Raw genomic sequence first — 57,671 nt, 5'->3', positions numbered from 1 at the left:
AGATTGCCTACGATCCCGCTCGATCCATCACGGTGCCCACGGTGATCGTCCAAGGAGACCAGGATGAACATGTCCCGCTTCATCAAAGTCGACAGCTGTACGAAGCGTTACGAGTCAAGAAACACCTCGAGCTGGTCCCCGGCGCCGATCATCAGTTCACCAAGGGTCAGGATTTCATCCGCATGACCCAGGTCATTGCGGACTGGTTGACCCGGCACCTCACCTCCACACAGCGCTAACCAGCCAGTCCGGACCAACCTGACATGGCTCCACAAGAAGTGGCCTCGCTCCAGCCTGTTCCAAGTGGTTCGGTCTGGAAATGCCATTTGGTACAACCTACCCGTCCTAACCGTCCAGTAGACGTTCACTATCCGACAGAAACCTGGTGCAATGCGACCTTATGAGAAGGTGTCCCCCTACCAAGCCTCGTCTTCCTCTTTGGCATACCGGTTGCGTACTACCGTGATCTCGCGTGTACGCTGATCCACAGGACATGATCACAATGCTTCATTCTAAGCACATCTTCATCGGCTCGGTGGCGACGGTCATGCTCGTGTTGTGTGCAAGTATCCTGAGTGCCGAAACAGTGAAGAGTGGCCGTCACAGCTTGATTCATAGACCTACATTCCAGCCCAGACCAGCCGCGACACTCGATTCAGCCACCAGCCACTCCCGTCCGGATCCAAACTTGGTTTTACCCTCGACGCCACCATCCTCATTCCGTCACAAGTTGGTGAAGAGGCCGACGGTGCCGCCCTTGACGGCTCCCCAACCCAATGACAGACTCCCTTCGAATGCCCCACGACTTGGCGATGCCTCAACCTCGGCAAAGCCCTGAGTTCAGGTCGCCACCACGACACCGGCACCTGATACCCTGTCATGTCCCTGATCAGCAGCTACTGAGTGATGGATCTTGCACAGCGAAACCCCGTATAGCTGTTGCGGGTATCTGGAGAGAGCTTGAATCGCCCATAGGTGAGGAGATACTTCGGCAGATCCGACCACGAACCGCCGCGCACTACTTTGAATTGACCCTGTACCGGCCCGGTTGGGCTTGGATCCGGTGAGCTGTCGTAAGAGTCGATCGCATACCAGTCCTGAACCCATTCATACACATTCCCCGCCATATGATGGAGACCAAACGGGCTTCTGCCACGAGGATGTGATTGCACCGGCGAAAGCACACCGTCATAACTAAACCGCGCGCCAAGCGCAAAGTTGGCACGTTGGTTCGTCGGCGTCTGACTGCCCCAGGGATAGGACCGTCCATCGGTGCCGCGCGCTGATTTTTCCCATTCGGCTTCGGTCGGGAGTCGTTTGTCCTTCCACCGGCAATAGGCCTCCGCATCATGCCAGCTCACGCCGATGACCGGTCGATCACCATGACGAGCAAGTGCCACGGTCTCCCATTGCCAAGGAGGTGGTTGCTGTCCTGTACGAAGGAACTCTGCATACTCAGCCGTCGTGACCTCATATTGATCGATCTGAAAGGCATCGAGCCAGACGCGATGTGCCGGTCGCTCATCCTCCAACGCCTGAACCCCATCAAGCCCCATGAGGAATTGTCCGGCCGGGATCTCGATCATCGGTGTGTCGGTGACACCCGCGCCGACATGCTTGAATTTCTTCAGGCGCTCTAACTGGCCTGGAACCAGTAGAGGGTCCCATAGGACGCTCAACACGATGAGGACTTGTAGAATCCGCATCATTGCGCGATCACACCTTAACTGCCCCCGACACACTCACTCAGATCCCGAAGCAGGCGGGTGCTGAATTTCCTCCAGCACAAACTGTCTTGGCAAGAGAACGGGCAAGATGATCCCGATCGGATCACCACGCTTGATCGAGGTGGGCTTGTGAAGCTGCAGGAGAAAGTTGGCGGTGAAGGCTTCGTAGTCCGGCAACCACGCATACTGATTCGGGGTGCGCTTGTACTCCTGCGTCTTGATCCCTTCCCACACGGTGAAGGTCCGTTCCGGGTAGTGATAAAAGTGATTGGGCATATCCTTCATCATCAAGCCGACATGCTTCGGATAATAGAGACGAACTCCGCAACAGAGTTTTGGGTAGCCGCTGTTCAGAATCACATCGACATACATGCCGGAAAAGGTCTTGTACCCGAGGAGTCGCTCTTCCGGCAGGATCTGAGGCGATTGCCACCGAACACCCTCGGCGGTGCGGCGCAATTTCACGTCCGCCGGACAGCGGATGAGCCAGCCATAGTTGCCCACCGTTCGCACCGGCCCACAGTCATCCGGCAACACCTTGTAGCCGCCGGCGGCAAGCGCCCGCTGCTCATCCAACGTCATGTTGCTCAACATCGGCCGATGGGGGTGAAAGTCCAGCTTCAGCCGCTCCGGCGGAAAGGCGGTCGAGTATTCCCGCTCCCAATAGATGACGATCTTGTCGGACGTCTCATCCGAGGTTGTCGGTTCGTTGGTTTGGCCTTCCATGAGGGTGACAGTAATCGAATCGGCTGGGTTCGCACAAGAGGCTGGCCGCCCTTCTGGGCGGGCTTATGATCAGTCGTGCGCGAACCGAGTTTTGCTTGTCGCTATACAAAAAACCCGTATAGTGGAGGTGCAACTCACAAGGAGACTGACGCCCCATGCCAAAAATCGATGAATTGTTCCGTATGATGCTTGAACACAAGGCTTCGGATCTTCATCTGATTGCCGGCCAAGTTCCAGGCTTTCGGATCAACGGTGAATTGGAACGTCTGCCGGGAACCGTCATGCTCGAGAACCAGGCCCTTCATGAGATGCTCTACGAGATCGCGCCGAGTTCCAAGAAGGAAGTCTTTGAAGCGACCGGTGACGTGGACTTTGGCTATGAAATTGCCGGCGTTGCCCGGTTCCGATCAAACTTTTTCAACCACAAGCACGGCATTGGCGCAGTGTTTCGGAAGATTCCCACCACCATCGTCTCTGCCGAAGAGCTGGGCCTCCCCCCCGTACTGACACGCGCGGCCATGCTACGGAAAGGGCTGGTGCTCGTGACGGGGCCGACCGGGAGCGGTAAATCCACCACCTTGGCGGCGATGGTCGACTATGCCAACCGCAATCGGAAAGATCATATTCTGACCATCGAAGATCCGATCGAGTTCGTCCATCAAAGCAAGAGCTGCATCGTCAACCACCGAGAAATCGGCCTCCACACCGTCACCTTCGGCTCAGCTCTGCGGGGCGCCCTCCGAGAAGATCCGGATATTATCCTCGTCGGCGAGATGCGAGATCTCGAGACCATTGCGCTGGCGGTGGAAGCAGCGGCAACCGGGCATTTGGTGTTCGGCACGCTGCACACGGAAAATGCCGCGAAGACGGTCGACCGCATCATCGAAGTCTTCCCGTCCTCGGAGCAACCGCAGATTCGCAACACGCTCTCTACGGCGCTGCGCGTCATCGTCGCGCAGAACCTCTTTAAGCGAATTGATCAGAAGGGACGGTGTGCAGCGCTGGAGATCTTGGTCTGCACCCCGGCCGTCAGTAATCTCATCCGGGACGCCAAAACGTTTCAGATCGCCTCAGCCATGCAGACCGGGAAGAACGTCGGCATGCAGACCTTGGATGATGCAATTCAGGATCTGCTCACCAAGAAATGGATCTCGCCGGAAGAGGCCTACGAGAAGGCCATCGACAAGAACCGCTTCGCCAAGCTCCTCAAAACCCCGCCGGATGCGCTGCAATAGTCATGGATGGGCCACTGCATATCAAGCCCAGACTTTCGACTGCACCACTCTTTTGGTGTACGCCTTCTTATTCATAGCGCGGTACACAACAACGACGCCGCTCTCCTGCTCACCCAAGAATTCTGCCTCCCAGAACATCATCACTCAACAAGCATGAGGTCAGCCTCGCAGTTTGCCATGTACACAGACCAATGTTTCACCCTAGCCACTGCCTGTTACGTATCATCCGACGGTGAAATGAAGGCTTATCCCTACAACCATTACACAATGGTCACGCACGCATCATAATCACTCCACAGAACCGGTTGACTCCCTTAGGTTTGTACAATCCTTTACGGTCCGTCTGTGGAATGGGACATGCATCTCTTAGGGGCTACCGATATGTCCAAGTTGACCAAGCACGCCTTATACACGAGTTCATACTTTTGCGCACGACGGTATCCAGCATCGAAAGGAGTTCCATCATGTCCCGACATCATGTGTCACGGTTGTTCCTCATCGTTGTGTCAGCCAGCTTGGTGATAAGCCTACCTCTGGCCTCCTGGGCACAAGACGCCCGGTGCACCTCGCGTGGAACACCAATTGGCGCGTTGCCTCCGGCTGTCCCTATCTGGTGTCTGCCTGAGGGTGCCACCGGTTCCGCTACCTTTCATCAAGGAGGGAATGCCTGGACGGATGATTTTCAACATGGTTTGTCCAATGCACCCATGGGAAATGGCTACCGAGAATTCCAATTAGGCGCTACCACACGTTTTGCGCATTTCCGCCATAACGACCATTGGATGCAAGATGTCGCGGCTGATCGAAAAGGGGGAACCGTGCTGCGGCCCGAACGCGCCTTCCAGTTCGATAACGACAAATTGATCATCGAAACTGATTTTGCGGCCGGAGTACAGAGCTACGGGAACGGGATTTGGGGCGAGATCGTCATTACGACGGCCCAGAATCCGACGGGAGAACGAGCCGATGCACTATACGCATATGATCACTTCCCCGGTCACTATACCCTCGGATGCCGGCTCCAGACGGATCGGATTATCGTCTGTTCACTTTTCGACAATAGTGCTCGTGGAATTAATCAGGGAGGCCGAATTTGGGAGATGTCCTTCTTCCAAAAAGTCGGGCAGGTTTCGGAGGGCGGAGGACCCTGGGGAGAGGGGGCCACGAAGTTTCGCGTCTGTAATGGTTCCGACCCTGATGTGAATTGCCGTGATCGATTTCGGCTTGAGCTTACGCCTACCTCTCTCGAACTCTATGTGAACGGCTATCGCTACTTTGCACAGACCGGCCTCCCGGCTCTACCAAGCGCCCTGACAAACCGTCCCATCTACACATATTTTGCGGGAGTCGTGGCGGGCACATTGCCAGGGGACCAGACCGTCCGCTTCCATTGGGACCGAATCGCGGTTGGCACGATTTCGACTACTCCACCACCAGCGCCTGTTTGCAGGCTTCAGCGACAGGAGACCAATGGTTCTTGGACTACTATCCAACAACCGGTAACTTGCCCTTGAGGCACGTGGCGATCTGAACGGGCAGCAAACCCGTATGGAGATCAAATCACAAGCTCAAGATACCGACCCCCATAGGCTTAAGAAGAACGTCGGCAGGCAGACTTTGGATGACGCAATTCAAGATCTCCTCACGAAGAAATGGATTGCGCCGGAAGAAGCGTACGAGAAGTCCATCGACAAGAACCGATTCGCTAAGCTCCTCAAAACTCCACCGGATGCGCTGCAGTAGCTTCGATTCACGTCGTCATAGAGAACGATACGCGATTCACTTACAACTAGTCCCTTATGGCCTCCCAGTTAGCGTAGTGCCTAACTGAACAAGAGATAAACCTTCTTTGCCTTTCGAGGTTGATGGGGCGCCACAAGAGACAATGAAACAATGGCCTGACCTCGCAAAAACATCAGGATGCCCACTTGAGCTCCAGCTTTTTCTGGTTGAGGGCACAATCCCTCAGGTACAGATTGATAAGATGCTGATACGGCATGCCAAGCTCATCGGCCAGTCCTTTAAAATAAGATATTGTTGTGCCGTCCAATCTAATCGTGATGGGCTTCTTGAGCAATTTCCGGTAGGGATTCCGAACACCCTTCATCTTCGAAAAGTCATATTGTTCTCTCATCTATCACCTCTTATAGATTCTGGTTTCACTTCGGGTGGCTTTCCGTGCCGAGATGATCCGGATAACTCGATCACTTTCCCTGTAGCAATGGCAGACAACCAGTACCCGCATTCTGAAGCTGATACCCAGCATGAGAAAGCGATCTTCGTCGCCGGAGTGATCGGGATCGTAGAATCTGATCGCATGATCATCGAGAAATACCGTCTGCGCTTCTTCGAATGAGACGCCGTGCTTTTTTATATTGCTGCGATTCTTTGCTTCATCCCATTCGAAGCGCAACTCATGCATATGTACAGTGTACATAACCGAGACACCATCGGCAATGCCAATTATCAGGCAATACGGGAATAGAATGATGAAACGCCCGTGAGAGAGCTAAAGATCTTGGTCTGCACCCCAGCCGTCAGCAATCTTATCCGGAACGCCAAAACGCTTCCGATCGCCTCAGCCATGCAGACCTTGGATGACGCGATTCAGGATCTCCTCACGAAGAAATGGATTTCACCGGAAGAGGCGTACGAGAAGTCTATCGATAAGAACCGCTTCGCCAAGCTCCTCAAAGCTCCACCGGATGCGCTGCAGTAACAACGAGCAATGGTCGTGATTAGGTCGCCTAGAAAGTCGACGCGCGGCGATCTGTGCAGGCACCATCCCTAAGATCGTGTTTGTACAGAACACAATGTGACGCCAGATATGTCCGCACGCGAGTATGCACGGAGCAAGACGAACTCCTAGCTTCATCTTCGTTGATCATGTCGACTGCAGTTTTAGCTCCTACTCTCCAGATCAGAAAAGAATTTCTCGATTCTTTCAGGCTTCTCTGAATAGGCCCGTGCGAGCGACACATTGAAAGCCATTTTGCTAAGGCGTGAGCGAACCTTTTCAACCTGGGTCTCCCAGTGCTTGTCTAAGAGCACGTACTCACAATACGAAAGCGGGACAACAGCATGCATGAAGTCAATCGCATGATTCCTCGACACCTTCACGCCCTTATCAAGGAGAAGCGTTCGCGCCAACTCCCGGAGAACGTATCGAGTCCCCCGTTGAATCTTAAGGCCCGCTGGCAACCGCGCTACTGCAGAGCGCAGCTCTCGTCTCTGATTATGCTTATTCCTTAGCGCCTCAATGCGCTGGGCCACGGTGTCGGCTAGTTTGTCAAAATCAGAGTGCAGACGATTGCTCTGAACTCTTCGGAAGAGTTTGCGCATCGTGAAATCAGTAAGCGTGTCCGAATTCAGTTGGTCGAACGCGCTAAGAAATCCAGCATCAGCGTGTGGTGGGACAGGCACCCTAATACGGCCAGACAATATTTCATCCTCCCGTTGGATTACTGAGAACGGGTCCGAGTCGAGAAAAAAGATTCTCGGGAAATTAGCTGCACAAAATTCTTCCGCCATCTTTCCTTGGTCTTGGTCAGTGACCTTTGAGAACTCAGCCAGGTTCAGCCAAGAGAGCGCAAGCGTACCTCCGCGTCCTTCCAACGTGCGTGTAAACCGCTTTGCCAGCACAGAGTCTTGTGAAAACTTCCGCAAAGCCCAGTGGTCAAGATATACGGTGGGAGAGAGGTCCTGTTGGATGACGATCGGAACGCCGTCTGCATTCATCTCGCGTCTGACCATCTATGTTTCCTGACCCGGATAAGAGCTACCTACTGAGCACAATGCCCGGTATACCTTTCGTTATCAGGCAGCAAGTTGGCACGTGATGCTTCTGTGTGTGACAAGCAGGGTTGGGAGTTGTTTTAGCCAGGACTCACCGAGTTACGACCTTGAAGGTGTCCCCGGCAAGAATAAGTCCCTCAGTACCGTCGGCAAGCTTGACTTTGAAGCCATCAAAATTCTCACCGTGGTAGACAGCGACGACATGGGCCGTCTCGCCTGCTTTCAGAGTCGCGATCACCTTTCCTGGCTCAACCCCAGTACTTGTCGACCCAGTTGAAGATGATGCCGGTTCAATACTTCGAAGATCCGTCGGCATCTCTATTTCTAGGAAGTTTTCTCGTTCACCGCACCCGGCAGAAATGACTGCGATAAAGATAAAGCTACCCACCAAAGTCCAGCAATCACGCAATCGTCCTCTCAAGATGATCCATGAATCTTCTCGCATATACCCCTCAATAAATGATTCCCCCAACCACCCAATGCCGGTCATCGGGGATGTCGATCAACAACCTGGTGAGATTCATGCGAGCTAGCTGCGTACCGATTTCATCTTCAGTAAAAGCTGCGAGCAAGGAATTGTAAAAATCCCGGCGCAGAATGTCCGGTTCATTGGAGGCATATTGATCGACGATGGCCTGTGCCGCTTCCGGCGAGTCTGGCCGGAGCAGGTCCATCACCAACACCGGTGCCCCGGGCTTCACAAGCTGGCGAAGCTTCTGCCAGAGCTGCAACGGATTCGGCAGATGATGAAGCAGGCTGTTCGAGATCGCGGCATCGACGATTCTGGCACCGGCAATCTCTTCAAACCGTTCGCAGCGCAGCGTAATGCGATCCGTCAAACCGGCCTGCTGCACCGCCTGTTCTCCGAGCTGAATCATCGGCGCAGAAGCGTCGATCCCGATGACTCGGCAATCGGGATACAGCTTGGCGAACCGGATGGGGATATCACCCGGACCACACCCAAGATCCAGAACCATCCCCTGTGCAAACTCCGGGAAGTATTCCCGAAACCGTTCAACGAATCCCTGATTTTCTTCTTCGAAATCAGCTTTGCCATAGGCTTCAACCTGCTTAGGATCGTCCATGAGTTCTGGTTCAAGTTTGCGTTCCATCAGATTAACTCCAAGAGCCTATGGCCAATAGCTGATGTCACAAGTAAAGAGGCATGAGAAAGGTTGTGCTTCTTGCCATACGCGATATGCCATCGGCTATTCGCTCTCTATCTCCACCACGTCTCCCGGCCTTACGACACCCCCGTGCAGCACCTTGGCATAGACACGACTCCAGCCGGGATTGAGCTTCTGCGCAATGCGCGAGAAGTCCTCATCACGAAACCAGCGGCCATTGTGGCTGCAGGGAGTCGTATAGCTGGTGACCTCAAGTTCGACATCAGGTCCAACCGTCAATCGAATGCCGGGTTTCACCAAATCCCACTCCAATCCCGACAAAGTCAGATTCTCCCCGGATGACCCGGCTTCGATCGAGTGGCCTTCATCTTGAAGTCGTTCAATGAGCTCGAGCGAATACAAACAGACGGCACGATCCGATCCACCGTGGAACTTGAGGTTGCGCTGCCGATCGCCAGCCAGCCCCTCTTTACTGAGCGTGGCTTCCCAGACGGGGAGTTTCGGAACTCCCCCGTCGGATACGTTGATCTGATGCACATGGGGATAGGGCGGCCTGCTCGGCATCGTTAGCCCTCTCCGTCACACGGGTCTGGCTTCAAAAATTTCATGGCTACCCACCCCTCTTCCTCACACCGCTCCGTGCACACCAGGCCAAGACCGGACAAGTGATCGATGATTTCAACCTGCTGTTCAACGAGAATGCCGGAGACCACGAGTTTCGCCCCCTGCATCACCAACCCGGCCAAGTCGTCGGCAAGATTCAAGACCGTCTGTCGATCGAGATTAGCCAACACGAGATCGGCGACTGGTTGCCTTTCCAGTGGCAAATCAGCCAACGTCCCGCACAGGATGTCGATCTGATCGTTCAATCCATTCTGGGCGACATACTCTCTCGCACAATCGACCGCGACAGGATCAATCTCAACACCGACAGCGGACGCCGCACCAAGCTTTACCGCAGCCATGGCCAAGATGGCGCTACCGGCACCGACATCCAGCACCCTTTCTCCACCGCGGATGTCTTGCTGCAACCACATGAGCACCATGCGCGTCGTCGCATGATGACCGGTGCCGAAGGCTTGTTTCGGATCCAGCACGATCTCGATGTCGTTCGCGTCCAGCGTGACCCACTCCCAACTGGGTCGAACGACCAGTTTTCCGATCCAGAGGGGCTGCACGGAACGAGCCCAGACTTCGTTCCAATCCTGGGAGGGAACCTGGTTCACCGACACAGGAACCTCCCCAAGCGACGGCGCCAGGTCGGCGAGGGCCAGCCGCAATGAGACAAGCCGTGCCTCGCTCCACTGAGCCTCCGGCCAATACAGATGGATCACGCCATGATCTTCCCATGCGCCTTGCACTGCCGCATCATTCAACCGACTCAATAACTCCCCTGCATCCAGCTTTTCCTGGATACAGACATCGATCCACTGGTCCGGCATGTGACTCCGTCACGGAATGTGTTGATCTGATGATCTGTTGAGGTGGGCCATTTGAAGTTTCTGCATTCAACAGATCGACAGATACTCAGATTGTCATTTGACGTGCGAATCTGTTCCCAGTAATGTCGCGTATATATGACCACCTCACGAAGCGCGCAACTCACCACGATCATTCGTCGGACGGATCGGCTCATCGAACGCGGCACCGGTATCAGCGCATCCTTTACACGGTGGCGGCTGGCCATTTTCCTCATCAGCCTCGTCGTGACGATCACGCTCTACAAGCTCGACTGGTACCAGAGCGGAAATCTCAGTCTCGGGCTGTTCCTGGCTCTCTTCATCACCGTGGCGGCGTATCATAACAGGGTAGAATCTGGGATTCACCGACTTCGCCATTGGAGACAGATCAAGCTGACGCATCTGGCTCGGATGGTATTGGATTGGTCTGCGATTCCACCACGGCCCGGTGAGGCCCCGAAAGCTCATCCGTTCGCCGCCGATTTGGATCTCTTCGGCGCGCATTCCCTCACCATCTCCTCGACACCACGGTGTCGGACCATGGCCGAGCACGGTTACAGAGCTGGCTCCTAGAGCAACCAACGCCCCCTGCAGACTGGCTTGCACGGCAATCTTTGGTGAAAGAACTGACACCCCGATCCTTATTTCGTGACCGTCTTGCACTCGATGCGAAACTCACAGGAGACCAAGAAATCAACGGCGCGCGGTTGGCCGCCGTCGCGGAGCATCCGATCAACTTGCCGCACCTCGATACCATCCTTGTGGTCCAAAGCCTCCTCGCCCTGACGACCATCAGCCTGGCCCTCGCCACGATCTTCGGCCTACTCCCCGGCTATTGGATGTTTTCGTTCGCAGCCTACGTCCTGATCTACTTCATGACGGATCAAGGAGAAGAGTTGCTGGAGCACGCCGTCGGCCTGCATCACGAAACTGAGCGTCTAGCCACGCTACTTGGTTATATTGAGCGGTACGCGAGACAACGAAACACGGCACTCGCTTCAACATGGGCCACGCTGATCGGCGACGCCAGTCCCACATTGCAGCTCGCACGCGCCGCACGCACGTTGCACGCGATCAGTATCAAGGCGCACCCACTCGTCCATCTGGCAATCAACGCGCTGTGCCCATGGGATCTCTGGTTTCTGCGCCGGCTGATTCGTACGCAACACGAGATCAAACAAGCCCTCCCGCAGTGGCTGAACTGTTTGGCGGAAGTCGAAGCGGCGTCGGCACTGGCCACCTTTGCGTATCTCCACCCCACCTACACATGGCCGACTCCACTCACTCTGACCGGCGAACAGAACGGCACCCCTCCACGTGTGCAGGCTGATTGCCTTGCACACCCGCTGCTGTCCGTCAACACCCGCGTGGCTAACGATGTTCGTTTAGCCGGGCGTGGCTCGATCCACCTCATCACCGGCTCAAACATGTCCGGCAAGAGCACGTTTCTCCGCACGATCGGCATCAACCTCTGTCTCGCACAAGCCGGGGGGCCTGTCTGCGCGCACTCGTTCGAATGGACATGGAGCCGGCTGGCCTGTTGTATCCGCGTCGATGATTCGCTCGATGCCGGTTTGTCGTTTTTCTACGCGGAAGTCAAACGACTCAAAGCCATCCTGGATGCGACTCAGGAGTCGACCGCGCCACCCACATTGTTCCTGATCGATGAGATTTTCAAAGGCACCAACAATCGGGAGCGGCTCATCGGGAGTCGGGCGTACATCACGGAACTCGCCAAAGGGAACGGGTATGGCCTTGTGAGCACGCACGACCTGGAATTAGCCGATCTGGAGCACGCCGTACCCGGCCTCACAAACGCACACTTTCAGGAGACTGTCTCGGCAGGGGCGCTGACGTTCGACTACCAGTTTCGACCTGGCCCTTGTCCCACAACGAATGCCCTACGGATCATGGAGCTGGAAGGGTTGCCTATTTCCTCCAACGCTACGAATCAGGCACAATAGGCTGCACGGATGAGCACTCCAGCCGGTTCTGAAACCCAGTTTCGCTCCCATCCCCTTCGTGCCCTCCTCTTCGCCCAGTTTTGCAGCGCGTTCAATGACAACGCTTGGAAGTTGATGGTCGCGCTCCTCCTGATCCACCAGGTCGCTGCGGCTGTCGGCCAAACCGGCCCCGCTTTTGAAGCGGCTTCTCAGACTCAGGCTACTATCGCCTTCGTCGTGTTCACGCTGCCGCTCATGCTGTTCTCCCTGGTCGCCGGAGTCTTTGCGGATCGATTCAGCAAGCGCACCGTTATCATCGCGATGAAGATCGTTGAAGTGGCCTTGATGGGAGCCGGAACGGTGGTGCTCTGGAGTCATCCCACCGGCGGCACGGCCCTCCTCGTCGTCCTCGGAGCCATGGGGGTTCATAGCGCGATTCTCAGCCCAGCAAAGTACGGCATCCTGCCGGAGCTGCTTCCCTATGAGCGGCTTTCCATGGGAAATGGCCTGCTGAAACTCTGGACGTTTGCAGCGATCATCGCAGGAACCTCATCCGGCGGTGTTCTCCTTCAATACAGCGAAACCGCTCCCTGGCAAGCCGGTCTCATCTTGACCATCGTTGCCGCCATGGGAACCGCAGCAGCTTATGCAATTCCGCCTGTACCTCCAGCCAGAACCGAGGGCGGCGTTGCCGAAACCCTGGCCGTGGCTTGGGCAACCATGCGTACTGACCGTCTGCTCAGCATCGCGATTGGGATCAATGTCGTGTTTTGGACCATTGCGAGCCTATTCGGGCAGGACATGCTGATCTATGCAAAGAGCCGGTTAGCACTTTCAGACGCACTTTCCGGTCTTCCGATGGCCATCCTTGCCATCGGGATCGGTATCGGGTCGGTCCTGGCCGGCCGACTTTCCGCTTCCAAGATTGAAATCGGTCTGATCCCACCGGGAGCGATCGGGTTGGCGCTAGGTCTTTTCATCCTTGGCCTCATCCCACCGAGCCTGACCTGGACGCTCGTGTTGATGGGTGGACTCGGTGTCGCCAGCGGGTTTATTAATGTCCCGATCAATGCGCTGATTCAGTGGCGAGCTCCGGCTGACCGTCGTGGCGCCGTCATCGCTCTCGGCAATACCTTCGTGTTCGGGGGAATCCTTGCCGGTTCTCTAGGCGCTGGTCTCCTGTCACGGCTCGGTTTGTCAGCCAGCGACATCTTGCTGGCCTGTGCTGTCTTGTCAATGATCGGAACCCTGGTTGTCGTGAGGTTACTGCCGAACAGCCTGCTGCGATTCATCGTCGCCCTGCTACCCCGTGTTCTGTACCACCTCACTGTGATCGGACAGGATCATATCCCACGAAAAGGCGGGGCACTGCTGGTCCCCAATCATGTGTCGTTCATCGATGGGTTCCTGCTGTTCGCAAGTTTGGATCGTCCGGTGAGGTTCGTGGTCGATGAGCACTACGCCAATCACCCACTCCTCAAGCCCTTCATGAGGCGGCTCAACGTCATCGCGATTTCTTCATCGGGAAGTCCTCGCCTGATTCTTCGCGCTCTGCGCTCGGCAGGACAGGCGTTGGATGACGGCGAGCTGGTCTGCATTTTCCCCGAAGGTCAGATCACCCGCACCGGCACGCTCCTGCCGTTCCGCCGTGGTTTCGAACGGATCGTCAAGGGACGAACGACGCCCATCATCCCGGTTCACCTTGATCGCGTCTGGGGCAGCATCTTCAGCTTCAATCACGGCCGGTTTCTGTGGAAGCTTCCTGAACGTTTTCCCTACCCCATCACCGTCTCATTCGGTGCACCGCTGCCCCCGGATACAACGGCGGACGCTGTCCGCAGAACGATTCAGGCGCTTGGCGAAGTCGCCTGGCAGCTCAGGAAATCGGGTCGTCGGTCTCTTCATCGCCAGTTTATTTCGGCCATGCGTCGCTACCCATTCCGCATGGCCATGGCCGACCAGAATCGCCCCCGGGTGTCGTCCTTACAGGCCTTGATCGGCTCCATCGTCCTCGCACGCACACTACGCCCACACTGGCAAGACCAACAGCACATCGGTGTCTTGCTGCCGCCGACAGTCGCCACAGCCCTAGTCAATGTGGCCGTCGCCCTCTGCGGAAAGACCATCGTAAACTTGAACTATACGGTCGGGAAATCCGGCTTGGAAGCCGCGGTGCGCCTGGCGGACCTGCACACGGTTCTCACGAGCCGTACCTTCGTCGAAAAAGCCAAGCTCGAACTGCCGGATGGGCCGTCGGTGATATGGCTGGAGGACATTGCCGAGACGATCGGCACGGGGCAGAAACTCTATGCGACCTTCCTGGCCTTGTTCGCTCCCTGCCGCCTCATCGAGCGTGCTTGCGGGCAGGCAACCCCGCTCACCCCAGATAGCCTGGCCACGATCATCTTCAGTAGCGGCAGCACCGGCGAGCCGAAAGGCGTCATGCTCTCCCATTTCAGTATCGATTCCAACTGCCAAGGCGCCACGCAAATGCTCCATCTCTATCAAGATGAACGCGTCCTGGGCATCTTGCCCTTCTTTCATTCATTCGGCTACATGGTGTTCTGGTTCGTGATGTTCAATAACGCGGCGATGGTCTTTCATCCCTCGCCTCTTGACGTCGCGGCCATCGGGGAACTCATTCGCCACTACCGTCTCACGTTCATCGTCATCACTCCAACCTTCTTGCAGCTCTATACCCGCCGCTGCACTCCGGAGCAATTCAGTTCGGTGCGTGTGATCCTCACCGGCGCAGAAAAACTATCGGCTCGACTTGCACAGTCTATCGAGGACAAGTTTGGGATCGGACCAATCGAAGGCTACGGTGTCACGGAATGTGCTCCGGTCATTGCCGTCAACTGTCCGGACTTTCGCGCCGCCGGCTACTATCAACCGGCGTCGCGACGAGGGACCGTCGGCCAGCCGCTCCCGGGCGTATCCGTACAGATCGTCGATCCTGATAGGTACACTCCGCTGCCTGTCGGCACCCCCGGGATGTTGTTGGTGAAAGGCCCGAACGTCATGAAGGGCTACCTGGGACGCGAAGACCTCACCGCCCAGGTCATACGGGATGGGTGGTATATCACCGGGGACATCGCCTCCATGGACGACGATGGCTTCCTGATGATCACCGACCGACTTTCTCGCTTTTCCAAGATCGGAGGCGAGATGGTTCCGCACGGGAAAGTTGAAGAAGCCTTGCAGCAGGCGGCCGAAGCAGAAACACAAGTCTTTGCTGTCACCGGCCTTCCAGATGAGAAGAAAGGCGAGCGGTTGGTCGTCCTTCATACACTAGATGATAGCCTGATTCCCGATATCCTGGTGAAGCTATCGGCCACCGGCCTTCCCAACCTCTTTATCCCCTCGCGGAGTCAGTTTGTGAAAGTCGAGGCCTTGCCGGTGTTGGGAACCGGCAAGCTGGATCTGCGCGGTGTGAAGCGAATCGCGCTGGAGCGGCTCCCCTCGGGTGAAGCGTGAAAGGTATCTCGTGAAGGGAAGGTCCCAGGTACCAGAAGGATGGACCAAGCAATGATCGATTCCGACCCACGCTTCACAAACGGCGCTTCACGAGATACGGCTAGGAAGTCCCTCATCGATTGCCATGTCCATCTTGCCGCGTTGCCGGACGGCGACAACGGCTGCTTCATCTCGCCAAAACTCCTCCGCAGCCCGTTGTTCCGTTTTCTCATCTGGAAACACGACCTCTCGCCGGCTGAACCACGCACGGCTAATCAGCGCTATCTCGATCACCTCGTGAGCGAACTCCGCGCCTCCCGCTACGTCTCGAAGGCCGTCCTGCTTGGCATGGATGGATTCTATGATCAATCCGGCTCGCTGAATCGTCAACATACCGACTTCTTGGTTAGTAACGACTACGTGTTCGGTGCCGTGCGCGCCTATCCGGATGTCTTCATGGCGGGCCCCTCCATCAATCCGCAACGTAACGACGCCATCGATGAGGTGCATCGCTGTGCCGATGCAGGCGCAGTCCTGATCAAGGCCTTGCCAAATGCCCAGCACTTCGATCCATCTGATCGGAAATATATCGCCTTTTACCGCGCTCTGGCTCAGCGCAAACTTCCTTTCTTGAGTCACGTCGGGTATGAATTCAGTCTGATCGGAAAGGATCAATCGCTTGGAGATCCTGAGCGGCTGCGTCTGGCCCTTGACGAAGGTGTGACCGTCATCGCGGCGCACGCCTGTAGTTATGGCCTCATGCTCTATGAAAAGTTTCTTTCTACTTTTCGTGAGCTGAGCCGATGTTATCCACACTTCTATGCCGACATTTCCGCCCTCACCCAACCCCATCGTATGAAGATGCTCCTGCATCTCAGGCATTACCCTGAACTTCATTCGCGTCTCCTGTTTGGGACGGACTATCCTTTGTCCGTGTTCCATCTGGCTGCGTGGGGGCGAGTCAGTCCCGGCACACTATGGCGCATGGTCCGCACAAAGAATCGATTTGACCGACAGGTGGAAGTTTGCACAGGACTTCGGGTTGAATTCCGTTCACTTAGTGAACTCCTATCCCTGTCCCTCTCGGCGAATTCCTAGACGATGATGAACCGAGATCAGATATTGGCTACCCTTCGTGAAAGGATCCTGGCGTTCGCGACATCACGTGTATCGAGAGACCGCGCTGAAGACCTGACACAAGAGGTGTTGACGGTCCTGCACGAGAAGTATTCCCAGGTCACGGAATTAGTTGAACTCGTCCCCCTGGCATTTCAGGTCCTCCGCTACAAGATGCTGGATGCCCATCGGAAAGCGTTGCGGCGAGGGGAGTACAATCAAGAATCGGTGGAAGATCTGCCGCTCACCGACACCCGGGACGACCCGGCAACTCAACTTGACCAGAAGCAGCGTGTCGATCGGCTGCTCGTGGCCATGACCCGACTTGGCGAACGATGCCGCAAACTATTCACGTGGAAGTTAGAAGGGAAAAGTTTTCCCGAGATTCAGCAATTGATGAGGCAGACGTCGATCAATACAATTTATACGTGGGACTTGCGCTGTCGGAGGGAATTATTAACTCTGATGGGTGGCAGTTGGGAATGACGAGATGGTCCTGAGTCCCGGACACGATGCGGTTCATATGTCACGAACCACGGGTTTCAATGCCTGACGACGATCTCGAAAAGCTGCTCGGTGGATTTGCGGCCGATACGTTAACGCCGGAGGAGAAACACCGGCTCTACAGCACCGCCCTACACGATCAGCAGCTCTTCAACTTGTTTGCTGACGAACAAGCGCTCAAGGAACTGCTGACGGATCCCGTGGTGCGTGAGAAGCTTTTGCGATCGTTACGTGAAACAACTTCGACAACTGACGGAGGCAACGTGTCATGGTTCGGCTGGTTCCGCAGACCAGCTGGACTCGCCTGGGCTGGTGGCCTCGCTGCAACCCTTTTCGCACTTGTCCTTGGCATCAACATCTACCAAGAAAGCCTCAAAGAGGCTGCACGATCCGTCGCCGGTGAAGAGATAATGGCCCCACCCCCACCGGGTTCTCCACCCGCCGCAGAGAAACCGGCCACCCCTGGGATCAAAGAATCTCGGAAGGAGACGCCGGAAAAAACGAAATCAATCACTCCGGCCGGCAACCAAGCACTCACCGCAGACACGTCCAAACCAGCAACTTCAACAATGGCTAAAGCGAAAAAAGAGCGGGCAACCCTGCAGAAGGGGGCGGATGCATCAAGAGAACATCCTCCATCAACCCCACCATCATTCCCCCGTTCGGCAGAACACGCATCGACCTCAGGAGGTCAAGACCTTGCGAGCGTGCCATTGACCTCCGCCTCTAGCATCGCACCGCCTCACGCGCTGACTACCGACGCACAACCCCCTCAAGTCGGTTCAGCACTGAGTGCACGCTCCTTGTTCTATGGAGAACCAGCGGAGGTCGTTTCGAGCGCGATAAAGGAAAAGCAGGAAGGTAGCCATTCGGTACAGCAGTTCGACCGACCTACCCATAAAGGTGAACGGGATGCGAATCTGACAAAAACACTTACAGAAACCACTAAGCCCTTAGGCATTCGTTACAGTCTTGTCATGAACGGAATGAAGGACCTGCACGATGACCGAAAGAGGGAAACCTCTCTCCGGGCAGGTTCGTTGGACCTTATGATCGAGGCAAATCAGGATAGCTTCTTTCAGGTATGGGGAGAGGCCGGTTCTCAACCACCTCACCTCCTGTTCCCTTTCGCGGCAGGAGACCCGATTTCATCGCGGTTGTTGGCCCATCAGCGGAGGAGAATCCCGATCCTTGCCGGCCATCGTTCCATTACGGTCCGTTTGTCTCTCATGCCATTCGATACCCCTTCCACGATGGACTCCGACGTGGTGACACCATCGCCACGGGGACACCTTCAAGAATCCTCCGCTTCTCCTGAGGCATCCAACCGTCAAGAACAAGCGACCTATGTCGTCACTCGAGATCCCTCAGCATCCGAACTTACGGTCAGAATTCCGCTACACTGACCATAGGCAATCGTCCAGAACAGTCCGACACTGCTCGGTAAAAATACAAGGGCCGTTCTCCTTCGTCGGAGAACGGCCCTCGATGTCCCGTTTGAAACCGATCAGAGCGCTATGGGCTCACGGAAATGCGGTCCTTAATCAGGTCGAAGGTTTCCTTTGGGACGACATTCTTCGCCACCAGTTCACCTTTCACACGATAGGGACGATTATTGACGATCCGATCGGCCTCATCCTGTTTGAGCCCCAAGAAGAGGACCATATCGTTGGCCGAAACTTTATTGATATTCAACGACGCTGAAGTCGTCCCTGGTGCGGCCGAGGCCGTCCCCCCTGAACCCTGTTTGGGAGTCACTGTGGCGGCCTGCGCCGCCGACCCTGATTGAGAACGATCTTTCAGCTCTTTTTGATAGCGAGTTACCAACGATTTCAGTGTGTCGTTGTGACGCTTGACGTCCTGATATTCCTGCCGCACATTCCGATTTTGGGCTGATAACGCTCGCACCTTATCTTCGAGTTCTTTGGTTCGTGCCTCGAGCGTGCCTCGTTCTGCATCACGTCCGTGCTCAAACCGTTGCAATTCATCCCGAGCAGCCTCGGCCTCGTTGTTGAATTTGACGTTCAGCTCCTTGAGCGTGCGGACCTGCTGTTCCATCGCACCCTTCTGTTGGCGAGCCTTTTCCAATTCCATCCTGGCGGTGTCCGCCTCGGTCAGCGCTTCTTGATATTTCTTGTTGGAGACGCAACCCGTAGTCAACACGGCACCGACCAATACTATTGCCGTCCACTCGCGCTTCATGCGATCCTCCCTCCATCAAATCCTGCGGCTTGAATGTGCTTCATACGAATCCCTACTTGCATCCCGCCATATCCCCGTTCATGTGATGGCGTTCTTTGTGTGTATGCCAACCCCTCGGTATTGTCAACATAATTGCTCTTGTTCGAGACCAACCAGCGCTGTTCCGCAATAGCCGGATCAGAAGAACCAATGCGCTTGACGGATCGGCGTCGCTCTGTGATTATCCGACACATTCTATCAGACATGACCATGGAGGGCGAAACCTTGATGGTCCACAATCGGAAGTGGAGTACAGCATGAACGAATGGGGTCCAGCACTCGCCGTGATTCTTGGAGTCGTGGAGGGGATGACCGAGTTTCTTCCCGTCTCATCCACCGGGCATCTGATCCTTGTCGGCCATGCCCTTGGGTTCACCGGAGACGTGGCGGCCAACGCGGAAATCTCGATTCAGTTGGGAGCGATTCTCGCCGTCATCGTGTTCGAACGGGAAAAGATCGGTCGGCTTCTCTCCGGCGCCTGGCAGGAACAACAGACATTTCGTTCCATCAGCACAAGCGGGTCGCATGCGTCCTGGACAGATCGAATCAAGGCTTCGATGCAACAGCATCACAACTTATGGTTCTTGATCGGGTTAGGGATCGCCTTTCTCCCGGCTGCCCTCCTCGGGCTCGCTGCACATGGATGGATCAAGTCACATCTGTTCACCCCCCAGACCGTGGCGACGACTTCGATTCTCGGAGGCTTCGTCATCCTGATCGTCGAAGCCACCAAACGCACGAGTCACGCGACAAGCCTGGATCAAGTTTCACCGATGCAGGCGTTCTGGATCGGCGTCGCGCAATGCGCCTCACTGATTCCCGGCATGTCACGATCCGGTTCAACCATCATCGGTGGCCTACTTGCAGGCCTCGATCGCAAGGTCGCCACAGAGTATTCCTTTTTTCTCGCTCTCCCGACCATCATTGCGGCCACACTCTACGAAACCTGGAAGGCACGCGGAACCTTTACCGAGCAAGACTTTTTAGCGCTCGCGCTCGGCATGGTCGTGTCATTCCTTGTCGCCTGGGCCGTCATCGCTGCCTTCCTCACCTATGTCAAACGGCACACCTTGCGGGTCTTTGCCTACTATCGTATTATGCTCGGAGTGTTGGTCTTGTTGGTCGTTCGTTGAAAGGAGTTGTGCATGGCTTCAGATACGATTCATGTCTACGATACGTGGGTTCATGGAAAGAATGGTCGCATTCACTTCGATGTGATGACGACGGATGAAGCGACCGCGCTCAAGCTTGCCAAGGAGTACTTGGTCAGCATCGGTGAGCCCAATGCTGTGGTGACGACGAAGGAATGCCAGTTTTGTCACAGCGAACCACTCGTGATGTTTTCATCGGAGCAGCAGAAACAGGTCAAAGAGAAGGGTGGATTCATCGTCCCCATGCCCGCCTAGCAAAGAAGTCGCGGTCATTCGTGCCGGGTCGGCCCGAAACGAATGACCAAAGACGCCTACACACAAGGCGAAATTTGAATTAGGGAACGGAATTAGGCTCTGAGGCGGTGGAGGAGTCGGATTTCTTCTCAAATGCGAAGTGAATGATCAGGAAGGTCACGCCGACGGTGATGGCGGAATCCGCCACATTAAACGCGGGCCAGTGATAGTTCTCGATATAGACATCCAGAAAATCGATCACTTCCCCAAACCGCAATCGATCGATTAAGTTACCGATCGCGCCGCCGAGAATTCCCGCCACACTGACGCGGCCAACCCGGTCCTGCTCAGGCATCCGCGCCAGGATCGTGCCGAGCAACCCGAGTGCAAAGATCGAGGTCAGCCCAAAAAACACCATCCGAAACGCGTTGCTGCTCCCAGCCAATAACCCGAACGCCGCGCCTGGATTCCGAATATAGGTCAGGCTGAAAAGATTGGGGATGATGGGGATCGACTCGTGTAAGCGCATCGTCTGCATGATCTGCTGCTTGGTCAGCTGATCCAGCAGAACGATACTGCCGGTCACCAGTGCCAGCGCCATATTGCGAAGCCAAGACGCGTTCATAAGACGGCCTCCACACATCGCTCACAGAGAGTCGGGTGGTCATGATCCTTGCCGACAGCATCGCGATAGTTCCAACAGCGTTCGCACTTATTGCCCTCGGCTTTATAGACAAGAACTCGAAAGTCCGGCTTAAGAGGCAAGTTGTGAACCTCTTCCAGCTTAACCTGTGAGACGATGAGGATACCCGGCAGGACTTGCTCGTATTGTTTGAGAAGTCCAAACTTATCTGGATTTGCTTGAATCCGGATACCAGCCTCAAGAGAGGAACCGATCACTTTTTCTCGGCGCTGTTCTTCTAGAGCCGCTTGTGCGGCCACTCGAACCTCCAGCAGTCGATTCCATCGGCTATCCAACCCCGCATCGTTCCATCTTGGGTCTATCTCAGGAAATGAGGACAAATGAACGCTTTGACCGTTGGGGCTCATACGGGCAGCTTCCGGCAACTTCTGCCAGATCTCTTCGGATGTAAAGCTAAGGATTGGCGCCATCAATTTCGTAAGCGCCACCACCACATCGAATAACACCGTTTGTGAGCTTAGCCGAGCATGAGAATCCCTGCGAAAGGTGTACAGTCGATCTTTCAGGATATCCAGATAAATTGCGCTCATGTCGACCGAACAGAAGTTGTTGATCGCATGAAAGATGAGATGGAATTCGAAGTCCTCGTAAGCTTTTGTCACCTTCTGAATCAATTCGCCCAGCCGCAAAAGCGCCCAACGATCTAATTCGGGCAAATCCTCATAAGGCACCCGGAAATAGTTCGGATCGAAGTCATAGAGGTTGCTCAACAAGAATCGGCAAGTATTGCGGATCTTTCGATAGGCCTCGATCAGATGAGTCAGAATTTCCTGTGAGATGCGCAGATCTTCACGATAATCCTGAGCCGCCACCCACAGACGGAGGATTTCCGCGCCCGACTGTTTAATGACATCCTGCGGCGCGACGACATTCCCGGCCGACTTGGACATCTTCTTCCCCTGCCCGTCTACGACGAACCCATGGGTCAACACCGCTTTGTAGGGGGCGCGATGATCCGTCGTGACACCAGCGAGCAGGGCGCTATGGAACCAGCCCCGATGTTGGTCGGACCCTTCGAGATACAAATCGGCTTCCCACTTTCTTGGCTTCAGCACAGCCGCGTAGCTCACACCGGATTCAAACCAGACATCGAGAATGTCCCGCTCTTTCTCAAACCCTGTTCCGCCACACTTCTGACAGGTTGTTCCAACCGGCAATAAGTCACCAGCGGATTGTTCGAACCAGACATCCGCCCCCTTTGATTCCATCAAAACCGCCACATGCTCAATGATGGAAGGCTCGGCCAACACATGATGACATCCGAGACAGGTGAACCCTGGAATCGGTACACCCCACACACGTTGACGTGAAAGGCACCAGTCCGGACGGTTTTCGATCATACCGAAGATCCGATCACGCCCATAGCTCGGAATCCATCGGACTCGTTCGATTTCCGCCAGAGCTTCTCTCCGCAAGTCATTCGTCTCCATCGAGACGAACCATTGCTCGGTCGCACGGAAGATCACCGGATTCTTACACCGCCAACAGTGCGGATACGAATGGTTCAGCGAACCATGCCCCAGCAAACGCCCGTTCCCCTGCAGATACTCCACAATCTTCGGATTGGCCTTCAAGACCTGCTGGCCGGCGAATTCCTTCACGATCACTGTAAACCGGCCACTGTTGTCCACCGGTGCGAGAATTTCAAGCCGCTCACCAGGCGACGCCTTCGCGTTGTGCTCCAGCACAAGCAGATAGTCCTCCATACCGTGGCCGGGCGCGATATGAACACAACCAGTCCCCTGATCAAGCGTCACAAAATCCCCAAGCAAGATAGGTGACAGGCCGGTGGACAACGGTCGTTGCGTTTCCAAGCCCTCAAAACCTTCTCCACCTTTTTTCACTCCCACGACACGATAATCACTGATCCCACAAGCCTTCGTGACGTTGTCCACAAGCTTTTCCGCCACGATCAGCAGCTCATTGCCGGCCTGAACAAAAGCATAGTCGAAATCTTGGTGGAGGCAGACAGCCTGGTTGGCCGGCAGGGTCCATGGCGTGGTCGTCCAGATGACGACGGACACCAGCTTCATCCCATCCGGAAAAGACATACCAGGAAAGGTGTTCGCCAGAACCGATGGCGCGGTGACGACCGGGAACTTCACATAGATCGATGGCGATGTATGATCATCATATTCGACTTCCGCTTCCGCCAGCGCCGTTTGATCATGCGTGCACCAGAGTACCGGCTTGAGCCCCTTGTAGACCCCGCCACGCTCGACAAACTTCCCGAACTCACGAATGATCGTGGCCTCATAGGCCGACGTCATCGTCAGATAGGGATGGTCCCATTCACCCAGCACCCCGAGCCGTTTGAATTCCTCTCGTTGAATAGTGACGTATCGCTCAGCATACTCACGACACAGCCTGCGGATGGCCGACACGTTCAAGTCCTTTTTCTTGTCGCCGAGCTCCTTCATGACTTGATGCTCAATCGGCAACCCGTGGCAATCCCACCCCGGCACATAGGGCGCATGAAAGCCTGCCATCGTCTTCGACTTAACGATGATATCCTTGAGGACCTTGTTCAGGGCATGTCCGATATGGATACGGCCGTTGGCATACGGAGGACCATCATGCAAAACATACCGAGGCCGCCCATTCCCCAAGGCCTGAATCTGGTCGTAGAGCTTCTGCTCCCCCCACCAGGCCAGCATCGCAGGTTCCCGCTGAGGCAAGTTCGCCTTCATCGGGAAATCGGTCTTGGGAAGATTGAGTGTCGACTTGTAATCAGTAGACATGGAACACCAGCACACTCACACCATCATACGGAATCGAGGGAATATACCGGAAGGAAGGGGGTAGGTACCAGCCCTAACTCACTGCCATCATACGGTCAAGTGCGATTTTTGCCCACTGCTTATCGTCCTCCGGCACCACGATGCGGTTGACGACGTGACCGTCTGCCAGATTCTCCATGGCCCAGCACAGGTGCGCCGCATCGATCCGAAACATGGTGGCGCACTGACAAACCGTAGAAGACAAGAAGAAGACTTTTTTGTCGGTGAGTTCGTGTTTTAAACGATTCACGAGATTCAGCTCCGTCCCGACCGCCCACGTCGTACCGGCCGGCGCAGCCGTCACGGTCCGGATGATGAATTCGGTCGATCCGATGAGATCGGCCTTGTTCACCACATCCTCGTGACACTCTGGATGGACGATCACCTTCCCGTCTGGATATTGTTTGCGAAAATGGTCCACATGCACCGGCTGGAACATTTGATGGACACTGCAATGCCCCTTCCACAGGATCAAAGTAGCTCGCTTGATGGCGTCTCTGGTATTCCCGCCGTTGGGTTGATAGGGGTCCCACACGATCAGCTGCTCGCGCGGAATACCCATCTTATTGGCCGTATTCCGACCGAGATGTTCGTCCGGGAAAAAGAGAATCTTTTCTCGCCTCGCCCAACACCATTCGATCACTGCTTTGGCGTTGGATGATGTACACGTAATCCCTCCATGCTCTCCACAAAACGCCTTTAGGACCGCCGCCGAATTCACATAGACGGCCGGCATCACGGTCTCCTCGACTGGAATCACGCGCCCCAGCGCCTCCCAACATTGATCAACCTGCTCGATCGCAGCCATATCCGCCATGGAACAGCCCGCAGCCATGTCCGGCAGGATGACTGTTTGCTGGGAACGGCTGAGGATATCCGCCGTCTCAGCCATAAAGTGTACGCCGCAAAATACGATGTAGGGTCGTTCGGAGCGCTCGGCGGCCAGTTTGGCTAACAACAGCGAGTCACCACGAAAATCAGCATGCTGGATGACTTCATCCCGCTGGTAGTTATGGCCCAGAATCATGACTCGCTCACCCAGTAGCTGCTTGGCTGCTATGATCCGCCGACGCAATTCTTCGGCGGGTAGCGCCTGGTACGTGTCAATCGGCTTTGGGACTGTCGCAATGGCTGGCACAGATCCTCCAACGAAAAAGAAAGGTCATTTTACGATAGCCTTCCCTCACAATCAATGAATAGCCTCGTGCGGAAAAGTCCTAGTTCGAGCCCCAAAGGATAGTGGGCATGCTGGGTCTAATAGCCGATTGACTTCACAACCCTAGAGTAATACGATCACTAAGAATCGCTAGGGGAGCCTAGAGCTGAGAGTCCGAATGATCGGACGACCCTCACAACCTGACCTGGGTAATACCAGCGTAGGGAAGCCGGACGACAGCGGACCCTGATGAGGAGTCAGCCGCCTTCCTGGCATACTGGGGAGACGGCTTTTTTATTGGGGAAACCGTTGTCGTGAGCAAAACTATCACTTGCGATAACGACGAAAGGATCTCACTATGAGCATCCAGACACATACAAATACAAACGCATCCGGACACAGAAATGGCCTGGTCACACCGTCGGCCCCACTGACCACAACACCCTTGCCAGCATCGCGTAAGATGTATGTGGCTGGTGACCATCCAGGTGTCCGGGTTCCAATGCGAGAAATTAGCCTCACGCAAACCAAGGAAACAAATGGCGTGAAATCAAGCAATCCCTCAGTGATTGTTTACGACACATCAGGGCCCTATACCGACCCTTCTGCCACGATCGATGTTCGCAAAGGCCTCCAGCCATTGCGGCGCGCCTGGGTCCTCGGCCGACAAGATGTCGAAGAACTTTCGGAAATCAGTTCGACGTACGGTCGAATGCGCGCAGCAGATCCTCAGCTGGCTGATCTTCGGTTTCAGCACATTCGCAAGCCCTTGAAGGCGAGGCGCGGTGCGAATGTCACGCAGCTCCACTATGCCCGAAAAGGCATTGTCACCCCGGAGATGGAGTTTATTGCCATCCGTGAGAATCAGTCACGAGAACGGGCCTCCGGCCTTGGCCAACACAATGGTCATGGCGGCGGCGTGAAACAACATCAGGGATTCGCGTGGGGCGCCGCCATTCCTTCTGTCATCACTCCGGAATTCGTACGAGACGAAGTCGCTCGCGGTCGTGCGATCATCCCCTCGAACATCAACCATCCCGAGAGCGAACCGATGATCATTGGCCGCAACTTTCTGGTGAAGATCAACTCCAACATCGGTAATTCCGCAGTGGCTTCATCGATCGAGGAAGAAGTCGAGAAAATGATCTGGTCGACACGCTGGGGGGCCGATACCGTCATGGACCTCTCAACCGGCAAAAACATCCACGAAACGCGAGAGTGGATCATCCGTAATTCGCCGGTGCCGATCGGAACCGTCCCGATCTATCAGGCACTCGAAAAAGTGAACGGCAAGGCGGAAGATCTCACGTGGGAAATTTTCCGTGACACGCTGATCGAACAGGCGGAGCAAGGCGTCGACTACTTCACGATTCACGCGGGTGTACGCCTGGCCTACGTGCCGATGACCGCTACGCGCATGACGGGGATAGTTTCGCGGGGTGGTTCGATCCATGCCAAATGGTGCCTGGCGCACCATCAGGAAAACTTCGCCTACACCCACTTTGAGGAGATCTGCGAGATTATGAAGGCCTACGACGTCGCTTTTAGCCTCGGTGACGGACTCCGGCCAGGATCCATCGCCGATGCCAACGACGACGCGCAGTTTGCCGAGCTTGAAACTCTAGGCGAGCTGACCCAGATCGCGTGGAAACACGATGTGCAGGTCATGATCGAAGGTCCAGGCCACGTACCTATGCACATGATTCAAGCCAACATGGAAAAGCAGCTCAAGGCCTGCCATGAAGCTCCGTTCTATACACTTGGCCCGCTGACGACCGACATCGCTCCTGGTTACGACCACATTACGTCAGGAATCGGGGCCGCGATGATCGGCTGGTACGGCTGTGCCATGCTCTGTTACGTCACTCCCAAAGAGCATTTGGGATTGCCGACCCGCGAGGACGTCAAAACCGGCGTGATCACCTATAAGATTGCGGCACACGCAGCAGACCTGGCCAAAGGTCATCCCGGCGCCCAGGAGCGAGACAACGCGCTGTCGAAGGCCCGATTTGAGTTCCGCTGGGAAGATCAATTCAATCTGTCGCTCGATCCGGAAACCGCGCAGCAGTTCCACGACGAAACGCTCCCTGACAATGCCGCCAAGGTTTCGCATTTCTGCTCGATGTGCGGTCCACACTTCTGCTCGATGAAGATCACCCAAGACGTCCGCGACTATGCGGCACAGCTGAACATCGACGAACAGCAGGCCATCCAAATCGGGATGAAGGAGAAGGCCGCAGAGTTCAAGCAGACCGGGGCTGAAATTTACCGGTAGGAGAGCTGTATGGCAAAACCGAAGCCTGCGCCGTTACGTGAACGAGATATCACCAGGCAGATCGCCCGGGAATACTATAAAGAGTTCGATCAGCTCATCGAAAGCGATGTCATCATCGTCGGTGCAGGGCCGTCTGGACTAATCTGTGCGCATGATCTAGCCTCTATGGGATTTCGAACGCTGCTCATCGAGCAAAGCTTGGCCCTGGGTGGAGGATTTTGGTCCGGTGGCTACCTTATGAACAAAGCCACAATCTGCGAACCGGCAAATGAGATTCTCGATGAAATCGGCGTTCCCTGCAAAAAGATCAAAGAATGCGACGGAATGTATATGGTCGATCCCCCACACGCGACAGGCGCCCTGATCTCAGCCGCGTACAACGCCGGCGCCAAGGTGATGAACCTGACGCGCGTGCTGGACTTGATCATCCGCAATGATGGCATACTGGAGGGAGTCGTCGTCAACAACACCACGGCCGAAATGGCAGGCCATGATCTGATCCATGTTGATCCGATTGCCCTCGAGAGCAAAATCGTGGTGGATGCGACCGGCCATGATGCCATCGTGGTCGAGCTTCTCCATAAACGAAATCTGTATAATAAAGTACCAGGAAACGGAGCCATGTGGGTGGCGCGATCTGAAGAAGAAATCATGGACCGAACGGGAGAGGTCTATCCCAATTGTTTCGTGATCGGGTTGGCCGTCGCCGCCGTCTACGGCACACCGAGAATGGGACCCGCTTTCGGGTCCATGTTACTCTCGGGACGGTACGGAGCTGAATTGATCAAGAAGAAACTCAAACAGGAGTAACGGCAACTCTCGGTCGTCAAACCGCAACGGTTTCATGGCTGTTCTACACCGCGCTGACGACTGCCTAGAGGTGTTTTCGAAACATGGACGTTCAAGATTTCCTCCTTCAAGGCGAAGGGCGCGAGGAAGACAAGCGCCACGCATGGGATCTGTTCCAACAGGCCTTTGAACGACAGATGAAAGGGGACTTTGAAGAAGCGGTCAACCTCTACAAGCAATCGATCGCAACCCATCCCACTGCCGAGGGTTACACATTCTTGGGGTGGACCTATAGCTTTATGGGACGGCTTGATGACGCCATCGAAGAATGCCACAAAGCTATTGCGCAAGACCCGGATTTCGGCAACCCCTACAACGATATCGGGGCATACATGATCGAAAAGGGTGCGTTCGAGGAGGCCATTACCTGGTTTCAGAAAGCGATGCAGGCCAAGCGGTACGAGAGTCCTGCCTACCCCCACTTGAATCTCGGCCGGGTATACGAGCGGTTGGGAAACTGGACCGACGCCATCGAGTCGTACAAGAAAGCGCTCGCGCTGGATCCGAATTATAAACTTGCCAGAAGGGCCCTCGGGCGGCTGGTGAGCTCACTGAACTAAGGTCGTACTCATGCACAAGACTATCCTCGTGGCCATCACCGACTTGTTCTTCTACACGAAAGTCAAGGATGCGCTGCGCCAGACGGAGTTCCAGATAGAGAAAGCCCGAGCTCAGCAGGACATCATCGACAAGGCCGCGTCGGCAAGCCCAAGCTTGATCATTCTCAATATGAACGATTTAACTCTTGATGCGTTTCACGCATTGGAACAGCTGAATGGCGATCCAGGATTGTGTGCGATTCCCACACTGGCCTTTGCCAACCATGAGGAAGTGGACACCTGGAATCGCGCAAAGGTACTCGGCGTAACCAAGATCGTGTCCCGCAATGAGTTTTCGGCTCGGACGAAAGCATTAGTAGAGGAATTGGTGACAGGACATGTCGCCTCCTCATAATGGCGGGAGCTCGTTGTCTTCCGTGACATTCATCACAACCACTCGTAGGCTTCTCAAAGGACGATGAAGCAATCACGCCTGCATTCACAACATGCCCAACTCGGGGCAACGTTCGAAGCGGTCACCGGCTGGGACATGCCAGGGCACTATGGCGATGTTGCCGCTGAGCATCATGCCGTTCGACAAACCGTGGGAATCGCTGATCTCTCCCATCGCGGCAAGCTCAGAGTCACGGGTGAGGATCGTGTGAAGTGGCTGCAAAGCGTCGTGAGCAACGACATCCTTCCTCTCCAATCTGGCCAAGGCCGCTATTCCAGCTTTTTGACTCATAAGGGTAAGATGCTCACCTATTTCCGCCTGTACATGCAAAGTGATGCCGTCATGGTGGAAGATGTCGGCGAAATTGGGGAGACGACGTTTCAGGCGCTTCGTAAGTTCCTGCTCTACGGAACCAACGCCAAGATGGAAAACTGCGCTGAGAGTTGGGGGCTACTCTTGATCAGTGGGCCAAAGACCACTCATGTTGTCCAATCAGCATTCGGAGTAGATGTCACAGATTTACAACCCATCGATTTCGTGACCGCGCATATCGGCGGGCATCATGCATTGGTAGCACGCACGGAAGAGACCGGAGAGGTCGATATCGAGATATTGCTTCCGGCAGACAGCCTGCTGCCCGCATGGACGGCTGCCATGCAAGCCGGCGCCAGGTTTGGAATCAAGGCCATCGGTAGCCAGGCACGAGAGGCCTTGCGCCTCGAGGCCGGTCTCCCGAAAGCCGGACCGGACTTGAACGAAGAGATTGTTCCACCCGAGGCGAACCTCGAGGGCAAAGCGTTCAGTTTGAACAAAGGGTGCTATCCGGGGCAAGAAGTCGTCGCGCGTATGGATACATACGGCAACGTCCGCCGCAAGCTTGTCGGACTGGTTCTGAAGGATTCCGTCATTCCACCACATGGTGCTAAGCTCTATAGCGGCGATCGTGAAGTAGGGTGGATCAGCAGTGCGGCACATTCCCCTCAACTCAACCAAGTCGTGGCATTCGGATTTCCGCTGCGAGACTTCAGCAAGCCTGGTACCGCCTTGACCGTGGAACATGAGAACAACCGATATCCGGCAACTATTCAGACCCTCCCCTTTTACACCAAGCTCTGACGCCATACCCTCGAACACCAAATGTCCCTGGAAGACCAAGACAGTAGCGATCAGACCACTCCTTACCAAGCAGCAGGCGAGCTCGGGGGTATCACCAAGTTGGTGGATGACTTTTATGCCAATATGGATACGTTGCCGGAAGCTGAAACGATCAGAAAAATGCACCCACCCGATCTCACCGAATCTCGCAGAAAATTGACCTATTTCCTGTGCGGCTGGCTGGGAGGACCAAGACTCTTTCAGCAACACTATGGGCCAATCAGCATTCCTGGTGCCCACAAGCGATTCCCCATAGGGTACGAAGAACGCGACGCCTGGCTCCTCTGTATGCAACAGGCCCTCGCGACTCAGCCATACACCGAGGAGTTCAAGCAGTACCTCCTAGCCGCACTTAGTATCCCGGCGGAACGAGTCCGGCAAGTGAATATGGGGGAGTTCTAGCACACACCCCTACACCCATTACTGGCCTCTCTAGGTCCTCCGCGGACATCGCGACCTCCCTGCATCCTTTCGAATACAGAGGTAGGACTTCTGGCTTTACCGCAGACAGAAGCACTTGTCTTCGCAGGCAATGCGATATGACGGAATTCTCGACAGTTCCGAAGCTGCCTGAGTCCGGCATTTCCCTTGCTGATGTAGCGCAGAGATATGGGGCAGCCGTCTGGAGTAGGAAGCGTGTCGCGGTGCAACTCTGTGGGACTACTATTAGGGAATAGGCAAGAAGGAGGTGGCGCTGTAAGGTTTCCAACAGCAACTGGAGACATCACAAAATGGACTTCTCCTTCTTCATCTACACAAGGCACAAAGCTTCCCCTCCACTCCATTCAGAACCGATCTCGATTGGAGGCGAAGCCTGGGTCGACGTGAGCCGGTTTTGTACCGCCGAACAGTCCTGGTCTAAACCCATTGGGACTCGCAGCAAGTCCGGAGATCATTTTCATGCTTCCCCCTCCCAGAACTCCCTCACAAGATCGTTCGCCGATCTACGTAGGAGGTTTCGGAGCAGTTTTCCCGAAGATCTTGACTAGGTGCAGCCGCAACTCCACCCTACTCCCGTACCCTTGCCAGGATTCTGGGCTTGACGAACCACGAGCGTAACGATCACACCATCACCCCAGCCTCCCATCTACGACAGCGAGGCCTCCACTGATGCATTGAATCCCAAGCCTTGCTCAGTTGATGAGCAACTCCGCCAAGAGTAGTATGTGTTACGTTTCCCCTTTCCACCAGAGCCACCTATTGTCGCTGACAAAGGAGGAAGTTCATGGGTGGCAGTATCGAACACGACTACGCCCCCAGCTGTGAGCTGTATGAACGGCTCCTCAGACCAACATTGTTTGAACCCTATGTCATTGACCTCGCGCACCGAGTCGCTGATCTTACAGAGGGGTCCATTACCGAAGGCTCTGTTCTTGAGATGGCCTGTGGAACCGGTATTCTTACCAGACAGTTACGAACTCAATTGAAGCCGTCAATGCCGCTGACGGCCACTGATATCAATCTCGGGATGCTCCAATACGCCCAATCCAAATTGAAAGACCTCAACGCAATTGAATGGAAAGAGGCAGACATTGCAAACCTGCCGTTTCGTGACGGCTCATTCAGCACTGCGGTTTGTCCGTTCGGGCTCATGTTTGTGTCGGAGAGAGATCGCGCGTTTCGCGAAATGCGCCGCGTCCTGGTCAATGGAGGGCGACTTGCAGTGAGCGTATGGGATTGCATGGAGGCCAATCCCTGGGGTGTTGCGGTCCACGACACTGTCATGACTTTATTCCTGGACAATCCTCCACAGTTTTTCAAAGCGCCCTTTATCTTTGCAGATGTCGAACTCTTACGGGGTTTGCTTAGTGCGAATGGGTTTGATCAGATCACCATTCAGGCCGTTCCAATGGAATGCTATAGCAGTTCTGCCGAGTCACTGGCAGTTGGAATGATTGAAGGGGGGCCGCTTCTAGCTGAGATTCAACAGGGGGGGTCCCCCGAACCAGTCGTCAACACCGTAGCGACGGCTTTTGCTCGGCTTGGCGGAAACAGTCCATTTCGCACAACGATGCAGGCAATCGCGGTGACGGCACGGGCCAGAGGATAACAAGCTCGATAGGCTAACCTGTTCGCTGCAACAAGGAGGCGGTATGGCAACACCAAGGCTTCGCTTACATCTATGTGTGGTAGCACTCACACTCCTGCTCTTGCCTGCTATGACATTTTCGATGTCAGGTATGGATACGCCACATACCGGACCTGAAACATCGACGCCCTCCCTATCCAAAAATATAGGCGAGCCGATCAATTCGTCGGAAGCCGAGATTGAAATCACCTATAGTGCCGACGGAAAGACCGCCATCTTCGTATCGGGCCGCACAGGTAGCGTTTCATCACCAGAGGTGCCCTATAATTTCGACATTTGGATGGCGCACTACATGAACGGCACCTGGCAGGAACCTATTCCTTTGGGCCCGGGCATTGACCCCACAGTGGGGCCGAACATCAATACATCCGCATGGGAACTGGAACCGAGTCTCTCCGATGACGGCAATGTCATTTATTTCACCAGGTACGAGCCCGGCAATCTCTCGACCGGGGACCTTTACGTGACCCAGAAGGTCAACGGTATGTGGCAACCGGCTAAGAATTGGAACGACGTCCCGGAACTTCCACACATCAATACACCGACCGGCGAAGAGCACTGTCCGATTATTGCTTCCGACAGCCTGATTTACTTCAATTATCAGCAGCCGGGAGTTACCCAGGACAGCGATATCTGGAAAGTCGAGAAGAAGGACGGGGTTTGGCAGAAACCTGAGAGTCTGGGTTCACGCATCAATTCACCCTACCGTGACCATATGCACTGGACCGGCCTCTCGAAGGATGGAAAGAGCCTCATCATCACCAGTACCCGTCCGGACATGGGATCGCGAGGCGGACATGATATGTGGATTTCCTACCAGAACCCAAAAGGCGAATGGCAGGAGCCTCTGAATCTTGGTGATACCATCAATACCGCCGGCGAAGATATGTGTTGGACCTTTACGCCGGACGGCAAGACGTTCACGGGTGGTTCGGGGCCTCGTGATTCGTACAATCACGATATCATGTGGGTTCACAAAGACAACGTTCCGCTACTGAAAAACTTTGAGCCGATCGGACCACCGCCAAACTTGCTCGTGACCGGCACTGAACAATAGGTTCAGTGTCGGAGCGTATGAGCATGACCACCCTCATGCGCCATGATGATGGGACGTTCACGCTTGCAGCAGTGAACCGGTGGAACGCCTCCCTTGTGTGACGACTTATCGCTCAGGATTGCGCGCTGCCGTGACCGCAGACGCGAATTTCAGCAGACTCGCCCGCTCCTCGGCATCCAACGCCAGGAGCAGATGTGCTTCATCGCCGTGCATGAGTCGCAGGCTTAGGAAGGGCTCCTCTCGACGCTTCTCTTTATTGTCCCACATCGCATCGATCAGCTGCACCTTATCCAGCTGCCCAACCGACACGACGTCGTATCGAAAGTAGGAATCACCGATCACGATGTCGAACACCACATTGCCGGCTGTGAGCAGCACCAGGTTGAACCGGCCCTGATCCTCGTATCCTTCCGGCAAGAATTTATTGATGTGGCAGAGTGTTATTTTTCGATCGCCCAATGCCTTGCGGAATTTCTCCCGCAGCGCGTCATAGTCGATCTGCAAGGCTTTTTCATCCGGCCCGGTCGCCGCAACGGCTGCCGCTTCTGCCTTCGAGAAAATATCATCAGCGGACATCAATCCTGACATAGCCACTTCCTCTCGTTACCGTTAGAAATGAATATGGTGAATGCGCATAGGAGACGTACGGTAACCGGCTCTCCATCGAGATTGCAAGAGGACTGAACTCAAGAACTTTGTTACTGCGCCGCAATGTGATGGAAAAACCGAGTGTCACCGGCCTCATCAATGATGGTCACATCGAATGAGTGCCTTGTCGCGCGAACCAACCCAAAATTTTGGTATCCTGCCTCATTGACCAAGTGGGTTGGGTGTAATCCTTCACTTGCCGCGGTGATCCGTCCAGGCCTGGCCGAGAGCGGACCTGCTATGTATTCGTGAAAATCAATGGTGCCATCCTGATCTGGGTCATAGGCGTTGGCCTGGACCCAATGCACATCCCCTCCCAGAAATACCACATTCTTGAGCTTTTGCCCGAGAAGGGTATCGACGATCACCTGTCGTTCACGTTCGAAACCAACGCCGTTATTGTCGGCCCCCCAGCCATCATTGCCTACCCCACCCTTCACGATAGACAGCGGCACAGACGTCGCGATAACTTTCCACGTCGCCGTGGACATGCGCAATCCATCAAGCAGCCATTGCAATTGCGTTGATCCCAGCATCGTCTTGTCAGGACCATCCTGGTCCTCGTTCCGACTCCGATACTGTCTGGTGTCCAAGATAAAGAGTTCAAGATCAGCGCCGTAGCGGACACTCCGATACAGTCGATTGGGCTCCTCCTTCGAAGAGGCGATCGGCCAATACTCGAGGAATGCCTGTCGCCCAGCCGGCATGTGTGGGTCAAATGGTCCTGAGAAATTGTCACGAACTTCATGATCATCCCAGATCACATACACCGGCACCGTCCTCAAAAATCGCTGGAGCGCTTCCGCACCTCGTTGATATCGATGGCGCAAGCGGTAGGCCTCCAGCGTTGTGGCCTTGAAATCCGCTCCCGGCTCGTTCGGCGGCGAGGGGCAGAGGTTGTCCGCATAAATCGTATCGCCCAGAAATAGAAAAAAGTCGATCTGCTGCCGATGGATCACATCAAAAATAGGGTAGCCACCTACCCCTTGACGACATCGCCCTTGGCCACCAAGATCTCCGCTCCAGGCAAACCTCACCGCGGTCGAAATCTTGTCATCCGGCGGTGTGATGAATTCTCCCTTCGCTGCAAGTTTTCTGGAGAACGGCTTCGCGGATTGGTCTTCAGCAGCGATCGTGACATGATATCGATACGGGGTTCCAGGGCTCAGCCCCTCAAGAGGAACCGTGAGGGTATAATCCGCTTCCGCTGTGGTCGCCAAGAAGGTCGTTCTCGGCACCGGAGCCATCACCGTCCCTAGTTTCGACGCCGTTTCCCACAGCGAGAGCGGCGCCCATTCAATCTGCACGGATGCCGGTCCGTCTGTGCGAAGCCACAGTAGGGCGCGATGCGAACTGACATCACCAACGGCCATCCCCAGCGGTAACAGCTCTGAGGCCAAAAATGACTTTTCTCCTGATGAATTATTCGACTGAGCATGTTCACTGGGGAATACCGCGGACGTGACAAAAGACGAGGCGAGAGCAAGAGAACAGGCCACCGAAAGCAGCGTGCGCATTTGAGTACCCCTACCCTATGTGGTTGAAGAGGTCAAGCGAACGGTTCGGGAAGCGGACTTGAAAATTGGCTAGGCCGAGCATCATACTGAGCGGAGTCGAAGGAGAGCTACGGTGCATGAAATAAATTGCTGTGTGCCAAACTGCTTAGCGAAACCCTATGCCCCTGCCGGGACGCGATCCGTCTGCAAAGATCATTTTCTCAGTTTTCTCACATGGCGTCGCCGCCGTGGACCACAAATGTTCCTGACCTATGCAGGTATGGCGATGGCCGAACGCGATGCCATCGCGGCCGAATGGATGAAAACCATCCGCATAGATGAAGTACCCACCGCTGCGCCAAAGCTCTGACCCGCATTTCCCCTCTCACCCCATCACCGGCGACCCATGGTGATGGATCATCAACCACTCATCACCGATCAGCTCGAAAAGGTTCGTGGCGAGGACCTTGGCGTGTTGCGGTTCGTCGGACTGTTGGGTTGTGAGATTTTCAACACAAATGACCCAGGCCATGTCGCCGGCCACCTGTACCATCACATCAGTCAACTCGAATTTCATCGAAAACGTGTTGTTAAAGATCAGTACCCAGGAGTCTCGTACGGCGGGCCAGCCGGAACGAATCGTCCAGCCTGGGTGAATGCAGGTGACATAGTCTTGATGCATCCAGACTTGGTCCATCTTGGCAATGTCGAGGCTCTCGAACGCCTCGTAGAATGTTCGATTGGCCTTCGTGACGGCTTCGATACGCTGCGTCAGCACTCGAATCCTCTCTACTGAATGGAGTCGCATCATACAGCAACCCAGCAGAGGAGGGCGAGGACATTTCTCCCCGCCATCAATGGGCTGACGAATGCCAGATCCAACCGAGGAATTACTCAGGCAACGTTCTGAGAGAGGGCTACTTGCACCTGAAGGCCAACGGGGAAACGCGGTTTGTTGAGAGTACGACAGCACGGCCATCGGTACGGGCCTGACAATACGCTCGAAGTTCTCAGCGCAGCACTTTCCATACGCCTAAAGGAATCGCTCCCATGAGGGACGGCAGGGTAAATGGTCCGAGCAGCCACTCCAGTAAGAGTACGTCGAATATTATCTAGCCACCTTCCGGATGCTCCGAACCGGTACTGTCGAACTTGACTTCTTATTCGAACAAGTACTGTCCACCGGCTGAAGACGCCTCACGGGGTTGCTGAATAAGTCGTTGAGTTCGATCACGACTCCTCCAACAATTTGGCGCAGCTCACGTTCCGTATGATGCACTGGAACCAGTCGCCTACGTTGCCAGCCGCGGAGCGCAAACATCTTGCGTAATTGCATCTGAGGTCGCTCGTACACCATTACAAATTCCCGTCCTTGGCCATCTTCAAGTATGAAACCCTTTAGATGCATGCCTCTTCCCCCCTTTTCTCAAAGATACCAATCGCCACACGTTCTGATCAGGAGTACCACCCTTTGAGGTGTCACGAGCTACCTGATAGCTTTGAGTCTCGATGGACTTCGGTTTGCAGAATATTAGAGACAATGGCATACGCCTACCAGGAAGACCCTGAGAACTGGAGCGGACATCACTGAAGAGAGTTGGGAATGTACCGGAAGCCATGAGAGGGCCGACCCCCGCGTTGAGGATCGACCCATCTCATGCGATCGATGTAAGACAATACCGGTTAAACTAATACTGCAGCTGCAAGGCGACATGGAACGAATCAACCTTGTTGCCGGTCGCATTCGGGCCAAAGCCATTGAAGAACCCTTTCGTATTGAGATCCCCGTACCGATAGAACGCCGAAATACGCGCATTGTGGCCGGCGATGATGTAGTTCACCCCGTCTCCCACTCCTGCCGCATGGCGCTGTACAGCGGATCGATACTGGTGAACCGCACATAGGGCTGGAACCGCCCAATGCCGATTTCATTGGGTATCAGGTACAACCCATACACCGTCCACGAATGGCCGTTGAAGGTGCAGAAACACGTGGCCGGCGACGTCGCAAACGCCCCCGTCCCATAGTTCGCCCAGTGCCGCTTGAATTCTCCGTTGAAGGTGAACACACCCATGTTGTTCGGCAGCACTTTTTCCAGCAACACGTCGACCGAGGCGCCCGTGAAATCCGACACACTGGCGGCGGCGGCATTACCCGCCCCATCTTTTTGATGCTGCACGCTGACTCCGACTGCCGCAATATCGCCGGCCGTCCCATAATAGGTCCCCGAGGTGTAGTAGCCCGGGTTCGGCTCATCGTTCAAAAAGTTCCACTGCACCCGCCCGGTGTACATTAAGCTGCTGCCGAGGTTCGGTCCATTCCGCAACCCCTGTGACACACTCAAAACGTATAACAGGTGGGTGGTCCCGAAGGGGTGCACTTTGCCCCAGAAGGTCGCCGCATTGTCCCGGCCATAGAGCCCGGCTCCACCGCCACCCGCGGTCGGCCCATTGAAATTGGCGCTGAGGTCGGCGGGAAAGAACGGGGTCCGGAACCCATCGAAGGTCGCATGGTAAAAGGGCCCGTTCAGCTCACCTCGCTCGCTCGGGAGCAACATGCGCCCGACCCACAGGTTGACCATCTCATTCAATTCAAACTTCCCGACCGCATCCAGCAACCCGATCGAGGAGTTGCCGCCAAAGTTCTGCCCCCCCGCGAACGGCCCGGCCCCACCCACGGCCTGGCAATTGAAACAATCGGTATTAAACTCAAACTTCACATACTTGTGGATCTGCCCATTGATGTAGATACGGGCGTTGTTGACGGTAAAGTCGTTGCTATAGTGTCCCCCCGGTGAGGCCCCTTCGATGGCATTGAAACTGGTCCGGATCCCCATGCCGATCGAAATCCACTTGTCGTCATCCGCCTTAATCGTGCCACCAGCAAAGGCACTCGGCAGCGTGGAGCCCATGCCAGCTACCAGCGCCGTCACGGCTCCAGCCACTGCCATTGCTCTCCAGAACTTTGTCAGATCGATCTTCATCGTGTGCCCTCCTTGTGATTGTGAGCTGCGGCTCTACCTACAAGTGCAACGCGTCATGCCCGGATAGGCCCAATGTTGCTCTGAGCATGAGATCGTACTGATTGGATCTAAACCTTAAAACCGCTGAGTACTAGCAACTACACCGTCAGGTGTTGGCGGACCATGTCGGCATTGAGGTCGGAGCTTTTGCCCTGGGCCATGACGGCGCCCTTGGCCATGACCACATACTTTTCCGCGAGGCGGGCGGCGAAGTGGAGCCCCTGCTCGACCAAGAGAATGGCGAAACGGCGCGACTGTTTGAACCCGATGATGACATCCTCGATCTGATCGACGATGGAGGGCTGAATCCCCTCGGTGGGCTCATCGAGCAAGAGCAGCGTGGGGCTCGAGAGAATCGCGCGGCCGATGGCTAACTGCTGCTGCTCGCCGCCGCTGAGCACCCGCCGGGGCGATGCAGAATCTGCGTGAGTTTGGGGAACAGCTGATAGACCTCCTCAAAGGCCGCCGACTCGGACACATCGCCCGGGATCGCCGGCCGGTTCCAGTAGCCCAGTAACAGGTTTTGATGGACCGTCAAATGGGGGATAATCTCGCGCCCTTGCGGCACATACGCCAGCCCCTGGCGCGCCCGGCGATCCGTCGACTCCCGTGATCTCCACGCCATTGAACCGAATGGTCCCCGACCGCGCCGGCAGCAACCCGGTCAAGGTCTTGAGCGTGGTGGTCTTGCCCATCCCGTTGCGCCCCATGAGACAGACCACCTCGCCCGGCTCGATGGTAAACGAGACGTTCCGCAGAATATGGCTCTCGCCGTAATAGGCGTTGATCTGGTCGACGACTAACGTCAGCGGCGGAGCGGGTGCGGTGGTCTGGGGCATCGGTCCTCTCGGGTCGGGGCGCTTTACTGCGCGACTTTCGCGCGCCCTAAATAAATCTCACGCACATGCTCATCGGCTTGCACCTGCTCGACGGTGCCTTCACAAATGACGGTGCCCTCGGCCAACACCGTGACGATGGTGGCAATCTGCCGCACAAAGTCCATGTCATGCTCGATCACGACGATGGCTTGCTTTTGGGACAGCGTCATCAACAAGTGCCCGGTCTGCTCGGTTTCCTTGTCACTCATGCCCGCCACGGGTTCGTCGACCAAGAGCAAGGCGGGCTCTTGCACGATCACCATGCCGATCTCGAGCCACTGTTTTTTGGCCGTGCGAGAGGGCCCCTGGCGCGCGCATGGGCCTGCTCGGTCAACCCGATGGTCTCCAACACCTCACTGATCCGGGCCCGTTCCGCCGACGTCGTCTTGCCGACCAAAGGTGGGCACCACGCCCTTGCTGGCGCGCTTGACCGAGAGGTCCAGGTTTTGCCACACCGAGAGATTGCCGTAGATCGACGGCGCTTGGAATTTCCGCCCAACGCCGAGCTTGGTGATGTCCTCCGCGTTCTTGCCGACCAGACTGATCCCGTCGCCGAACCGAATGGTCCCGGAGGTCGGCGGGGTCTTGCCGCAAATGACATCGAGCAAGGTCGTCTTGCCCGCGCCGTTCGGCCCGATCACCACGCGCAGCTCGTTGTACTGCACACTGAAATTGCAGTTGTTCAACGCCTTGAAGCCGTCGTAATCGACCACGACGTGTTCGCAGGAGAGAATCCGGTCGCCGGGCGTCACGTCACCGTCCCCCCTTCCGCCTTGACCCGCAGCGCAGGGGGCTCCTTGCGCGCGGTCAGTTTCCGAATCATCCCGATGAGGCCGTCGGGGAACAGCGTCACGACAATCACAAAGAGGCCCCCCAAAATAAATGGCCACGCTTCGGGGAAATAATTGGTCAAGACACTCCGGCCATAGTTGACGGCGACGGCACCGATGATGGCGCCGATCAAGGTGCCGCGCCCCCCGACGGCCACCCAGATGACCACCTCCAAGGACGGCAACACGCCGATCTGCGCCGGGGTGATGATGCCGACCTGAGGCACGTAGAGCATGCCGGCCAATCCGGCCAACCCGGCCGCCACGACAAACACAAAGAGCTTGTACCGCCACGGGGTGTAGCCGGAAAAGGTGACGCGGGATTCGCTGTCGCGGATCGCGATCAGCACGTTGCCCGCCCGCGAGGCGACGATCCACCGGCACAGCAGATAGGCGGCCCCCAGGGCCAGGACGGTGAGGACGTAGAGCCCCCGCTGGGTGCTGGGGTCGGAGAGCCGAAAGTCGAGCAGCTGCTTAAAATCGGTCAAGCCGTTGGTGCCGCCTAAGCGCGTCTCGTTCCGATTGAAGACCAGCCAGGCGGCAAAGGCTAAGGCCTGGGTGATGATGGCGAAATAGACGCCCTTGATGCGGCTGCGAAACGCCAGCACGCCGAAGAGGGTGGCGAAGAGGACGGGCACGAGGATCGCGCCGACGAAGCCGCCCCAAAAACTTTTGAAGGGATACCAGAACAGGGGAGTTCTTGGACTTGGGTCCAGACCATGAAGTCCGGCAGCTCGCTCCCGTAGACGCTCTCGGACCCGATTTGCAGCGCGAGATACATGCCCATGCAATAGGCGCCCAAGCCGAAAAAAGACGCCCTGCCCGAGACTCAAGACGCCGCAGTAGCCCCAGATCAGATCCAGGCCGAGTGCCAAAATCGCAAACGCGAGAAACTTGCCGAATTGATTGAGGCGAAAGTCGGAGACATGGAACCACGCGTCCTCGGCCGGCAACAGGTTCAGGGCCGGCAGGACGACGAGAAAGAAGAGCCCGGCGACCGCAAACGCCAGGGTCTCCCGCGACGACTGAGGGGCGGCACCGGGCTCAGGCATCGGCACTCCGTCCTTTCGCCGCAAACAAGCCCTGCGGCCGCCATTGCAGGAAGAGAATCACGCCCACGAGGATAAAGACTTTGCCGTAGACGGCCCCGCTGAACGGTTCAATGAGCTTGTTCAACCCGCCGATCCCCAGGGCGGCCCAGATGGTGCCGGCCAGTTTGCCCACGCCCCCGGTGACCACGACCATGAAGGAATCGACGATGTAGTTCTGGCCCAGGCCCGGATCGACGTTGCCCACCATGGTGAGGGCCCAGCCCGCAATGCCCGCCAGCCCCGAGGCAAAGGCGAAGGTATACGCATCGACTTTGCGCGTGGGGATCCCCAGGCACGCGCTCATGTTGCGATTTTGGGTGACGGCGCGCACGCGAATGCCCAGGGTGGAGCGGAAGAGCAAGAAATAAATCCCCAGGACGCACACGATCGAGAGGAGGATGATGAAGATCCGGTTGTACGGCAGGTAGACGCCGACCATGACTTGGGCGCCCCCGCGCAGGGCCTCGGGCGCAATCACGGCGGTCAAATCGCCGAAGTAGACGCGCGCCGCTTGCATCAAGATCAGGCTCACGCCCCAGGTGGCGAGCAGGGTCTCGAGCAGCCGCCCGTAGAGAAACCGAATGACGGTGGCTTCGAGGAGCCACCCAAAGGCCGCCGCCGAGACAAACGCCACGGGCAGGGCCACGGGGAAGTACCAGTCGAAGGCCTCGGGGGCCACCCAGGCTTGAAAGGCTTGTTGGGTCATGAAGGTGGCATAGGCCCCCACCATCATCAGCTCGCCGTGCGCCATGTTGATGACGCCCATCAACCCGAAGACGATGGCGAGCCCTAAGGACATGATGAGGAGAATGGAACTCAGGCTGATCCCCGGAACAGGGTCTCGATCGCGGTGGCCCACGAGGACCAGGATTCGATTTGCGCGATGGACGTGGCCGCCGCCGTCGCCAGGGTCTGCTGCGCGGCGCTCGCCGCCGGGGCTTGCGCCGCCTCCACGATCGCCTGGAGCGCACTCACGCTATTCAGGCTCCGCAGGTCTCCCAGCTGGGTGACGGCCGCCAGCTGAACGGCCGGGTCCGCCGCCTGCACCTCCAGCAGGGCTTGCGCCTCTTGCATGGTGTACCGCACCCACCAGACGTCCTCCGTCGCGGCCGCAGCCTTCAGAAACGGAATGGCCTCGGCGCGTCCCCCATCGCAAGGTCCGCCGCCGCCGATCGCCGCGTATCCGGCGAGGCGCTCGCCAGGTTGGCCCGATTCTTCAGCAGGTCGACCACCGGTTTCATCGCAATCCGCACGGCCCGGCTCCCCACCTCCCGAATCTCGTCGAGCCGCGGGAGCAGGCTGGCATCCCCCTGCTCAATCAGCACCTCGGCCGCCTTGGTCCGGACTGCTGCGTCCTCGCTCTGCAGGTCCACCAAGGCCTGCGCGATTGGATCGGCCCCCGGGCTGGCCGCTGCAGAAGTCCTGGCCGGCTCCGCCGGGGTGTGGCTCGTCTGCCCCCCAGGCGGACAGGCCCGCCAGGTGAAGCGGCAGCAGTAGGAGTCCCATCCGTATGAGCTGGTAGATCACGATACTCGCCCTCCGCCGGGTATGCGCATGTTCCCACTCGCACAATGTCTCACAGGGACCTCTGCCTGGGTCTGGCATGGCCACGCAGGCTCTTCACACCGGAGAGGCCTGCCGCATCGGACGGCCCACCCTCGGGCGGTGTCCTTCGCATGGCCCGGTGGACGTAAGGCCCACCGGCTCTTCACACCATCGACGACCCCCGTGGCCCTCAGGCTGACCTCGGGGGCACACGGTGCGCTCCCAGTGCCTACTTCTTATAGGTCCCCTGATGTTGAATCCAGTCGCACCCCTTGTCGGGGTTCGTGTACTCGCTCCAGGGTTCCGGTTTCACCAAGCCCTTGGACCGGTGAATGACTTTGAACTGCCCGGTCTTGAGAATTTCCCCGATCAACACGGGCTTATGCGTATGCTGATTACAGCAATCCATCATGATTTCCCCGCCCGGGGCCAGAAACTTCTGGTTATAGACCGCCGCACGCACGTTGTCGACGTCGGTGGAGCCGGCCTTCTCGACGGCCTGCTTCCACACGTAGACGCCGAAGTACGCGGCTTCGATCGGATCGTCGGTGACCCGATTGTCGCCGTCCGGGAGGTTGTTCTTCTTGCAATAGGCTTTGAAATTCGCCACGAATTTCTTGTTCTGCGGCGTGTCCACGCTCTGATAATAATTCCAGGCGGCTAAGTGCCCCACCAAGGCGCTGGTGTCCATGCCCCGGAGCTCGTCTTCGGCGACGCTGAAGGCCATGATCGGCGCATCTTCGGCCCGCAGCCCCTGGTTGCCGAATTCTTTATAGAACGGCACGTTGCTGTCCCCGTTGATGGTACTGATGACGGCCGCGCCACCGCCGGCGGCAAATTTCTTAATCTTCCCGCAGATGGTTTGATAATCCTGGTGATGGAATGGGGTATATTCTTCGGCAATGTTCGCCGCCGGCACCTTCTTCGCCAGCAGCATGGCCCGCAGGATCTTGTTCGTGGTCCGCGGATAGACGTAGTCGGTCCCCAGCAAATAAATTTCTTGTAGCCGCCCCCCTTCGGCGCTCATGAGGTATTCGACGGCCGGTGCGGCCTGTTGGTTGACGGCGGCCCCGGTGTAGAACACGTTGCGCGAGCACTCCTCCCCCTCGTACTGGACGGGATAGAAGAGTAACCCGTTGTTTTTCTCAAAGACCGGCAGGACGGACTTCCGGCTCACCGAGGTCCAGCAGCCGAACACCACCGACACTTTGTCTTCCAAGAGCAGCTGCTTGGCCTTCTCGGCAAACAGGTCCCAGTTCGACGCCGGATCGACGATCTTCGCTTCGACGGGCCGCCCCAGCACCCCGCCCGCTTTGTTGATCTCCTCGACGGCCATCAGCACGACGTCCCGGAGCGAGACTTCACTGATCGCCATGGTGCCGCTCAACGAATGCAGCACCCCGATTTTAATCGGCGGCCCGCTCGCCGCATACGACAGCGCGTACTGCCCCAGATTCCCCAACAGCGCGGCGACGCCCACGCCCGCGGCCACTCGCCCCGTCTGCCCTAAAAATTCGCGCCGCGACGCCCCCGCGGTCGGAGGCTCGGTGGCCGGCTCGGTCTGCGTCTGCTTCGTGTCCTGCGTCTTCATGATGCATCACTCCTTTGCTGTGCGGTGAGGTGCTCACTCCGGTTGATGCGTTGTTCACGAGAAGCTATTCGGGAACGACTCGCTTCGACCTTCCTTATTGAATGCTGCGCGAATCATTCTGCCCATACTGTGGCGCCTGGTATCTCACAAAAGACGGCGTAGTCCTATCAGGGAAATCCTGAAAACGTGGTAGAAGATCCCCTAGAGAGGTAGGGCCGTCGAGTGTACTGAAAGAACGTGGGAATGCGAATGAATGGAGGAAGCACTAAGCTGCAAAATTTTGCGGTGACACATACTCAGCTTGGCCAGTAGACCAACCGGCCCTTCAGATTTCTCGTGGTGGGCTTCGATGCATATTTCACAACTGCAGGGATCATGCTGTTGCACTTCGAGTTAGAACTTAAGCAGAGTAAAACTTTGTGCTCAGTCTCTGGAGATAGATCCCGGGGTTAACGATAAGGAAACGACGCCGCAAGCTCAATTGCTTACGGCGTCGCCATTGGCTCTTTCCTAGAGCAAGGCCCTCACAGCGTGTCCTCGCAGTGCTATGGAGGCATGCTCCCGATCCACCGCGACTTACGCGCCTTGCGAGAGGTTCATTCTCGCCGTTGCCAGCGAGGGCTGCTCAGGCAAGACGTGCTCGCCGGTCTTGTCCGTGGACAGGCAGAGCGAGCAGATATAGCCTGCGTGAACGGCGGCCGTTCTTCTAGAACCATCGTGTCTCGCCGGCGCTCATCGAACTGGCACATGTTTGTCTGTCGCAAAAGACGTCTTCCAAATTGAGACACGGGTCCGACTCTGACACATCAATAGCTAGAGAGAGAGAACTCCTGTGGATCTGTTCCTTCTGGATGCTGTGCGAATCATACCGCTCCTGTTCTGTCGCGCACGATCTCACAGCCACGACCGTCGATCTATCGGGGAACGCCTGAAAAAATGATGGGAGACTCCGGATGAAGGCCATCGAGTAGCCTGAACAATCCAAAATCAGATGAATCGGCAAACGGACGCGCCTCTCTCCCCTGACGCATACAACAGTTGGAGCCTCGATGGATTTTTATGGTGGAACTCGTGAATTGTTCTGGTTAGGAGAACGCGGAACGTCCCCAGGGAGCAATGTAGGAGTTCACCGAACGATACGGAAATAGAGAGAGACCAACGCGGGTTAAGAATCTGGTTGTATCAGCCCAACTCGCATCGCGAATCGGACCAACCCAGGCACATCGTGAATTTCAAGCCGCTCCATCAATTGGCTTCGGTGTGTTTCGACCGTTTTGACGCTCAAGTTCAGGCGGTGGGCAATGTCTTTCGTCGTCTGCCCTTCGGCGATGAGCTGAAGGATTTCACGCTGGCGCATACTGAGCCTCCCCAGCGGACCCGATGGCCCATCAGACTTTTCGCGGTAGACCTCGATGGCATACTTCGCTACTGCGGGAGTCAGATAGGTTTCACCCCTCCCTACCGTCCGAATAGCCAACTCGAGTTCAGCCAGTTCTGCGCCTTTCAAGAGATAGCCTGATGCGCCGGCCTGTAAGGCCTGCTGGAAGTATTCTTCATTGGCATGCATAGACACCAGAATCACCCGGGTGGTCGGCGATTCCTTCACGATCCGGGACGTCGCGTCGAGCCCATTTAGTCCAGGCATCGCGATATCCATCAGCACAAGATCAGGAACATCGGTTTGCACGGACTTGACGGCTTCCCACCCATCCCCCACGTCTGAAATAACCTCGACCCCCTCAATCTTTTGCACAAGCGCCCGCATGCCGGCTCTGACGAGAGCATGATCTTCCACAATCAGAACTCGCAGGTGGCTCATGAGGCCGTCACCTCAGCTGTTCGACTCACCTGGGATTGATCGTATTCGGTGAGCGAGAAACACAGTTGGAGTCTTGTCCCTTGACCTGGTACCGACACGATCACCAAGTTGCCGCCAGCCAAACGCACCCGCTCTTCCATGCCAAGCAACCCGATGCTTTCTCCACCCTGTGCACGCTGTCGGGCTGACAGGACGTCGAATCCCACACCGTCGTCTTGAAGAATAAGCGTGACTTCCTCTTCTTGCCGGCGCAACGTCAGATCGATCGTCCTAGCCCGTGCGTACTTCGCGATATTGGTCAACGCTTCCTGTACGACCCGAAAACAGGCGACCTCGATAGGGGCCGGAACTCGCCCGATCATGTCCTCGACCGAAAGCGAAAGGGTCCATCCATTGCGCGTCGCCTGCCGGTTCGCATACCATCGCAGCGCCGGGACCAAGCCTAAATCATCCAGAAGCGATGGTCGTAAGTCGAGCGCCAACGTCCGCACTTGAGTCAATAGGTGGTCCACCAGTACCAGGCTGTCTGTGAGAGAATCGTAACGAGCCTCCCCAACCTCGCCATGTTGGATATCTTGTAGGTCGATTTTCAATGCGGTCAGCAGTTGTCCGACTTCGTCATGGAGATCGCGTGCTAACCGGCTTCGCTCTTCTTCTTGCACTTGCATCAAACGACCGGAAAGCTCGCGCAGGGAGTTGTTGGCTCTACGCAATTCGGCGGTGCGCTCCTGGACTTTGAGTTCCAGCGCCTCATGCGCCTGGTGCAGGAGCGTCTCGGCTCGCTTCCGCTCGCTGATATCACGAATGACTTTCGAAACTCCCACAAACTGGCCGACCGCGTCCCTGAGAGGGGACAATGTCACCGAGACATCGATGGATCGTCCGTCTCTGTGCAATCGCACCGCATCATAGGTATGAATGTCATGTGCTCCCCGCACTGTCGCGAGGAGCCAGGCTTTGTCACGATGAAGATGGTCCGGAATCAGTGTCAGGATCGAACGCCCGATCATCTCGGTCGCAGAATATCCGAAAATCCGCTCTGCCCCTACGTTCCACGTCGTCACGAATCCGTCGGGAGTTACACTAAGAATGGCATCGCTGCTGCTCTCGACGATCGCGCCTAAACGCCTGGTGGCATCGTCGAGTTTCGCTCCTCTCGCTCGCGCCACGAGCCACGCGGTCACCCACAGGAGCCCGATACCAACGATCCGATTAAAAATCGCCAGATCTTGAGGAATACCGGGATGAGACAGCGTATGCCCTGTTGGCACAAGCACGGTCGCGATGGTCGCAACGAGATACGGAGCAATCGGCCATTCGATCCAGAGGGCCAAGAACACGGCAAAGATATGTCCCACGACCCAGACCGCATAGCCCCATGGCATGAACACATCGATAAGAAACGTTCCGGCCAGGATCAGCGGGATCAGTGCTCGGGCATAGTGACTATTCATTGCCCTCCACGATCCTGTAAAGACAGGACCAGACTGGCTTGCCTCTACCAAACGGACCCACGAAGTATTGCTACTCTCCAGCTAGCTTGGTAGCGCATGATACCGCACTCCTATGGCTAGGATCGAGAGAGAACGGATGGTATCTGACTAGCAATGCAAATGCTATGTGTCCAATCTTTCCGTTCGACGATTCACCACCCACACACCGGTTAGGATGAGACCAATCCCGATAATTTCGATAGGCCCGACCGATTCGCCTAAAATTAACGCAGACAGGGCGATGGCCGCCACAGGTGTCAGATTGCCCAAGACCGAGGCTCGTGAGGGGCCGATGCCCTTGACGCCGAATAACCACGCCTGCTGAGCCACCGCTGTGGCAAAGACCACCAGATAGCCCAGCGCGAGCCAATCGGGGGTCGTCACCGAGCTCATCCCGGCATCCATCACTTTTTGATCTGTCCACAGCAGCGGAATTTGAAGGACAGTCGCCACGGTCAACGTCGTCCAATTCACCGTCAGCGCCGACACCCTCTCCATAATAGTGCGACTCCCGATGCTATAGAGTGCCCAACTGACCACTCCGAGAAAAACCAACGTGCTCCCGAGCAACGGTTGCTCGCCGGCTGCTTGGAACCCTGCCACAGAGACCAACCCAACACCCGCAAACGATACAAACGCTCCTGCCCACACTGCGCGTAGTGGGGCGTCTCGAATCAGGAGGGCAGAGAGAAGAGACGTGACCACAGGGCTTGATCCGATGATCACGCCACCGACGGCACCACTGACATAGTTGAGGCCCATTAGAATGAGCAAATGATTCCCCAACACGCCAAGCCCAAGTAGGCCCAGCAACCCCATGTCGGCACGATTGATCGTGAGAACTCCACCCTCCTTCCACCACCAGGTGGCCAGGAGAATGGCCAAGCCACCGAGATCCCGAAGCACCGACGCCTCGACCGCGGAGAACGATCCAAGCGCCATCTTCTGCGCCACAATCGAACCACCCCACAGAACTGCTGCGAGTACGACAGACCCATAGGCCACGGTGGTAGACGGCTGACTCATGGCCATTGGGATACCGTCGTTCCAGCTTCGCCGTCAAGCAGTATTCCGTCGACGCCTCATTGGCTTGACGGAGTTTACCTTTGTGAGTAGCCTGCGTCTAAGAGACAGGACCGATCAACCGGGAGGTGTGTATGATCCGAAAGCAAGGCCTACAACGGGGGTTCGCACTACTGGTCAGTACGTCTCTTCTCCTTGCAGGCTGTACGACGGCACTGGTCCGTGATGACGTGACGTACCCCAAAACCGGCGCCCATTGTTCGGGCTCTCAGGGCGTCGACGACTCGTCCATTGCCGTACTACCCGTTCCCGTAGTTGCCTTCGTCGTACCCCATGCCAATCTCCATGACATCAAGGCCGATGAGTATCTGAAGCGCTGCGGGGATCCCACCAAGCTGATCAATAGAAAAGTGGTGGTCAACCGCACCGCCTGTATCCCGGCAGGATTGACTCGCATTATTACCCTTGGTATCTGGCAGTGGTGTCCGGCAAGTGTGTCCTGGGAAGCGGATGTGAAGCCTTGATCTCCTTGTCCAAGTTTAGGTAGAGCACTCCGTCCACATTTCCTACAGCGCACGGCGACCTACGCTCTCTATGAGATCCGTGGCTTAGGGAGAATCATGCGAAGCAGGGTCTGATTCGAGGGCTCGACGGATACGCCCCTTGGCCTCATCCGAAAGACCAGGCTGGGATCCGCGCACATCAACGGGGTAGGAATCATCTTTCTGCCGAAGGAGACGACGAAGCAGTGCGAGCTGGCGTTGATACTGCTCGCAGACCGTGCATATCTTCAGATGAATAAACATGCGTGCCCGAACAGGCCAGGGTAATCGCCGATCCAATGCGTCTGAGAGCAATTGCGACATGTCCTGACACGTCGGTAAGAAATGAGTGAGCCAGCTCATGATCGCACGCCCTCCTCGGCCAGTCCGAAGTACCGAGTCGACAGACAATTACGAAGCTGCTTCCTTGCTCGGTGCAAGATCACACCCAGATTCGTCTGTGTGAGGTGCAGGAGGCGACAAACCTCTTCCGAGTCAATGTCGTCTATCTCGCGGAGCGTAAATACCTGGGCCGTGCGCGGTGGCAGTGTATCGAGACAGCACGCGAGCACATCCCAAAATTGTTTCTGCTCAAGTAACGTATCCGGTTTGTCCGGCCACGGGCGACGACCTGCCAGCTCCGGCTTCCAATGTCCGTCGTCCAAGAAATCCTCATCCAGGGAGGACGTCTCCGACTGATGTTCTCCACGCACCGGCTCCCGCGCGATCCGGCGAAAGTGGTCGATGATCTTGTGCTTGATGATGCCGACCATCCAGCGACGCTCGGCCGTTGGCCCGCTTTCCCGACGAGTCCCCTGCAGCGCGGCCAGAAATGTTTCCTGGACAAGATCTTCTGCAACCGTTGAATCGTAGACACGCACAAGAGCAAACCGATAGAGATAGTCACCATGCTCATCGATCCAACGCCGCGATTCATGACGAACTCCCGCATCCATACCGGTACGGACCTCCCACCAGTGTCCGACGCCACGGACCCTGTGTTTCTCAAACCTGACTCTATCGGCGACAACAGGCTGCGTTGGGCTCACGCGCGAACCGACCTAGCAGACAGCCCTCAACAGATCAAACGGTTCTCGCGCCCACTGTCTTACGCCCAGCTCAGTCTTTCATCAAGTGGGTCGCATGAGTGACCGCCGCCCCAGCCCGCAATGCAGCCGCCACAAAACTGGCTTCTGCCAGCTCCTCATCGGTGCAACCCGCTTTGCGTGCCGCATCCGCATGAATGTCAATGCAGTAGGGACATTGCGTCGTCAGCGCGACGGCGATCGCCATGAGCTCCTTGTATTTCTTTGGAATGACTCCGTCGGCCAACGCCGCCTTGTCAAATGCCACGAATCCTTTCCAGGCTTCGCTGGCCTTCGCACCGAGCTGAGAGAGTTTCTTCATATTGCTTGAGTCGTACATGCTTAGTCCTCCTCATCTAGATAAAAGGGAACCTACCGGTCTACTAGTTTCGCCCAGCCATCACGCCGCCGTCGATATCCCACACAGCGCCGGTTACCCACGAGGCCTCATCACTCAAGAGAAAGCTAATGGCCTTAGCGACATCATCCGCCGTGCCAATACGCCCGATAGGATGAAACCCATTGAAACTGGCTAAGACCTCATCAATTTTGTCTGATGCAATGAAGGACTCGTACACGGGTGTCTTCACGACGGCGGGTGACACGGCGTTGACCCGAATCTTCGCGTCCGCCAGTTCCATCGCCATGTGTTGAGTGAGGGCGTGCAACCCCGCTTTTGCCATTGAATAGGCGGACGACGGCGTGGCCTTGATGGCCTGTTGAGCCCACATCGAGCCGATGTGCACGATAGAGCCACCACCATTCGCCGCCATATTCTTGGCTACCGCTTGGGAGATGAAGAATAGCGCTCGGTTTAAGTTCATGTAGGTATCGTAGTCGTCGGGGGAATGGTCAAGAAAGGCGGTGGGTTTGAAATAGCCCGCAGCATTGACCAAATACCGAATGGGACGACTGTGATCAGCGATCTGTTTGATGAGGCGCTGGACATCGTCCGACTGATACAAATCAACCTGTTGAATCTCGACAGACCCAAGCCCAGAGAGCGCACGTCGTGCCTGTTCTAACTTTGCCGACTTCCTACCGACAATGGTCGTGGTGATGTTTCGTTCGACGAGCAATTTCGCCGTTGCGAGCCCAATACCACTGGATCCACCGACGATCAACGCATGCTGTGATGGAATAGACGACATTCGGTGACCTCCTTGGAGATTGATGTGACGATTGCATAGCCTCTTGTCGGGGACGTACCGTATGTCTTACACGGATAACAAAATAATTCTCCAGCCGAACCTTTCTGACAACACCATTTAGATCAGGGTCCGAAGAACGTCAAAATTTGGTAACATGGTCCGGTGAGCCTACCATGAATCGTCCAAACTGGATCGGATCCATAGTCCTTGTCTGCATTGTCCTCCTGCTAGGCATCGGTCTGGCCGCATGGAAATACGAAGCCATTCAGGGGGAACAGGCCGCTTCGGCGAATCAACCGGAGCCGATGGAATCGGTGACCGCTGCGGTTGCGCGAGCCATCGACCACCGCCAGACGACGACCTCAATCGGAACGATCCTCGCGCTACGATCAATTACGCTGAAGAACGAGCTTGCCGGGACCGTCCGCGAGGTTCGGCTCATCCCAGGCCAGATTGTCGAGGCCGGTACCTTGTTGGTCGCACTCGACGTCTCGGTCGAGGAGGCTGACCTGCGAGCCCAGGAGGCTCAGGTCGCGCTCGCCAAGACCGTTCTCAATCGAAGACAGAACCTCAGCCAGGAGCTCGCCACAACGCAGGAGGAAGTGGATCGGGCGCAAGCAGACTTGCAGGTTGCCCAGGCACAGATTGCCCGCACAAAAGCGATCATTGCCAAGAAGACCATCCGTGCCCCATTCCGTGCCAGGGTCGGTATCGCAGACGTCCATCCCGGGCAGTATTTGGATGAAGGCACCCTCTTGACGACACTGCAAGGTGTTGGCGAGGCGGTCCATGTCGACTTCACTGTGGCGCAGCAGGTGGCGTCAGGTTTGCGCGTCGGCGAAACTGTTGAGGTATCGGTGGCTGGAAATACTCCTACCATTACCGCCAAGATCCTCGCCCTCGATGCACGCGTTGATCCGACGACTCGGAATGCCATGGTCCGAGCGAGGATCGAGGGGGCTCGCAATGTACCGGCACCGGGAGCATCGGTGCGCGTTCGTGTTCCCATCGGCACGACACGGAGCGTCGTCGCCATCCCGGTCAGTGCGTTACGCAAAGGACCAGGAAGCGATCAGGTGTTCGTCCTAGCCGCAGACCACGAGGGCCGGATGCGCGTCCATACTCGCCAGGTCGAAAGCGGGCCGATGTTGGACGATGAAATCCTCATCTATAATGGGCTGACACCTGGCGAGCAGATTGCGGCCCAGGGATCGTTCAAACTCCGCGATGGCCTCCTCGTCACGATAGCAGGCATACCCACGGCCCTCTCCACGGATGATCGCGCAGCCGTGAAACCCTGACGGATGCTCATGAGACGGGACGCCACGCAAACATCATTCACCGATGTGTTCATCAAGCATCCTGTGTTGGCGATTGTCGTCAACCTGGTGATCCTGCTTGCCGGGTGGCGAGCGCTGACGACATTGCCGGTCCAACAATACCCAAAGATCGAAAACTCGCAGGTGGTCATTACAACCATCTACTACGGGGCCAGCGCCGAAACAGTCCGTGGTTTCCTCACCACACCCATTGAACGGGTCGTGTCCGCCATCAGCGGTGTCGACTATGTGGAATCGACCAGCCGCGCCGGTGTCAGCACCGTCACCGTCCATCTCAAATTGAATCACGACAGCACGGCGGCATTGGCAGAGATCACGGCGCGACTTCAGCAAGTCAGATCGGAACTCCCACCGGATGCCGAACCGGCCGCGATTGACATCCAGCGAGCGGATCGGCCCTATGCCTCGTTCTACCTCAGCTTTAACTCGACCGAACGCACGGTTCCAGCCATCACAGACTGGTTGCTTCGGACGTTGCAACCTCAGCTCTCGACACTGCCCGGCGTCCAACGCGTCACGTTCGAAGGCGACCGACAAATCGCGATGCGTATTTGGATTGATCCGGACCGCCTCGCGTCGCTCAATCTCTCTCCCGGCGACGTGCAAGGCGCGCTCCGCCGAAACAACTACTTGGCTGCGGTCGGTCGCACCAAAGGCAATGTGGTCCAGGTCAACCTGCTGGCCAACACCGATCTCCGCTCTACCGCTGAGTTTGAAGACCTGGTGGTCGCCGACCGCGGCGGTGCCATCGTCAGACTGAAGGACGTGGCACGGATCGAGCGGGAAGCCGAAGAGGCGAACATCATTGCCAAGTACGACGCAACCGAAGGCGTCTACCTCGGGATTTGGGCGGTACCCGGCACGAACGAAATCGAAGTCGGACACCGGCTGCGCGACGAGATTGAACAGATCCGTCCGACCCTGCCACGTGACATCGAGATGAAACTCGTTTGGGACAGCACCATGTTCATCCGGAATGCGCTGACGGAAATCACGAAGACCTTGTCGGAAACGATTCTCATCGTCGCCGTGGTGGTCTTTCTCTTTATGGGGTCGATCCGTACGGCGCTCGTCCCGCTCGTCGCCCTGCCGGTCTCGTTGATCGGCACGGCCCTCTGTATGGCCGCGTTCGGGTTCAGCCTGAATCTCCTCACCCTCCTCGCCATCGTCCTCTCCGTCGGTTTGGTCGTGGATGACGCCATCGTAGTCGTGGAGAATGTGGAGCGACATGTCCGACTGGGACAATCTCGCATCGAGGCTGCCAAAACCGCCATTCGTGAGCTGTTCGGCCCGATCGTCGCGATGACGATCACGCTCGCCGCCGTCTACGCGCCGATCGGTTTCCAAGGCGGCCTGACCGGCTCCTTGTTCCTCGAGTTTGCGATGACTCTGGCTGTCGCAGTGGTCTTGTCTGGTATCGTCGCAATTACGCTCTCACCGATGATGAGTTCGCGGTTCGTGCACCCGGAGGGAAAGGAAGGGGCACTGACGAAACAGGTGACCCGCGGTTTTGAATCGCTCCGCCGGACCTATGGATGGATGCTTGATGGCGCACTGACGATGCGATGGGGGATCATGATGGCGGCCTCTCCTCGTCACGATGGCAGCCTGGCCGCTCTATCATTTCTCCCGTCAAGAACTTGCTCCTGTGGAAGACCAGAACCATATCAGTCTGTTTTTCGAAGCCTCGCCGGACTCCACCGTGGCCGCCACCAATCGTCAGCACTTCCAGATCGTCAAGGCAATTACGGCCATTCCTGAAACCGACTATACCTGGTCGCTCACCACCGCCTGGGGAGGCTTCGGTGGTGTCGTGGCTAAAGATTGGCACGATCGTGCCCGTTCCACCGAAGAGATGTATGACGACGTCTATGTCGCCGTGTCGCAGGTACCGGGGCTCCGCGTCTTTCCCAGATTGGACCCGCCTCTCCCGACCCCCGGTCAGTACGACGTCGAGCTGGTCCTACAAAGTGATGCGCCCGCCGAGCAGATGCTCGAAACAATCGATGCCCTGTTGGGCGCAGGGTGGCAGAGCGGCAAATTCTTGTACGTCGACACCGATCTGAAGATCGATCTACCGCAGGCACGCGTCGTCCTGGATCGTGAGCGGCTCGCTGATTTGGGCTTTGACTTGGCCGGAGTCGGGCGCGAGCTGGGGACGATGCTCGGCGGTGGATACGTCAATCGGTTTAATTACTTCGATCGCAGCTACAAAGTCATTCCTCAACTCGGCGATAAGGATCGCGCCACGCTTGATCCGCTGCTCGACCTCAAGATCAAAACACCAGGCGGCCAGTTGGTGCCGGTATCGACATTCACTCACATTGAAACAAGTACCGCACCTCGCACCTTGAACCGTTTCCAACAACGCAATGCGGTCCGCATCTTCGGAGGCCTCAAACCCGGGGTCACGAAGGAAGAAGGCCTCCGCGTGCTGGAAACGGCAGCCGCTTCGGTCGGCCCCCGCGTCGTCCTCGACTATGCCGGTGAGTCACGACAACTCCGGCAAGAGGGAGAGGCGCTCACGGTCACGCTCGGTTTCGCGGTGATCCTGATCTACTTGGTGCTGGCCGCCCAGTTCAAGAGCTTCCGTGATCCGTTCATCGTTCTGGTTGGGTCGGTTCCGCTTGCAATCGCAGGTGCGCTGGTCGTCAGTTTTTTGGACCTCACGACGATTAACATCTATTCCCAAGTGGGACTGATCACCCTGGTCGGACTGATTGCCAAGAACGGCATTCTCATCGTGGAGTTTGCCAATCAACTGCAGACTCGAGGCTATTCTCGCGTGACCGCAGTCCGCGAGGCCGCCATGACTCGCCTGCGGCCAGTACTGATGACCACAGCGGCGACTGTCTTTGGACATCTCCCGCTGGTCCTCGCGACAGGTCCCGGAGCGGCCGCGCGAAACAGTATCGGCATGGTCCTGGTGACAGGCATGACGGTTGGAACCCTGTTCACGCTATTTGTCGTACCAGTGTTTTATGCAATGATCGCGGCTCACCATGACCCTTCTGAATCGCACTCGACACTAGAGCCCGTCAATCCCGAAGCGCCGACGTGGGCGGAGGAAAGGACGTAACCAAAGGCCACCAGATCTTCTCACAAGATTTGGAGCCTGCATCTCGCTATAATGATCCATTCACAAACAAAGACTCCGTCGAGTGAAAGGAAGCGTGTGATCTCAAAAGCTCTGCGTACACATCTTGTTGCATCGTTCGTTCTCCTCCTAGGGTTCACGGGTTGCGCGGAGATGAACTATCAGCGTCTCAATGATCCCGCGCGGGATACCTGGCAGAAACCACAAGGGGTCATTGAACTATTGTCGATCACACCTGGGTCGCGTGTAGCAGACCTAGGTGCCGGCGGCGGCTACTTTACGTGGCATCTGGCCAAGGCCGTCGGCGCACGGGGGATGGTCTACGCAGTTGATCTGAATAAGGCGGCGCTGGACATGATCTTTAAAGAAATGGTCGCACGCGGAACGCCGAATGTGCGGCCCGTCCGCGCCACGCTGAACGACTCCAGATTTCCAGAGCCGGTCGACCTCGTGTTCAGCTGTAACACCTATCATCTCATGATTGATCGAGTCGCCTACTTTCGTGCGCTCGCGTCGTCGCTCAGGCCGGATGGGCGCGTCGCGATCATTGATTTTCATCCTCGTGGGGTTTTTTTCGACCTCTTCGACGATAGAATCGCCAAGCAGGAAGTCCGCCTCGAAATGGAAGCCGCCGGCTATCAACTAGTCAACACCTATGATGTTCTCGACCGGCAGCACTTCCAGATCTTTGCGGGTCCCGGCAGTCACACACTCAACTCCTCTGAGGCACAGGACACAGCCCCGAAGGACCGTGAATGAACGACACAGATCCGCAGGAGACGCGCGAATGGTTGGACTCCATTCAGTATGTACTGGAGCACCACGGCGTCGAGCGGGCAACCTATCTGTTCGAACGGCTTCGTGACCGGCTGGGCGGACGCGGGGCGAAAGTCTCCCAGTCGGTCAACACCCCGTACGTCAATACGATTCCTGTCCCCCACCAACCGCCTTATCCCGGCCACCTCGAGTTAGAACGACGCATCCGAAGCCTCGTCCGCTGGAATGCGATGGCGATGGTCGTGAGGGCGAACCAGCAGCGCCCAGGCATCGGCGGACATATTTCTACCTTTGCTTCAGCCGCCACGCTCTATGAAGTCGCCCGGCATCATTTTCTGCGCGGCAAGAACGGACCCCAAGGCGGCGACCAAGTCTACTTTCAAGGGCACGCCGCACCGGGGATCTATGCGCGCAGTTTCGTGGAAGGACGACTCACAGAGGAAACCCTTCATCGGTTCCGCGTGGAGCTCG

Annotated in this window: 56 protein-coding genes, 3 pseudogenes and 1 riboswitch (1 of these 60 running past the window's edge); of the genes and pseudogenes, 27 read left to right on the top strand and 32 right to left on the bottom strand. The window is 56.4% G+C overall.

Annotated elements, in window-relative coordinates; genetic code table 11:
* A protein-coding gene (locus IPM58_14185; protein MBK9308190.1) for an alpha/beta fold hydrolase crosses the window boundary here: on the top strand, window positions 1-239 show its 3' end. The gene continues 598 nt to the left of window position 1, outside the view; 239 of the gene's 837 nt are visible here — the last part of the coding sequence; its start codon lies beyond the left edge, outside the window; its stop codon occupies window positions 237-239.
* Between the two features lie 657 nt (window positions 240-896).
* Here the strand turns inward: IPM58_14185 and IPM58_14180 are convergent.
* Together IPM58_14180 and IPM58_14175 are read right to left on the bottom strand one after the other, a co-directional pair.
* Window positions 897-1,709: a formylglycine-generating enzyme family protein gene (locus tag IPM58_14180; GenBank protein MBK9308189.1), complete on the bottom strand. Its 813-nt coding sequence runs from the start codon at window positions 1,707-1,709 to the stop codon at window positions 897-899.
* 33 nt (window positions 1,710-1,742) lie between these two features.
* Complete coding sequence (locus IPM58_14175; GenBank protein ID MBK9308188.1) at window positions 1,743-2,453, bottom strand: hypothetical protein; 711 nt, start codon at window positions 2,451-2,453, stop codon at window positions 1,743-1,745.
* Window positions 2,454-2,608: 155 nt separating this feature from the next.
* Between IPM58_14175 and IPM58_14170 the strand changes: the two genes are divergently transcribed.
* The 3 genes from IPM58_14170 (at window position 2,609) to IPM58_14160 (ending at window position 5,431) form a co-directional block, all read left to right on the top strand.
* The gene (locus IPM58_14170) at window positions 2,609-3,688 is read left to right on the top strand and encodes a type IV pilus twitching motility protein PilT (GenBank protein MBK9308187.1); all 1,080 of its coding nucleotides are present in this window, start codon (window positions 2,609-2,611) and stop codon (window positions 3,686-3,688) included.
* Window positions 3,689-4,152: 464 nt separating this feature from the next.
* Complete coding sequence (locus tag IPM58_14165; GenBank protein MBK9308186.1) at window positions 4,153-5,202, top strand: hypothetical protein; 1,050 nt, start codon at window positions 4,153-4,155, stop codon at window positions 5,200-5,202.
* 34 nt (window positions 5,203-5,236) lie between these two features.
* Window positions 5,237-5,431 carry a hypothetical protein gene (locus IPM58_14160; protein MBK9308185.1) on the top strand — a complete coding sequence of 65 codons (195 nt, stop codon included), beginning with the start codon at window positions 5,237-5,239 and terminating at the stop codon, window positions 5,429-5,431.
* A 172-nt stretch (window positions 5,432-5,603) separates the two neighbouring features.
* Here the strand turns inward: IPM58_14160 and IPM58_14155 are convergent, their stop codons facing one another.
* The gene (locus IPM58_14155; GenBank protein ID MBK9308184.1) at window positions 5,604-5,822 is read right to left on the bottom strand and encodes an antitoxin; all 219 of its coding nucleotides are present in this window, start codon (window positions 5,820-5,822) and stop codon (window positions 5,604-5,606) included.
* Between the two features lie 3 nt (window positions 5,823-5,825).
* Window positions 5,826-6,110, bottom strand: a complete 285-nt coding sequence (locus IPM58_14150; protein MBK9308183.1) for a BrnT family toxin — start codon at window positions 6,108-6,110, stop codon at window positions 5,826-5,828.
* Window positions 6,111-6,188: 78 nt separating this feature from the next.
* On the opposite strand from IPM58_14150, the gene IPM58_14145 reads away from it, so the two are divergent.
* Window positions 6,189-6,407: a hypothetical protein gene (locus tag IPM58_14145; protein ID MBK9308182.1), complete on the top strand. Its 219-nt coding sequence runs from the start codon at window positions 6,189-6,191 to the stop codon at window positions 6,405-6,407.
* A 182-nt stretch (window positions 6,408-6,589) separates the two neighbouring features.
* Here IPM58_14145 and IPM58_14140 read toward each other — a convergent pair whose 3' ends face one another.
* From IPM58_14140 to IPM58_14120, 5 genes are all read right to left on the bottom strand, one after another.
* Window positions 6,590-7,441 (bottom strand): hypothetical protein, encoded by an 852-nt coding sequence (locus tag IPM58_14140; protein ID MBK9308181.1) that lies wholly within the window; start codon window positions 7,439-7,441, stop codon window positions 6,590-6,592.
* Window positions 7,442-7,574: 133 nt separating this feature from the next.
* Complete coding sequence (locus tag IPM58_14135; protein MBK9308180.1) at window positions 7,575-7,928, bottom strand: hypothetical protein; 354 nt, start codon at window positions 7,926-7,928, stop codon at window positions 7,575-7,577.
* A 7-nt stretch (window positions 7,929-7,935) separates the two neighbouring features.
* On the bottom strand, window positions 7,936-8,595 hold the full coding sequence (locus IPM58_14130; GenBank protein MBK9308179.1) for a class I SAM-dependent methyltransferase: 660 nt from the start codon (window positions 8,593-8,595) through the stop codon (window positions 7,936-7,938).
* 96 nt (window positions 8,596-8,691) lie between these two features.
* Window positions 8,692-9,174: an MOSC domain-containing protein gene (locus tag IPM58_14125; protein ID MBK9308178.1), complete on the bottom strand. Its 483-nt coding sequence runs from the start codon at window positions 9,172-9,174 to the stop codon at window positions 8,692-8,694.
* Between the two features lie 2 nt (window positions 9,175-9,176).
* Window positions 9,177-10,052, bottom strand: a complete 876-nt coding sequence (locus IPM58_14120; protein MBK9308177.1) for a 50S ribosomal protein L11 methyltransferase — start codon at window positions 10,050-10,052, stop codon at window positions 9,177-9,179.
* 135 nt (window positions 10,053-10,187) lie between these two features.
* Between IPM58_14120 and IPM58_14115 the strand changes: the two genes are divergently transcribed.
* The 6 genes from IPM58_14115 to IPM58_14090 are packed head-to-tail and all read left to right on the top strand — an operon-like array spanning window position 10,188 to window position 18,495.
* Window positions 10,188-10,643: a hypothetical protein gene (locus tag IPM58_14115; protein MBK9308176.1), complete on the top strand. Its 456-nt coding sequence runs from the start codon at window positions 10,188-10,190 to the stop codon at window positions 10,641-10,643.
* Between the two features lie 44 nt (window positions 10,644-10,687).
* Window positions 10,688-12,034: a hypothetical protein gene (locus IPM58_14110; GenBank protein ID MBK9308175.1), complete on the top strand. Its 1,347-nt coding sequence runs from the start codon at window positions 10,688-10,690 to the stop codon at window positions 12,032-12,034.
* A 9-nt stretch (window positions 12,035-12,043) separates the two neighbouring features.
* Window positions 12,044-15,490 (top strand): MFS transporter, encoded by a 3,447-nt coding sequence (locus IPM58_14105; protein MBK9308174.1) that lies wholly within the window; start codon window positions 12,044-12,046, stop codon window positions 15,488-15,490.
* Between the two features lie 51 nt (window positions 15,491-15,541).
* Window positions 15,542-16,567 carry an amidohydrolase family protein gene (locus IPM58_14100; GenBank protein ID MBK9308173.1) on the top strand — a complete coding sequence of 342 codons (1,026 nt, stop codon included), beginning with the start codon at window positions 15,542-15,544 and terminating at the stop codon, window positions 16,565-16,567.
* Between the two features lie 6 nt (window positions 16,568-16,573).
* Window positions 16,574-17,071 carry a sigma-70 family RNA polymerase sigma factor gene (locus tag IPM58_14095; protein MBK9308172.1) on the top strand — a complete coding sequence of 166 codons (498 nt, stop codon included), beginning with the start codon at window positions 16,574-16,576 and terminating at the stop codon, window positions 17,069-17,071.
* 59 nt (window positions 17,072-17,130) lie between these two features.
* Entirely contained in the window at window positions 17,131-18,495 is a 1,365-nt protein-coding gene (locus IPM58_14090; protein MBK9308171.1) for a hypothetical protein, read from the top strand.
* 109 nt (window positions 18,496-18,604) lie between these two features.
* Here the strand turns inward: IPM58_14090 and IPM58_14085 are convergent, their stop codons facing one another.
* Window positions 18,605-19,291: a hypothetical protein gene (locus tag IPM58_14085; protein ID MBK9308170.1), complete on the bottom strand. Its 687-nt coding sequence runs from the start codon at window positions 19,289-19,291 to the stop codon at window positions 18,605-18,607.
* Between the two features lie 296 nt (window positions 19,292-19,587).
* Here IPM58_14085 and IPM58_14080 point away from each other — a divergent pair, with 296 nt between their 5' ends.
* Both IPM58_14080 and IPM58_14075 read left to right on the top strand, forming a co-directional pair.
* Window positions 19,588-20,463, top strand: coding sequence for an undecaprenyl-diphosphate phosphatase (locus tag IPM58_14080; protein MBK9308169.1), 876 nt, complete (start codon window positions 19,588-19,590; stop codon window positions 20,461-20,463).
* Between the two features lie 12 nt (window positions 20,464-20,475).
* On the top strand, window positions 20,476-20,736 hold the full coding sequence (locus IPM58_14075; protein MBK9308168.1) for a DUF2024 family protein: 261 nt from the start codon (window positions 20,476-20,478) through the stop codon (window positions 20,734-20,736).
* 79 nt (window positions 20,737-20,815) lie between these two features.
* On the opposite strand, the gene lspA is transcribed toward IPM58_14075, so the two are convergent.
* The 3 genes from lspA to nadA all read right to left on the bottom strand — a co-directional run bounded on the left by lspA (window position 20,816) and on the right by nadA (window position 25,336).
* A complete protein-coding gene (gene lspA / locus IPM58_14070; GenBank protein ID MBK9308167.1) occupies window positions 20,816-21,340 on the bottom strand; it encodes a signal peptidase II in 525 nt (174 codons plus the stop codon).
* The gene (gene ileS, locus IPM58_14065) at window positions 21,337-24,159 is read right to left on the bottom strand and encodes an isoleucine--tRNA ligase (GenBank protein MBK9308166.1); all 2,823 of its coding nucleotides are present in this window, start codon (window positions 24,157-24,159) and stop codon (window positions 21,337-21,339) included. The genes lspA and ileS overlap by 4 nt, the downstream gene beginning before the upstream one ends.
* Before the next feature lie 73 nt (window positions 24,160-24,232).
* A complete protein-coding gene (gene nadA / locus IPM58_14060; protein ID MBK9308165.1) occupies window positions 24,233-25,336 on the bottom strand; it encodes a quinolinate synthase NadA in 1,104 nt (367 codons plus the stop codon).
* A gap of 160 nt (window positions 25,337-25,496) precedes the next feature.
* A riboswitch (TPP riboswitch) is annotated at window positions 25,497-25,598 on the top strand.
* Window positions 25,599-25,712: 114 nt separating this feature from the next.
* Between nadA and thiC the strand changes: the two genes are divergently transcribed.
* From thiC to IPM58_14020, 8 genes are all read left to right on the top strand, one after another.
* Window positions 25,713-27,629, top strand: a complete 1,917-nt coding sequence (gene thiC, locus IPM58_14055) for a phosphomethylpyrimidine synthase ThiC (protein MBK9308164.1) — start codon at window positions 25,713-25,715, stop codon at window positions 27,627-27,629.
* 9 nt (window positions 27,630-27,638) lie between these two features.
* Window positions 27,639-28,439, top strand: a complete 801-nt coding sequence (locus IPM58_14050) for a thiazole biosynthesis protein (protein MBK9308163.1) — start codon at window positions 27,639-27,641, stop codon at window positions 28,437-28,439.
* Window positions 28,440-28,522: 83 nt separating this feature from the next.
* On the top strand, window positions 28,523-29,038 hold the full coding sequence (locus IPM58_14045) for a tetratricopeptide repeat protein (GenBank protein ID MBK9308162.1): 516 nt from the start codon (window positions 28,523-28,525) through the stop codon (window positions 29,036-29,038).
* 10 nt (window positions 29,039-29,048) lie between these two features.
* Window positions 29,049-29,432 carry a histidine kinase gene (locus tag IPM58_14040; GenBank protein MBK9308161.1) on the top strand — a complete coding sequence of 128 codons (384 nt, stop codon included), beginning with the start codon at window positions 29,049-29,051 and terminating at the stop codon, window positions 29,430-29,432.
* Window positions 29,433-29,495: 63 nt separating this feature from the next.
* Complete coding sequence (locus IPM58_14035; protein MBK9308160.1) at window positions 29,496-30,587, top strand: aminomethyl transferase family protein; 1,092 nt, start codon at window positions 29,496-29,498, stop codon at window positions 30,585-30,587.
* Between the two features lie 21 nt (window positions 30,588-30,608).
* Window positions 30,609-31,028, top strand: coding sequence for a group II truncated hemoglobin (locus IPM58_14030; protein ID MBK9308159.1), 420 nt, complete (start codon window positions 30,609-30,611; stop codon window positions 31,026-31,028).
* Window positions 31,029-31,851: 823 nt separating this feature from the next.
* Window positions 31,852-32,676: a methyltransferase domain-containing protein gene (locus IPM58_14025; GenBank protein ID MBK9308158.1), complete on the top strand. Its 825-nt coding sequence runs from the start codon at window positions 31,852-31,854 to the stop codon at window positions 32,674-32,676.
* Window positions 32,677-32,719: 43 nt separating this feature from the next.
* Complete coding sequence (locus IPM58_14020) at window positions 32,720-33,772, top strand: PD40 domain-containing protein (protein ID MBK9308157.1); 1,053 nt, start codon at window positions 32,720-32,722, stop codon at window positions 33,770-33,772.
* A gap of 105 nt (window positions 33,773-33,877) precedes the next feature.
* On the opposite strand, the gene IPM58_14015 is transcribed toward IPM58_14020, so the two are convergent.
* Together IPM58_14015 and IPM58_14010 are read right to left on the bottom strand one after the other, a co-directional pair.
* Window positions 33,878-34,360: a hypothetical protein gene (locus IPM58_14015; protein ID MBK9308156.1), complete on the bottom strand. Its 483-nt coding sequence runs from the start codon at window positions 34,358-34,360 to the stop codon at window positions 33,878-33,880.
* A 110-nt stretch (window positions 34,361-34,470) separates the two neighbouring features.
* Window positions 34,471-35,937 carry an alkaline phosphatase D family protein gene (locus tag IPM58_14010; GenBank protein MBK9308155.1) on the bottom strand — a complete coding sequence of 489 codons (1,467 nt, stop codon included), beginning with the start codon at window positions 35,935-35,937 and terminating at the stop codon, window positions 34,471-34,473.
* 112 nt (window positions 35,938-36,049) lie between these two features.
* Here IPM58_14010 and IPM58_14005 point away from each other — a divergent pair, with 112 nt between their 5' ends.
* A complete protein-coding gene (locus tag IPM58_14005; protein MBK9308154.1) occupies window positions 36,050-36,286 on the top strand; it encodes a hypothetical protein in 237 nt (78 codons plus the stop codon).
* 15 nt (window positions 36,287-36,301) lie between these two features.
* Here the strand turns inward: IPM58_14005 and IPM58_14000 are convergent, their stop codons facing one another.
* From IPM58_14000 to IPM58_13940, 13 genes and pseudogenes are all read right to left on the bottom strand, one after another.
* Window positions 36,302-36,694 carry a nuclear transport factor 2 family protein gene (locus IPM58_14000; GenBank protein ID MBK9308153.1) on the bottom strand — a complete coding sequence of 131 codons (393 nt, stop codon included), beginning with the start codon at window positions 36,692-36,694 and terminating at the stop codon, window positions 36,302-36,304.
* A gap of 910 nt (window positions 36,695-37,604) precedes the next feature.
* Entirely contained in the window at window positions 37,605-37,757 is a 153-nt protein-coding gene (locus IPM58_13995; protein ID MBK9308152.1) for a hypothetical protein, read from the bottom strand.
* On the bottom strand, window positions 37,754-38,899 hold the full coding sequence (locus IPM58_13990) for a hypothetical protein (GenBank protein MBK9308151.1): 1,146 nt from the start codon (window positions 38,897-38,899) through the stop codon (window positions 37,754-37,756). Before IPM58_13990 ends, IPM58_13995 begins: the two co-directional genes overlap by 4 nt.
* 137 nt (window positions 38,900-39,036) lie before the next feature.
* Window positions 39,037-39,777 (bottom strand): annotated as a pseudogene (urtE, locus tag IPM58_13985) (urea ABC transporter ATP-binding subunit UrtE).
* 23 nt (window positions 39,778-39,800) lie between these two features.
* Window positions 39,801-40,568 (bottom strand): annotated as a pseudogene (gene urtD / locus IPM58_13980) (urea ABC transporter ATP-binding protein UrtD).
* Window positions 40,565-41,698 (bottom strand): urea ABC transporter permease subunit UrtC, encoded by a 1,134-nt coding sequence (urtC, locus tag IPM58_13975; protein ID MBK9308150.1) that lies wholly within the window; start codon window positions 41,696-41,698, stop codon window positions 40,565-40,567. The pseudogene urtD and the gene urtC overlap by 4 nt, the downstream one beginning before the upstream one ends.
* Entirely contained in the window at window positions 41,691-42,596 is a 906-nt protein-coding gene (gene urtB / locus IPM58_13970) for an urea ABC transporter permease subunit UrtB (GenBank protein MBK9308149.1), read from the bottom strand. The genes urtC and urtB overlap by 8 nt, the downstream gene beginning before the upstream one ends.
* Window positions 42,554-42,811: a hypothetical protein gene (locus IPM58_13965; GenBank protein ID MBK9308148.1), complete on the bottom strand. Its 258-nt coding sequence runs from the start codon at window positions 42,809-42,811 to the stop codon at window positions 42,554-42,556. The genes urtB and IPM58_13965 overlap by 43 nt, the downstream gene beginning before the upstream one ends.
* Window positions 42,812-42,855: 44 nt before the next feature.
* Window positions 42,856-43,110, bottom strand: coding sequence for a hypothetical protein (locus IPM58_13960; protein MBK9308147.1), 255 nt, complete (start codon window positions 43,108-43,110; stop codon window positions 42,856-42,858).
* Window positions 43,111-43,511: 401 nt separating this feature from the next.
* Window positions 43,512-44,873: an urea ABC transporter substrate-binding protein gene (gene urtA, locus IPM58_13955; GenBank protein MBK9308146.1), complete on the bottom strand. Its 1,362-nt coding sequence runs from the start codon at window positions 44,871-44,873 to the stop codon at window positions 43,512-43,514.
* A gap of 1,165 nt (window positions 44,874-46,038) precedes the next feature.
* Entirely contained in the window at window positions 46,039-46,692 is a 654-nt protein-coding gene (locus IPM58_13950) for a response regulator transcription factor (GenBank protein ID MBK9308145.1), read from the bottom strand.
* Window positions 46,689-48,146, bottom strand: a complete 1,458-nt coding sequence (locus IPM58_13945) for a PAS domain S-box protein (protein MBK9308144.1) — start codon at window positions 48,144-48,146, stop codon at window positions 46,689-46,691. Before IPM58_13945 ends, IPM58_13950 begins: the two co-directional genes overlap by 4 nt.
* A 162-nt stretch (window positions 48,147-48,308) precedes the next feature.
* A complete protein-coding gene (locus IPM58_13940) occupies window positions 48,309-49,211 on the bottom strand; it encodes a DMT family transporter (GenBank protein MBK9308143.1) in 903 nt (300 codons plus the stop codon).
* 131 nt (window positions 49,212-49,342) lie between these two features.
* On the opposite strand from IPM58_13940, the gene IPM58_13935 reads away from it, so the two are divergent.
* Window positions 49,343-49,732, top strand: a complete 390-nt coding sequence (locus tag IPM58_13935; GenBank protein MBK9308142.1) for a hypothetical protein — start codon at window positions 49,343-49,345, stop codon at window positions 49,730-49,732.
* Window positions 49,733-49,816: 84 nt separating this feature from the next.
* Here IPM58_13935 and IPM58_13930 read toward each other — a convergent pair whose 3' ends face one another.
* From IPM58_13930 to IPM58_13915, 4 genes are all read right to left on the bottom strand, one after another.
* On the bottom strand, window positions 49,817-50,113 hold the full coding sequence (locus IPM58_13930; protein MBK9308141.1) for a zf-HC2 domain-containing protein: 297 nt from the start codon (window positions 50,111-50,113) through the stop codon (window positions 49,817-49,819).
* Window positions 50,110-50,706 (bottom strand): sigma-70 family RNA polymerase sigma factor, encoded by a 597-nt coding sequence (locus IPM58_13925; protein MBK9308140.1) that lies wholly within the window; start codon window positions 50,704-50,706, stop codon window positions 50,110-50,112. Before IPM58_13925 ends, IPM58_13930 begins: the two co-directional genes overlap by 4 nt.
* A gap of 163 nt (window positions 50,707-50,869) precedes the next feature.
* Window positions 50,870-51,175: a carboxymuconolactone decarboxylase family protein gene (locus tag IPM58_13920; GenBank protein MBK9308139.1), complete on the bottom strand. Its 306-nt coding sequence runs from the start codon at window positions 51,173-51,175 to the stop codon at window positions 50,870-50,872.
* A gap of 43 nt (window positions 51,176-51,218) precedes the next feature.
* On the bottom strand, window positions 51,219-51,986 hold the full coding sequence (locus IPM58_13915; protein ID MBK9308138.1) for an SDR family oxidoreductase: 768 nt from the start codon (window positions 51,984-51,986) through the stop codon (window positions 51,219-51,221).
* A gap of 173 nt (window positions 51,987-52,159) precedes the next feature.
* On the opposite strand from IPM58_13915, the gene IPM58_13910 reads away from it, so the two are divergent.
* The 4 genes and pseudogenes from IPM58_13910 to IPM58_13895 all read left to right on the top strand — a co-directional run.
* Window positions 52,160-53,287, top strand: coding sequence for an efflux RND transporter periplasmic adaptor subunit (locus IPM58_13910; GenBank protein MBK9308137.1), 1,128 nt, complete (start codon window positions 52,160-52,162; stop codon window positions 53,285-53,287).
* A 9-nt stretch (window positions 53,288-53,296) separates the two neighbouring features.
* Window positions 53,297-56,405, top strand: a pseudogene (locus IPM58_13905) (efflux RND transporter permease subunit).
* A 171-nt stretch (window positions 56,406-56,576) separates the two neighbouring features.
* Complete coding sequence (locus IPM58_13900; protein ID MBK9308136.1) at window positions 56,577-57,182, top strand: class I SAM-dependent methyltransferase; 606 nt, start codon at window positions 56,577-56,579, stop codon at window positions 57,180-57,182.
* A partial coding sequence (locus tag IPM58_13895) for a pyruvate dehydrogenase (acetyl-transferring), homodimeric type (GenBank protein ID MBK9308135.1) occupies window positions 57,179-57,671 on the top strand: 493 nt, incomplete at its 3' end. The genes IPM58_13900 and IPM58_13895, both read left to right, overlap by 4 nt.

This window comes from Nitrospira sp., assembly GCA_016715825.1.
Lineage (GTDB): Bacteria > Nitrospirota > Nitrospiria > Nitrospirales > Nitrospiraceae > Nitrospira_D.
This window is presented reverse-complemented; position numbering and strand designations above follow the sequence as displayed.

Coding starts and splice junctions, on each gene's coding strand:
- IPM58_14180 (MBK9308189.1), bottom strand. CDS start 1,709: ATGATGCGGATTCTACAAGTCCTCATCGTGTTGAGCGTCCTATGGGAC.
- IPM58_14175 (MBK9308188.1), bottom strand. CDS start 2,453: ATGGAAGGCCAAACCAACGAACCGACAACCTCGGATGAGACGTCCGAC.
- IPM58_14170 (MBK9308187.1), top strand. CDS start 2,609: ATGCCAAAAATCGATGAATTGTTCCGTATGATGCTTGAACACAAGGCT.
- IPM58_14165 (MBK9308186.1), top strand. CDS start 4,153: ATGTCCCGACATCATGTGTCACGGTTGTTCCTCATCGTTGTGTCAGCC.
- IPM58_14160 (MBK9308185.1), top strand. CDS start 5,237: ATGGAGATCAAATCACAAGCTCAAGATACCGACCCCCATAGGCTTAAG.
- IPM58_14155 (MBK9308184.1), bottom strand. CDS start 5,822: ATGAGAGAACAATATGACTTTTCGAAGATGAAGGGTGTTCGGAATCCC.
- IPM58_14150 (MBK9308183.1), bottom strand. CDS start 6,110: ATGCATGAGTTGCGCTTCGAATGGGATGAAGCAAAGAATCGCAGCAAT.
- IPM58_14140 (MBK9308181.1), bottom strand. CDS start 7,441: ATGGTCAGACGCGAGATGAATGCAGACGGCGTTCCGATCGTCATCCAA.
- IPM58_14135 (MBK9308180.1), bottom strand. CDS start 7,928: ATGCGAGAAGATTCATGGATCATCTTGAGAGGACGATTGCGTGATTGC.
- IPM58_14130 (MBK9308179.1), bottom strand. CDS start 8,595: ATGGAACGCAAACTTGAACCAGAACTCATGGACGATCCTAAGCAGGTT.
- IPM58_14125 (MBK9308178.1), bottom strand. CDS start 9,174: ATGCCGAGCAGGCCGCCCTATCCCCATGTGCATCAGATCAACGTATCC.
- IPM58_14120 (MBK9308177.1), bottom strand. CDS start 10,052: ATGCCGGACCAGTGGATCGATGTCTGTATCCAGGAAAAGCTGGATGCA.
- IPM58_14115 (MBK9308176.1), top strand. CDS start 10,188: ATGACCACCTCACGAAGCGCGCAACTCACCACGATCATTCGTCGGACG.
- IPM58_14105 (MBK9308174.1), top strand. CDS start 12,044: ATGAGCACTCCAGCCGGTTCTGAAACCCAGTTTCGCTCCCATCCCCTT.
- IPM58_14100 (MBK9308173.1), top strand. CDS start 15,542: ATGATCGATTCCGACCCACGCTTCACAAACGGCGCTTCACGAGATACG.
- IPM58_14095 (MBK9308172.1), top strand. CDS start 16,574: ATGAACCGAGATCAGATATTGGCTACCCTTCGTGAAAGGATCCTGGCG.
- IPM58_14090 (MBK9308171.1), top strand. CDS start 17,131: ATGCCTGACGACGATCTCGAAAAGCTGCTCGGTGGATTTGCGGCCGAT.
- IPM58_14085 (MBK9308170.1), bottom strand. CDS start 19,291: ATGAAGCGCGAGTGGACGGCAATAGTATTGGTCGGTGCCGTGTTGACT.
- IPM58_14080 (MBK9308169.1), top strand. CDS start 19,588: ATGAACGAATGGGGTCCAGCACTCGCCGTGATTCTTGGAGTCGTGGAG.
- IPM58_14075 (MBK9308168.1), top strand. CDS start 20,476: ATGGCTTCAGATACGATTCATGTCTACGATACGTGGGTTCATGGAAAG.
- lspA (MBK9308167.1), bottom strand. CDS start 21,340: ATGAACGCGTCTTGGCTTCGCAATATGGCGCTGGCACTGGTGACCGGC.
- ileS (MBK9308166.1), bottom strand. CDS start 24,159: ATGTCTACTGATTACAAGTCGACACTCAATCTTCCCAAGACCGATTTC.
- thiC (MBK9308164.1), top strand. CDS start 25,713: ATGAGCATCCAGACACATACAAATACAAACGCATCCGGACACAGAAAT.
- IPM58_14050 (MBK9308163.1), top strand. CDS start 27,639: ATGGCAAAACCGAAGCCTGCGCCGTTACGTGAACGAGATATCACCAGG.
- IPM58_14045 (MBK9308162.1), top strand. CDS start 28,523: ATGGACGTTCAAGATTTCCTCCTTCAAGGCGAAGGGCGCGAGGAAGAC.
- IPM58_14040 (MBK9308161.1), top strand. CDS start 29,049: ATGCACAAGACTATCCTCGTGGCCATCACCGACTTGTTCTTCTACACG.
- IPM58_14035 (MBK9308160.1), top strand. CDS start 29,496: ATGAAGCAATCACGCCTGCATTCACAACATGCCCAACTCGGGGCAACG.
- IPM58_14030 (MBK9308159.1), top strand. CDS start 30,609: ATGTCCCTGGAAGACCAAGACAGTAGCGATCAGACCACTCCTTACCAA.
- IPM58_14025 (MBK9308158.1), top strand. CDS start 31,852: ATGGGTGGCAGTATCGAACACGACTACGCCCCCAGCTGTGAGCTGTAT.
- IPM58_14020 (MBK9308157.1), top strand. CDS start 32,720: ATGGCAACACCAAGGCTTCGCTTACATCTATGTGTGGTAGCACTCACA.
- IPM58_14015 (MBK9308156.1), bottom strand. CDS start 34,360: ATGTCAGGATTGATGTCCGCTGATGATATTTTCTCGAAGGCAGAAGCG.
- IPM58_14010 (MBK9308155.1), bottom strand. CDS start 35,937: ATGCGCACGCTGCTTTCGGTGGCCTGTTCTCTTGCTCTCGCCTCGTCT.
- IPM58_13990 (MBK9308151.1), bottom strand. CDS start 38,899: ATGAAGATCGATCTGACAAAGTTCTGGAGAGCAATGGCAGTGGCTGGA.
- urtC (MBK9308150.1), bottom strand. CDS start 41,698: ATGCCTGAGCCCGGTGCCGCCCCTCAGTCGTCGCGGGAGACCCTGGCG.
- IPM58_13965 (MBK9308148.1), bottom strand. CDS start 42,811: ATGCAAGAGGCGCAAGCCCTGCTGGAGGTGCAGGCGGCGGACCCGGCC.
- urtA (MBK9308146.1), bottom strand. CDS start 44,873: ATGAAGACGCAGGACACGAAGCAGACGCAGACCGAGCCGGCCACCGAG.
- IPM58_13950 (MBK9308145.1), bottom strand. CDS start 46,692: ATGAGCCACCTGCGAGTTCTGATTGTGGAAGATCATGCTCTCGTCAGA.
- IPM58_13945 (MBK9308144.1), bottom strand. CDS start 48,146: ATGAATAGTCACTATGCCCGAGCACTGATCCCGCTGATCCTGGCCGGA.
- IPM58_13940 (MBK9308143.1), bottom strand. CDS start 49,211: ATGAGTCAGCCGTCTACCACCGTGGCCTATGGGTCTGTCGTACTCGCA.
- IPM58_13935 (MBK9308142.1), top strand. CDS start 49,343: ATGATCCGAAAGCAAGGCCTACAACGGGGGTTCGCACTACTGGTCAGT.
- IPM58_13930 (MBK9308141.1), bottom strand. CDS start 50,113: ATGAGCTGGCTCACTCATTTCTTACCGACGTGTCAGGACATGTCGCAA.
- IPM58_13925 (MBK9308140.1), bottom strand. CDS start 50,706: ATGGATGCGGGAGTTCGTCATGAATCGCGGCGTTGGATCGATGAGCAT.
- IPM58_13920 (MBK9308139.1), bottom strand. CDS start 51,175: ATGTACGACTCAAGCAATATGAAGAAACTCTCTCAGCTCGGTGCGAAG.
- IPM58_13915 (MBK9308138.1), bottom strand. CDS start 51,986: ATGTCGTCTATTCCATCACAGCATGCGTTGATCGTCGGTGGATCCAGT.
- IPM58_13910 (MBK9308137.1), top strand. CDS start 52,160: ATGAATCGTCCAAACTGGATCGGATCCATAGTCCTTGTCTGCATTGTC.
- IPM58_13900 (MBK9308136.1), top strand. CDS start 56,577: ATGAACTATCAGCGTCTCAATGATCCCGCGCGGGATACCTGGCAGAAA.